Annotated in this window: 58 protein-coding genes (2 of these 58 cut by a window edge); 18 read left to right on the top strand and 40 right to left on the bottom strand. The window is 67.1% G+C overall.

Annotated features, from left to right (window positions below):
- Window position 1: a 1-nt sliver of a ParA family protein gene (locus DSM104443_RS08265; protein ID WP_171091183.1), read on the bottom strand. 821 nt of this gene lie to the left of the window's left edge; a 1-nt sliver of its 822-nt coding sequence is all that appears in the window; the start codon is cut by the window's left edge — 1 of its three bases falls inside, at window position 1; its stop codon lies beyond the left edge, outside the window.
- Window positions 2–235: 234 nt separating this feature from the next.
- Between DSM104443_RS08265 and DSM104443_RS08260 the strand changes: the two genes are divergently transcribed.
- Complete coding sequence (locus DSM104443_RS08260) at window positions 236–871, top strand: hypothetical protein (RefSeq protein ID WP_171088671.1); 636 nt, start codon at window positions 236–238, stop codon at window positions 869–871.
- Here the strand turns inward: DSM104443_RS08260 and ugpQ are convergent.
- From ugpQ to DSM104443_RS08185, 15 genes are read right to left on the bottom strand one after another with little or no spacing between them, the layout of a single operon-like run.
- On the bottom strand, window positions 868–1,629 hold the full coding sequence (ugpQ, locus tag DSM104443_RS08255) for a glycerophosphodiester phosphodiesterase (RefSeq protein ID WP_171091182.1): 762 nt from the start codon (window positions 1,627–1,629) through the stop codon (window positions 868–870). The genes DSM104443_RS08260 and ugpQ overlap by 4 nt on opposite strands.
- Window positions 1,626–2,138, bottom strand: a complete 513-nt coding sequence (locus DSM104443_RS08250; protein WP_171091181.1) for a phosphatidylglycerophosphatase A family protein — start codon at window positions 2,136–2,138, stop codon at window positions 1,626–1,628. Before DSM104443_RS08250 ends, ugpQ begins: the two co-directional genes overlap by 4 nt.
- Entirely contained in the window at window positions 2,104–3,087 is a 984-nt protein-coding gene (thiL, locus tag DSM104443_RS08245; protein ID WP_171091178.1) for a thiamine-phosphate kinase, read from the bottom strand. The genes DSM104443_RS08250 and thiL overlap by 35 nt, the downstream gene beginning before the upstream one ends.
- Window positions 3,084–3,524, bottom strand: coding sequence for a transcription antitermination factor NusB (nusB, locus tag DSM104443_RS08240; RefSeq protein WP_171091176.1), 441 nt, complete (start codon window positions 3,522–3,524; stop codon window positions 3,084–3,086). The genes thiL and nusB overlap by 4 nt, the downstream gene beginning before the upstream one ends.
- Entirely contained in the window at window positions 3,521–3,991 is a 471-nt protein-coding gene (gene ribH / locus DSM104443_RS08235) for a 6,7-dimethyl-8-ribityllumazine synthase (protein WP_171091174.1), read from the bottom strand. Before ribH ends, nusB begins: the two co-directional genes overlap by 4 nt.
- Before the next feature lie 9 nt (window positions 3,992–4,000).
- The gene (gene ribBA / locus DSM104443_RS08230) at window positions 4,001–5,113 is read right to left on the bottom strand and encodes a bifunctional 3,4-dihydroxy-2-butanone-4-phosphate synthase/GTP cyclohydrolase II (RefSeq protein WP_171091172.1); all 1,113 of its coding nucleotides are present in this window, start codon (window positions 5,111–5,113) and stop codon (window positions 4,001–4,003) included.
- Window positions 5,114–5,149: 36 nt separating this feature from the next.
- A complete protein-coding gene (locus DSM104443_RS08225) occupies window positions 5,150–5,947 on the bottom strand; it encodes a hypothetical protein (RefSeq protein WP_171091170.1) in 798 nt (265 codons plus the stop codon).
- 38 nt (window positions 5,948–5,985) lie between these two features.
- On the bottom strand, window positions 5,986–6,588 hold the full coding sequence (locus tag DSM104443_RS08220; protein WP_171091168.1) for a riboflavin synthase: 603 nt from the start codon (window positions 6,586–6,588) through the stop codon (window positions 5,986–5,988).
- The gene (ribD, locus tag DSM104443_RS08215; RefSeq protein WP_171091166.1) at window positions 6,588–7,688 is read right to left on the bottom strand and encodes a bifunctional diaminohydroxyphosphoribosylaminopyrimidine deaminase/5-amino-6-(5-phosphoribosylamino)uracil reductase RibD; all 1,101 of its coding nucleotides are present in this window, start codon (window positions 7,686–7,688) and stop codon (window positions 6,588–6,590) included. Before ribD ends, DSM104443_RS08220 begins: the two co-directional genes overlap by 1 nt.
- 55 nt (window positions 7,689–7,743) lie before the next feature.
- Window positions 7,744–8,196 (bottom strand): transcriptional regulator NrdR, encoded by a 453-nt coding sequence (gene nrdR, locus DSM104443_RS08210; protein ID WP_171091164.1) that lies wholly within the window; start codon window positions 8,194–8,196, stop codon window positions 7,744–7,746.
- Window positions 8,197–8,199: 3 nt separating this feature from the next.
- Complete coding sequence (gene glyA, locus DSM104443_RS08205) at window positions 8,200–9,474, bottom strand: serine hydroxymethyltransferase (RefSeq protein WP_171091162.1); 1,275 nt, start codon at window positions 9,472–9,474, stop codon at window positions 8,200–8,202.
- A gap of 29 nt (window positions 9,475–9,503) precedes the next feature.
- Window positions 9,504–10,418, bottom strand: a complete 915-nt coding sequence (locus DSM104443_RS08200; RefSeq protein ID WP_171091159.1) for an FAD:protein FMN transferase — start codon at window positions 10,416–10,418, stop codon at window positions 9,504–9,506.
- A gap of 7 nt (window positions 10,419–10,425) precedes the next feature.
- A complete protein-coding gene (locus DSM104443_RS08195) occupies window positions 10,426–11,598 on the bottom strand; it encodes a porin (protein WP_171091156.1) in 1,173 nt (390 codons plus the stop codon).
- A complete protein-coding gene (locus DSM104443_RS08190; RefSeq protein WP_171091154.1) occupies window positions 11,585–11,788 on the bottom strand; it encodes a DUF4266 domain-containing protein in 204 nt (67 codons plus the stop codon). The genes DSM104443_RS08195 and DSM104443_RS08190 overlap by 14 nt, the downstream gene beginning before the upstream one ends.
- Complete coding sequence (locus tag DSM104443_RS08185) at window positions 11,785–12,291, bottom strand: TlpA family protein disulfide reductase (RefSeq protein WP_171091152.1); 507 nt, start codon at window positions 12,289–12,291, stop codon at window positions 11,785–11,787. Before DSM104443_RS08185 ends, DSM104443_RS08190 begins: the two co-directional genes overlap by 4 nt.
- Window positions 12,292–12,392: 101 nt before the next feature.
- Here DSM104443_RS08185 and DSM104443_RS08180 point away from each other — a divergent pair, with 101 nt between their 5' ends.
- Together DSM104443_RS08180 and DSM104443_RS08175 are read left to right on the top strand one after the other, a co-directional pair.
- The gene (locus DSM104443_RS08180) at window positions 12,393–12,893 is read left to right on the top strand and encodes a TRAP transporter small permease subunit (RefSeq protein WP_246232668.1); all 501 of its coding nucleotides are present in this window, start codon (window positions 12,393–12,395) and stop codon (window positions 12,891–12,893) included.
- Window positions 12,890–14,530 carry a TRAP transporter large permease gene (locus tag DSM104443_RS08175; RefSeq protein ID WP_171091149.1) on the top strand — a complete coding sequence of 547 codons (1,641 nt, stop codon included), beginning with the start codon at window positions 12,890–12,892 and terminating at the stop codon, window positions 14,528–14,530. Before DSM104443_RS08180 ends, DSM104443_RS08175 begins: the two co-directional genes overlap by 4 nt.
- A gap of 249 nt (window positions 14,531–14,779) precedes the next feature.
- Here the strand turns inward: DSM104443_RS08175 and DSM104443_RS08170 are convergent, their stop codons facing one another.
- Complete coding sequence (locus tag DSM104443_RS08170) at window positions 14,780–15,895, bottom strand: TRAP transporter substrate-binding protein (protein WP_171091147.1); 1,116 nt, start codon at window positions 15,893–15,895, stop codon at window positions 14,780–14,782.
- 61 nt (window positions 15,896–15,956) lie between these two features.
- On the bottom strand, window positions 15,957–17,315 hold the full coding sequence (gene pmbA, locus DSM104443_RS08165; protein WP_171091145.1) for a metalloprotease PmbA: 1,359 nt from the start codon (window positions 17,313–17,315) through the stop codon (window positions 15,957–15,959).
- Between the two features lie 11 nt (window positions 17,316–17,326).
- On the opposite strand from pmbA, the gene yjgA reads away from it, so the two are divergent.
- The 3 genes from yjgA to DSM104443_RS08150 are packed head-to-tail and all read left to right on the top strand — an operon-like array spanning window position 17,327 to window position 19,103.
- The gene (yjgA, locus tag DSM104443_RS08160; RefSeq protein WP_171091144.1) at window positions 17,327–17,821 is read left to right on the top strand and encodes a ribosome biogenesis factor YjgA; all 495 of its coding nucleotides are present in this window, start codon (window positions 17,327–17,329) and stop codon (window positions 17,819–17,821) included.
- Complete coding sequence (mog, locus tag DSM104443_RS08155; protein ID WP_171091142.1) at window positions 17,818–18,423, top strand: molybdopterin adenylyltransferase; 606 nt, start codon at window positions 17,818–17,820, stop codon at window positions 18,421–18,423. The genes yjgA and mog overlap by 4 nt, the downstream gene beginning before the upstream one ends.
- Window positions 18,420–19,103, top strand: a complete 684-nt coding sequence (locus DSM104443_RS08150; RefSeq protein ID WP_246232632.1) for an alpha/beta hydrolase — start codon at window positions 18,420–18,422, stop codon at window positions 19,101–19,103. The genes mog and DSM104443_RS08150 overlap by 4 nt, the downstream gene beginning before the upstream one ends.
- 19 nt (window positions 19,104–19,122) lie before the next feature.
- On the opposite strand, the gene DSM104443_RS08145 is transcribed toward DSM104443_RS08150, so the two are convergent.
- From DSM104443_RS08145 to DSM104443_RS08130, 4 genes are all read right to left on the bottom strand, one after another.
- Window positions 19,123–19,578, bottom strand: a complete 456-nt coding sequence (locus DSM104443_RS08145) for a cupin domain-containing protein (RefSeq protein ID WP_171091140.1) — start codon at window positions 19,576–19,578, stop codon at window positions 19,123–19,125.
- Window positions 19,579–19,669: 91 nt separating this feature from the next.
- Window positions 19,670–20,902, bottom strand: coding sequence for a patatin-like phospholipase family protein (locus DSM104443_RS08140; protein ID WP_171091137.1), 1,233 nt, complete (start codon window positions 20,900–20,902; stop codon window positions 19,670–19,672).
- Between the two features lie 22 nt (window positions 20,903–20,924).
- The gene (gene recN, locus DSM104443_RS08135; RefSeq protein ID WP_171091135.1) at window positions 20,925–22,640 is read right to left on the bottom strand and encodes a DNA repair protein RecN; all 1,716 of its coding nucleotides are present in this window, start codon (window positions 22,638–22,640) and stop codon (window positions 20,925–20,927) included.
- Between the two features lie 8 nt (window positions 22,641–22,648).
- On the bottom strand, window positions 22,649–23,521 hold the full coding sequence (locus tag DSM104443_RS08130; protein WP_171091133.1) for an NAD(+)/NADH kinase: 873 nt from the start codon (window positions 23,519–23,521) through the stop codon (window positions 22,649–22,651).
- A gap of 42 nt (window positions 23,522–23,563) precedes the next feature.
- Here DSM104443_RS08130 and hrcA point away from each other — a divergent pair, with 42 nt between their 5' ends.
- The 7 genes from hrcA (at window position 23,564) to DSM104443_RS08095 (ending at window position 31,015) form a co-directional block, all read left to right on the top strand.
- Window positions 23,564–24,574, top strand: a complete 1,011-nt coding sequence (gene hrcA / locus DSM104443_RS08125; RefSeq protein ID WP_171091131.1) for a heat-inducible transcriptional repressor HrcA — start codon at window positions 23,564–23,566, stop codon at window positions 24,572–24,574.
- Entirely contained in the window at window positions 24,574–25,551 is a 978-nt protein-coding gene (gene hemH / locus DSM104443_RS08120) for a ferrochelatase (protein ID WP_171091129.1), read from the top strand. The genes hrcA and hemH overlap by 1 nt, the downstream gene beginning before the upstream one ends.
- 2 nt (window positions 25,552–25,553) lie before the next feature.
- Window positions 25,554–25,901 (top strand): phage holin family protein, encoded by a 348-nt coding sequence (locus DSM104443_RS08115; protein ID WP_171096322.1) that lies wholly within the window; start codon window positions 25,554–25,556, stop codon window positions 25,899–25,901.
- Window positions 25,902–26,030: 129 nt separating this feature from the next.
- Window positions 26,031–26,588, top strand: coding sequence for a nucleotide exchange factor GrpE (gene grpE, locus DSM104443_RS08110; RefSeq protein WP_246232627.1), 558 nt, complete (start codon window positions 26,031–26,033; stop codon window positions 26,586–26,588).
- Between the two features lie 44 nt (window positions 26,589–26,632).
- The gene (gene dnaK / locus DSM104443_RS08105) at window positions 26,633–28,588 is read left to right on the top strand and encodes a molecular chaperone DnaK (protein WP_171091126.1); all 1,956 of its coding nucleotides are present in this window, start codon (window positions 26,633–26,635) and stop codon (window positions 28,586–28,588) included.
- An 80-nt stretch (window positions 28,589–28,668) separates the two neighbouring features.
- A complete protein-coding gene (dnaJ, locus tag DSM104443_RS08100) occupies window positions 28,669–29,796 on the top strand; it encodes a molecular chaperone DnaJ (protein ID WP_171091124.1) in 1,128 nt (375 codons plus the stop codon).
- Window positions 29,797–29,896: 100 nt separating this feature from the next.
- Window positions 29,897–31,015: an ABC transporter substrate-binding protein gene (locus DSM104443_RS08095; protein WP_171091122.1), complete on the top strand. Its 1,119-nt coding sequence runs from the start codon at window positions 29,897–29,899 to the stop codon at window positions 31,013–31,015.
- Between the two features lie 225 nt (window positions 31,016–31,240).
- On the opposite strand, the gene cysS is transcribed toward DSM104443_RS08095, so the two are convergent.
- On the bottom strand, window positions 31,241–32,617 hold the full coding sequence (gene cysS, locus DSM104443_RS08090) for a cysteine--tRNA ligase (protein WP_212757154.1): 1,377 nt from the start codon (window positions 32,615–32,617) through the stop codon (window positions 31,241–31,243).
- Between the two features lie 252 nt (window positions 32,618–32,869).
- Between cysS and DSM104443_RS08085 the strand changes: the two genes are divergently transcribed.
- The 5 genes from DSM104443_RS08085 to DSM104443_RS08065 all read left to right on the top strand — a co-directional run bounded on the left by DSM104443_RS08085 (window position 32,870) and on the right by DSM104443_RS08065 (window position 37,074).
- Entirely contained in the window at window positions 32,870–33,982 is a 1,113-nt protein-coding gene (locus DSM104443_RS08085; protein ID WP_171091117.1) for a nuclear transport factor 2 family protein, read from the top strand.
- Window positions 33,979–35,181, top strand: coding sequence for a L,D-transpeptidase family protein (locus tag DSM104443_RS08080; RefSeq protein ID WP_171091114.1), 1,203 nt, complete (start codon window positions 33,979–33,981; stop codon window positions 35,179–35,181). The genes DSM104443_RS08085 and DSM104443_RS08080 overlap by 4 nt, the downstream gene beginning before the upstream one ends.
- Window positions 35,182–35,354: 173 nt before the next feature.
- The gene (locus DSM104443_RS08075; protein WP_212757152.1) at window positions 35,355–35,852 is read left to right on the top strand and encodes a peptidylprolyl isomerase; all 498 of its coding nucleotides are present in this window, start codon (window positions 35,355–35,357) and stop codon (window positions 35,850–35,852) included.
- Complete coding sequence (locus DSM104443_RS08070) at window positions 35,852–36,349, top strand: peptidylprolyl isomerase (RefSeq protein WP_171091111.1); 498 nt, start codon at window positions 35,852–35,854, stop codon at window positions 36,347–36,349. The genes DSM104443_RS08075 and DSM104443_RS08070 overlap by 1 nt, the downstream gene beginning before the upstream one ends.
- Window positions 36,350–36,408: 59 nt before the next feature.
- The gene (locus DSM104443_RS08065) at window positions 36,409–37,074 is read left to right on the top strand and encodes a UDP-2,3-diacylglucosamine diphosphatase (protein WP_246232621.1); all 666 of its coding nucleotides are present in this window, start codon (window positions 36,409–36,411) and stop codon (window positions 37,072–37,074) included.
- Here DSM104443_RS08065 and DSM104443_RS08060 read toward each other — a convergent pair.
- The 17 genes from DSM104443_RS08060 to DSM104443_RS07980 form a co-directional block, all read right to left on the bottom strand.
- Window positions 37,026–37,970 (bottom strand): patatin-like phospholipase family protein, encoded by a 945-nt coding sequence (locus DSM104443_RS08060; RefSeq protein ID WP_171091109.1) that lies wholly within the window; start codon window positions 37,968–37,970, stop codon window positions 37,026–37,028. The genes DSM104443_RS08065 and DSM104443_RS08060 overlap by 49 nt on opposite strands.
- Window positions 37,970–38,407, bottom strand: coding sequence for a DUF4124 domain-containing protein (locus DSM104443_RS08055; protein WP_171091107.1), 438 nt, complete (start codon window positions 38,405–38,407; stop codon window positions 37,970–37,972). Before DSM104443_RS08055 ends, DSM104443_RS08060 begins: the two co-directional genes overlap by 1 nt.
- A complete protein-coding gene (locus DSM104443_RS08050; RefSeq protein ID WP_171091105.1) occupies window positions 38,397–39,221 on the bottom strand; it encodes a dimethylarginine dimethylaminohydrolase family protein in 825 nt (274 codons plus the stop codon). The genes DSM104443_RS08055 and DSM104443_RS08050 overlap by 11 nt, the downstream gene beginning before the upstream one ends.
- Window positions 39,218–40,405, bottom strand: coding sequence for an O-succinylhomoserine sulfhydrylase (locus tag DSM104443_RS08045; RefSeq protein WP_171091103.1), 1,188 nt, complete (start codon window positions 40,403–40,405; stop codon window positions 39,218–39,220). The genes DSM104443_RS08050 and DSM104443_RS08045 overlap by 4 nt, the downstream gene beginning before the upstream one ends.
- A gap of 4 nt (window positions 40,406–40,409) precedes the next feature.
- Window positions 40,410–41,930: an amidophosphoribosyltransferase gene (purF, locus tag DSM104443_RS08040; protein ID WP_171091101.1), complete on the bottom strand. Its 1,521-nt coding sequence runs from the start codon at window positions 41,928–41,930 to the stop codon at window positions 40,410–40,412.
- A gap of 65 nt (window positions 41,931–41,995) precedes the next feature.
- Window positions 41,996–42,670 (bottom strand): SPOR domain-containing protein, encoded by a 675-nt coding sequence (locus tag DSM104443_RS08035; protein ID WP_171091098.1) that lies wholly within the window; start codon window positions 42,668–42,670, stop codon window positions 41,996–41,998.
- 17 nt (window positions 42,671–42,687) lie between these two features.
- Window positions 42,688–43,944 carry a bifunctional tetrahydrofolate synthase/dihydrofolate synthase gene (gene folC, locus DSM104443_RS08030; protein ID WP_171091097.1) on the bottom strand — a complete coding sequence of 419 codons (1,257 nt, stop codon included), beginning with the start codon at window positions 43,942–43,944 and terminating at the stop codon, window positions 42,688–42,690.
- Window positions 43,941–44,810 carry an acetyl-CoA carboxylase, carboxyltransferase subunit beta gene (accD, locus tag DSM104443_RS08025; RefSeq protein WP_171091095.1) on the bottom strand — a complete coding sequence of 290 codons (870 nt, stop codon included), beginning with the start codon at window positions 44,808–44,810 and terminating at the stop codon, window positions 43,941–43,943. The genes folC and accD overlap by 4 nt, the downstream gene beginning before the upstream one ends.
- Window positions 44,807–45,622, bottom strand: a complete 816-nt coding sequence (gene trpA / locus DSM104443_RS08020) for a tryptophan synthase subunit alpha (protein WP_171091094.1) — start codon at window positions 45,620–45,622, stop codon at window positions 44,807–44,809. The genes accD and trpA overlap by 4 nt, the downstream gene beginning before the upstream one ends.
- Window positions 45,619–46,818, bottom strand: a complete 1,200-nt coding sequence (trpB, locus tag DSM104443_RS08015) for a tryptophan synthase subunit beta (RefSeq protein WP_212757039.1) — start codon at window positions 46,816–46,818, stop codon at window positions 45,619–45,621. Before trpB ends, trpA begins: the two co-directional genes overlap by 4 nt.
- Complete coding sequence (locus DSM104443_RS08010; protein ID WP_171091091.1) at window positions 46,796–47,428, bottom strand: phosphoribosylanthranilate isomerase; 633 nt, start codon at window positions 47,426–47,428, stop codon at window positions 46,796–46,798. The genes trpB and DSM104443_RS08010 overlap by 23 nt, the downstream gene beginning before the upstream one ends.
- Window positions 47,425–48,207 carry a tRNA pseudouridine(38-40) synthase TruA gene (gene truA / locus DSM104443_RS08005; RefSeq protein WP_171091089.1) on the bottom strand — a complete coding sequence of 261 codons (783 nt, stop codon included), beginning with the start codon at window positions 48,205–48,207 and terminating at the stop codon, window positions 47,425–47,427. The genes DSM104443_RS08010 and truA overlap by 4 nt, the downstream gene beginning before the upstream one ends.
- A 76-nt stretch (window positions 48,208–48,283) precedes the next feature.
- Window positions 48,284–50,791 carry a motility hub landmark protein FimV gene (locus tag DSM104443_RS08000; protein WP_171091087.1) on the bottom strand — a complete coding sequence of 836 codons (2,508 nt, stop codon included), beginning with the start codon at window positions 50,789–50,791 and terminating at the stop codon, window positions 48,284–48,286.
- A gap of 302 nt (window positions 50,792–51,093) precedes the next feature.
- Complete coding sequence (gene asd / locus DSM104443_RS07995) at window positions 51,094–52,215, bottom strand: aspartate-semialdehyde dehydrogenase (RefSeq protein ID WP_171091085.1); 1,122 nt, start codon at window positions 52,213–52,215, stop codon at window positions 51,094–51,096.
- Between the two features lie 78 nt (window positions 52,216–52,293).
- A complete protein-coding gene (leuB, locus tag DSM104443_RS07990; protein ID WP_171091083.1) occupies window positions 52,294–53,358 on the bottom strand; it encodes a 3-isopropylmalate dehydrogenase in 1,065 nt (354 codons plus the stop codon).
- A gap of 73 nt (window positions 53,359–53,431) precedes the next feature.
- Window positions 53,432–54,070 (bottom strand): 3-isopropylmalate dehydratase small subunit, encoded by a 639-nt coding sequence (gene leuD, locus DSM104443_RS07985; RefSeq protein ID WP_171091081.1) that lies wholly within the window; start codon window positions 54,068–54,070, stop codon window positions 53,432–53,434.
- A 308-nt stretch (window positions 54,071–54,378) separates the two neighbouring features.
- On the bottom strand, window positions 54,379–55,525 hold the 3' portion of the coding sequence (locus DSM104443_RS07980; RefSeq protein ID WP_171091079.1) for a DHA2 family efflux MFS transporter permease subunit. Its footprint extends 395 nt past the window's final position; only the last 1,147 of its 1,542 coding nucleotides appear in the window; the start codon falls outside the window, past its right edge; its stop codon occupies window positions 54,379–54,381.

Here is a 55,525-nt window from a genome sequence, read left to right as displayed (position 1 = left end):
CGGCAAGGCTCCCCTTAGTTCAAGCGCCGGTTTGAGTTAACTCCCTGATGGATCGGGACTTTCGGAGTCCTCTGATTCCAGTCTATGCGCCCAATCAGTCACTTGGCAAGTTTTCCAAAGAATAGGCTTTAGAAAGCTGCCTGAACTCCCTGACGCAATTCCGTAACCAGGACGTGCGTTTGTTGGAAGAGGTGGCGTGTGAAATAATCCGCGCGACCTGCCACCGGTATTCCGAATGACTCCCGAAACCATCTACGCCAAGTCCGCCAAGGGCATCCAGGAAATCGAGACCCGCGCCCACAAGCTGGGGTCCCGGCTACGCCAGGCCCTGATCCGCATCGACGGCATCCGCACCATGGACGAGCTGATCGAGGAAGCCGGCGAGATGGCCGAGGCCTTCGTGGGTCATGTCGAGGAGCTGGAGAAGGAAGGCTTCATCACCGACGTCACCTCCGACGAGGCCGTCACCACCGCGCCGCTCACCGCTCCCATTCCGGAGCCCGCACCGGTGCAGCACGCGCCCCGCCCTGCCGCACCCGCTCCGGCTCCGGCGCCGAGGCCCGAACCCGTGGCCCCCAAACCCGAGCACCACGCCCCGGCCCCCGCTGCTCACAAGCCCGCGGCGCCCAGGCCCGCCGTGCCGCCCGAAGCGGTCGAATACAACTCGCCCGTGAAGTTCAAGCTGCAGGACTTGCTTGTCGAGGCGCTGGGCATGGAGACGGGCAAGGCCGGCGTCGCGCTCGGCAACTGCCGCAACCGCGACGACCTCGCCCGCTGGGTGGACCTGGTCGTGGGGCCGATCGAGTCGACGGCCGGCCGCGCGAAGGCCAAGGCCTTCCACAAGGCCGCGAAGAAGCTGATCGGCGGCTAGCCCGGGCGCACCGCGTCCGGGAAGGCCTGCGCGAACTCGCGCAGGTTGTCCGTGAACATCCCGTCCACGCCCATCGCGAAGAGATCCTTCGCGCGCGCCACGTCGTTCACCGTATAGGCCATCACCCGGATGCCGAGCTCGTGCAGGCGGTCGATGAGCGCGCGCTCCAGGTACTCGTGGTTCGTGTGCACCGAGGTCGCATCGAGCGCCTCGAGTCGCGTCCAGTCGAGCTCGCCGATCTGCTTGGTGAGCCAGCCGCGCGGCAGCTCCGGCGCCATCACCTGCGCGGACGAGAGCGCCTCGAAGGAGAACGACGAGAGCAGGGGTGCCACCGGAGCGCCCTTCCACAACTCGGCGGCGAGCGCGGCCACGTGCAGCCCCGTTTCCTTCTCGCGTCCCGGGCTGGGCTTGATCTCGACGTGGGCGATGGTCTTCTTCGACTGCAGCAGGCGGGCGACCTCGTCGAAGCGCGGGATGCGCTCGTCCTTGAAGGGCGCCGAGTGCCAGGCCCCCGCGTCGAGCGCGGCGAGATCGCGCCAGTCCAACTTCGCGGCATCGCCCTTGCCGCTGGTGGTGCGCTCGAGCGTCGAGTCGTGCAGCAGCATCGCCACGCCGTCGCGCGAGAGCTTCACGTCGAACTCGGCGGCGAGATAACCCAGCTCCTGTCCGAGCTTGAAGGCCGCGATCGTGTTCTCGGGAGCGAGCGTGCCGCCGCCGCGGTGGGCGACCAGCTTCGGATAAGGCCAGGGTTTGTTCATGCGGGCAGGCGAGCCAGGCTCGCGTACGTGAGGTAGAAACAGATGAAGGCGTAGAGAGCCGCGAGCACATCGTCGGCCATCACGCCCAGGCCGCCCGGGATTCGTTTCTCGAGCTGGCGGATCGGGAACGGCTTCCAGATATCGAAGAGCCGGAAGAGCACGAAGGCGAAGACCTGCGGGCCGATCGTGGCGGCGAACGCGGCGAGCGGCAGGAACGCCACGACTTCGTCCCACACGATCGAGCCCGAATCCATCACGCCGAGCGCGCGGCCCGTGACGCCGCACGCCCAGATGCCGACGAGGAAGAGCGGGATCGCGAGGAGCGCGATGGCGAGCGGAGGGAGGAAGGGCTGCAGCGCCCAGCACAGCAGCAGGCCGACAACGGTGCCGAAGGTGCCCGGTGCTTTCGGTGCCAGGCCCGCGCCGAACCCCAGCGCGATGAAGTGCGCCGGATGCGCGAGCAGGAACCGCGCGTCAGGACGCCGCGAAATGGTCGAAGCCGTAGCCATCGAGGGCCACGGCCTTGCCGCCGGCGTCGACGAGGCTGACACCCTTGCCGCGGGAGACCGTGCCGATGCGCGTGAGGGGCACGCCGAGGATCTCGGCGAGCTCGGCGATCGACTCGCGCGAGTTGGACGCCGCGGTGAAGCAGAGCTCGTAGTCGTCGCCTCCCGCCACGATGGCGGTGAGGCCTTCCTTCAGCCCGATGTGCTTGCGGCCGATCGCCGAGACCGGGATCAATGGCAGCTCCACCTTCGCGCCCACGTTCGAGAGGCGGCAGATGTGGTGGATGTCGGCGAGCAGGCCGTCGGAGATGTCGATGGCACTGGTGGCGAGGCCGCGCAGCGCCTGGCCCAGGGCCACGCGCGGCGTGGGTTCGTAGAGGCGCATCACGGCCTCGCGATAGTCCGCCTCGGCGAGCACCACCTTGCCGTGCCGGTGGGCGACGGCGAGCGCCGCATCGCCCACGGAGCCCGAGACCCAGATGTCGTGGCCGGCCTTGGCACCGCCGCGGCGCAGCGCCGCGCCCGCGGGCACCTCGCCCATGATCGTGACCGTCATCGCGAGCGGACCCCGCGTCGTATCGCCGCCGATCAGCGAGACGTTGAATTCCTCGGCGAGGTCGAAGAAGCCCTTCGCGAATGCCGCGAGCCAGTCGTGGTCCACCGAAGGCAGCGTGAGCGCCAGCGTGGCCCAGTACGGCATGGCGCCCATGGCGGCCATGTCCGAGAGGTTCACCGCGAGCGACTTGTGGCCGAGGTTCTCGGGATCCACGTCGGGGAAGAAGTGCGTGCCCGAGACCATCGTGTCGGTCGAGACGGCGAGGTCCATGCCGTTGGAGACGTCGATGAGCGCGGCATCGTCGCCCACGCCCAGCACGGCGTTGGCCGCCGGCCGCGTGAAGTGGCGCGCGATGAGGTCGAACTCGGAGGTGAGCTTTTCGGTCTGGGTCGTCATGCGGTCTTCGTCCGGGCCTTGATCTCGTCGGGGCGGACCTCGGCGGCGAGCTTGTCGAGGATGCCGTTCACGTACTTGTGACCATCGGTGCCGCCGAATCGTTTCGCGAGCTCGATCCCCTCGTTGATCGTGACCCGGTACGGCACTTCGGGCATGTGCACGAGCTCGAAGGCGCCGATCAGCAGGATCGCCTTCTCCACCGGCGTCACCTCCGACCACTTGCGGTCGACGAAGGGCTTCACCCTCGCCTCGAGGGACACGTGCTCTTTCAGCACGCCGCCCAGGAGCGTACGCAGGAAGTCGTTGTCGGCGCTACCGTAGTGCTCGAGCTCGGAGAGGTTCTCCAGCAGCACGGAGAGGCTCGCCGGATTGACCTGCCATTGGTAGAGGCCCTGCAGGGCCACTTCGCGGGCGCGGCGGCGCGGCGGGATCTTCATGGACCGATCGCCCGCATGAGGTTCGCCATCTCGACGGCCACCCTCGCCGCCTCGGCGCCCTTCACGGCGGCGCGCTCCTTCGCCTGCGCCTCGTCGTTCGTGGTGAGCACGGCGTTGGCGATGGGGATGCCGGTCTCGAGCTGCACCTCGACGATGCCGCGCGCGCTTTCGTTGGCGACCACCTCGAAATGATAGGTCTCGCCGCGCACCACGGCACCCAGTGCGACGAGCGCGTCATAGCGATGCGCGAAGCCGCGGCGCTCGAGTGCGAGGGCCTGGAGTGCCAGCGGCAGCTCGAGGGCGCCCGGCACCGAGACCACGTCGATGTCCTCCGCGGCGACACCCAGCTCGACCAGCTGGCGGTCGCAGGCGGTGAGGAGCTCGCGCACGATCTCCTCGTTGAAGCGGCTCCACGCGATGCCCACGCGGAGGCCCGCGCCTTTGAGTTCCGGCGTGACGACGGTCATGGCTGGCTCCTACCCGACCTTCGAGAGGCTTGCGTCTCCCGGTGCGACGTACTCGACGACCTCGAGCCCGAAGCCCGCCATGCTCGGGATCTTCTTCGGCCGCGCGAGCACGCGCATGCGGCCCACGCCGAGGTCCTTCAGGATCTGGGCTCCGATGCCGTGCAGGCGCGGGTCCCACTTGCGCGGTTGCGCGCGCGACGAGCCGGTGAGGCGATCCAGCGTCTCGGCCGTGTCCTCGGGGCGGCGCAGAAGCACGATCACGCCCTCCTTCTGGTGGGCGACGATGCGCATGGCGTCCTGCACCGAATAGGCGTGGCGCGTGGAATCGAAATCGAACGCGTCGAGCGAGACGAACGGCTCGTGCACGCGGACCAGCACTGGACGGTCGGGAGCGGGCTGGCCACGCACCAGGGCGTAGTGCATCTCGTCGGCCGCGGTGTCGTGGTACACGACGAGGCGGAACGGGCCGTAAGGCGTGTTGATGGCCTTCTCCGACACGCGCTCGACCAGCTTCTCGGTCTCGAGGCGGTGGCGGATCAGGTCGGTGATGGTGCCGAGCTTCAGGCCGTGCTCGCGCGCGAACTCGATGAGGTCGGGCAGTCGGGCCATCTCGCCATCGGCCTTCATCACCTCGCAGATCACCGAGGCGGGCGTGAGGCCGGCCATCTCGGGCAGGTCGCAGCCGGCTTCGGTGTGGCCGGCACGCACGAGCACGCCGCCCTTCTGCGCCATGATCGGGAAGATGTGGCCGGGCTGGACGATGTCCGACGGGCTCACATGCTTCGCGGTGGCGACGCGGACGGTGCGAGCACGATCGGCGGCGGAGATGCCGGTCGTCACGCCGGTAGCCGCCTCGATCGACGCGGTGAACGCCGTGCCGTAGCGGGTGCGGTTGTCGTTCACCATCAGCGAGAGGTTCAACTGCCGGCAGCGCTCCTCGGTGAGGGTAAGGCAGATCAAGCCGCGCGCGTGCGTGGCCATGAAGTTGATCGCCTCGGGCGTGACGAAGTCCGCGGCGAGGACGATATCCCCCTCGTTTTCACGGTCTTCCTCGTCCACCAGCACGACCATGCGGCCGAGCCGGAGCTCTTCGATGATTTCGGGCGTGGATGCGATGGCCATAGACCGCTATTTTGCCCGATTCCCACGCCCTCCACCCTACGGAGTGCGTCTTGCGCCCGCGATTCGTCCGTCATAGGCGCAACCGTTGCCCGCCGTACTGGTGAGGCGTGCGGAAAGTGCGGTGACCTGCGCGTTCACCTCGAAGGCCTGGAAGTTGCCCGACGTGCCGTTGGTGCAGGTGAAATTGCCCGTCACGAATCCGAAATGCCCGCCCTGGGCATAGGGGCCCGCGTACGTGCAGCTTGCCGCGGCGCCGGCGAACGTCATCTGCACGCCGTTGGCGTCGTGCTGGATGGCCCAGGTACCCGGCTCCTCGCGGTAGCCGGAATCGCCCCCGGCCGGACAGCCGCTGTACGTGCCGACCCGCCCGCCGAGGAAGTTGCCCGTCATGATGTTCGAGAGCCACGTGAGCCGCGTCACGGGCTTCACCACGGCGACATTGTCGATCGAATACGCGATCGTCCCGGTCGTGAGGTTGGTGAGCGTGAACGTGGCCGTGCCCACCGCGCGCCTGGTGACCGATGCCGGATCGAACTGCAGCGTGGTGTACGGCGTCCCGGTCGTCTGGTAGAGCGTGCCCGTGTACGTGGTCCCCGACGCGGTGACGCCGGAGAACGGCATGCTCGGGGCCACGAACCACGTCGCCTGGTTGCCCGGCCCGTAGAGATAGAGCACGGCGAACAGCGTGTCGTTCTGCTGCGCGATGGTCAGGCCCCAGCCCGATTCGTTCGGGTTGTACCAGGCGTCGCTGGTGTCGGTGGCGAACGAGGTGGCCTGCGCGGCCGTGGAAAGGATGGCGGCGACGAACGCCACCGACTGCAGGAGCTTCTTCATGCGGACCTCCGTGTGCGCCGGGACGTCCGGCGTGACGGTCAGGCCCGCTCGCCGCTTCCCGGAAGGGACAGCCGCTCGAGGTATCGCGCGACCATGTCGACCTCCACGTTGACTCGCGAGCCGCGCGCGAGGTTCCGGAAAGTGGTCACGGCGCGCGTGTGCGGAATGATGTTCACTTCGAAGCGCGAACCTTCTACCGAATTCACAGTAAGACTTACTCCGTCGATCGCGATCGAGCCCTTCTTCGCGATGTAGCGGCCCAGCGCCGCGGGCGCCTCGACCTCCAGGCGCCAGCTTCCGCCGACGTCCTCGAATGCCGTGACCGTGCCGACGCCGTCCACGTGACCTTGCATCAGGTGACCGCCGAGGCGATCGGACAGGCGCAGCGATTTCTCCAGGTTCACGTCGCGGCCGGCCTCGAGGCCGGTCGTGACCAAGAGGGTTGCGCGGGAGGTATCCACGTCAAACCCGTTCGCGTCCATCGCGACCACGGTGTGGCACACGCCCTGGATCGCGATCGAGTCGCCGAGTCCCACGTCGTCCATGCCGAGCGCCTTGGCGTCGATGCGCAGCCGCATCCCGTCGCCCTGCGGCTCCGCTTTCGAGATGCGCCCGACCGCCGTCACGATGCCGGTGAACATCAGCCCTCCATCCGGAGTGTCAGTCGAAGGTCCTCGCCCACCTGCCGAACATCGACGAGACGTGGGCGCAGCGCCTGCTCGAGCGAGGTGAACTCGGGCAAGGCGAAGAGGCTCTGTGCCGTGTCGCCGAAGAACCTGGGGGCGAGGTAGAGGACGATCTCGTCGATGACGCCCGCGGCCAGCAGCGAGCCATTCAGCTTGGCGCCCGTCTCGATCGTCACCTCGTTGAAGCCCCGCTCGCCCAGTGCTCGCGCGATCGCCGCGAGGTCGGTCTTGCCGGGCTTGGCGGGATCGGTCGGCGCGGTGACGACCTCGGCACCGAGTCCTTCGAGGAGCGCTCGCTTCGCCTTGTCCTCGCTCACCGTGAAGATGATCGGCGGCTCGCCACGCAGCAGGCGGGCCTCGAGGCCGATGTCGAGGCGGCTGTCGATGAGGATGCGCCGAGGCTGGCGCGAGCTGGGAACGTCGCGCACGGTGAGCTCCGGATCGTCACGCAGCACGGTGCCGATGCCGGTCAGCATTGCGCAGGATCGAGCCCGCAACGCATGCACGTCGCGGCGCGCGGCTTCGCCCGTGATCCATTTCGATTCGCCGTTGGCGAGCGCGATACGCCCGTCGAGCGAAGCCGCGGCCTTGATGCGCATCCACGGCCGGCCCTTCGTCATGCGCGTGAGGTAGCCGCGATGCGCGTCTCGCGCCTGCGCTTCCATCAATCCCGTCTCGTAGCCGATGCCCGCATCCCGAAGCCGGGCCCCGCCCTGCCCCTTCACCTTCGGGTTCGGATCCTCGAGCGCGGCGAGCACGCGCGCGACCCCGGCCTTCACCAGCGCATCGGCACAAGGCGGCGTGCGGCCCACGTGGCTGCAGGGCTCGAGCGTCACGTAGGCGGTGGCGCCTTCCGGGGATTCGCTCGCGGCCGCCAGCGCATTCGCCTCGGCGTGCGGCTCGCCCGCCTTCGCGTGCCAGCCCTCGCCGATGATGCGGCCGCCCTTCACGAGGACGCAGCCGACGTTGGGATTGGGCGTGGATGTGTCGCGACCCTTTGCCGTGAGGGCGATGGCGCGCGACATGAAGACGTGGTCTTCGGCGGAGAACATCATCGGTGGATCCCCGACGACTCGGGGATGCGGGCCAAATGAGCGACGGCACGAGCCGTCATTTGTCCCGCACTTCCCGAATCGCGTCGCGGAAATCCTCGACGTCCGAGAAGCTCTTGTAGACCGACGCGAAGCGGATGTACGCAACCTTGTCGAGCTTGCGCAGCTCCTCCATCACCATCTCGCCCAGGCGGCGGGAATCGATTTCGCGTTCGCCGATCGCGAGCAGCTTCTGCTCGATGCGCGTGATGGCCGCGTCCACGAGCTCCGTGGTCACGGGGCGCTTGTGCAGCGCGCGCTGGAACCCGGTGCGCAGCTTCGGCGACGAGAAGTCCTCGCGCACGCCGTCGGTCTTCACGATCTGCGGCATGCGCAGCTCCGCCACCTCGTACGTCGTGAAGCGCTTGTTGCACACCTGGCAGCGGCGCCGGCGGCGGATGGAATCGCCCTCCTCGCTCACGCGCGAGTCGATCACTTGCGTGTCCTCGGCGCCGCAGAAGGGGCACTTCATGGCTTATTTCATCCCGAACGTGGCGCGCATCGCCGGGCCGTAGACCGGAAACTTCGCGCACAACGTGTTCACGGCCTCGCCCACCTTCGCGATCGCCGCGTCGTTGCCCGCGGCCTCGAGCGCGTCGGCCACGAGGTTGGCCACCAGCTTCGCCTCCGCGTCCTTGAAGCCGCGCGTGGTCATCGCCGGCGAGCCGATGCGCACGCCGCTGGTGACGAAGGGCTTTTCCGGATCGTTGGGGATCGCGTTCTTGTTGACGGTGATGTGCGCGCGGCCGAGCAGCGCCTCCGCATCCTTGCCCGTCACCTTCTTCGCGCGCAGGTCCACGAGGAACACGTGGCTCTCGGTGCGCCCGGACACGATGCGAAGCCCGCGCTGCGTGAGCGTCTCGGCCATCAGCTTCGCGTTCACGGCGACCTGTTCCTGGTACGCCTTGAACGACGGCTGCAGCGCTTCGTGGAACGCGACCGCCTTCGCCGCGATCACGTGCATGAGCGGCCCGCCCTGGATGCCGGGGAAGATCGTCGAGTTGAGCGCCTTCTCGTGCTGCGCCGAGGCAAGGATCACGCCGCCGCGCGGCCCGCGCAGTGTCTTGTGCGTGGTGCTGGTGACGAAATCGGCGATGCCCACCGGCGAGGGATACACGCCCGCGGCCACGAGGCCCGCGTAGTGCGCCATGTCGACCATCAGCAGCGCGCCGACTTCGTCCGCGATCTCGCGGAATTTCTTCCAGTCGGTCTTCAGCGCGTAGGCCGAGGCGCCCGCCACGATCATCTTCGGCTTGTGCTCCTTGGCGAGCGAGCGCACCTGGTCGTAGTCGAGCTCTTCCTTCTCGTTCAGCCCGTAGGTGATCGCGTTGAAGATCTTGCCGGAGAGGTTGACGGAGGCACCATGCGTGAGGTGGCCGCCCGCGGCGAGCGACATGCCGAGGATCGTGTCGCCGGGCTTGAGCATCGCGAAGTAGACCGCTTGATTCGCCTGCGAGCCGGAGTGCGGTTGCACGTTGGCGTATTCGGCGCCGAAGAGCCTCTTCACGCGCTCGATGGCGAGGGCTTCCACGACGTCGACGAATTCGCAGCCGCCGTAGTAGCGCTTGCCCGGATAGCCTTCCGCGTACTTGTTGGTGAGCACGCTGCCTTGTGCGGCGAGCACCGCGGGGCTGGCGTAGTTCTCGGAGGCGATCAGCTCGATGCCCGTTTCCTGGCGCCGGCCCTCGGACTGCATGGCGCTCCAGACTTCGGGATCGATGGCGGCAACGGTGTGCGTGTCGGGAAACATGAGCGCGGGCTTGAAATCAAACGGAAATTTTAGCACGCGCCCCCTGGCCGGCCTCCCGTCCGGTCCACGACCGCGCCGTCTTCGAGCACGCACAGGTGCGGCAATCCCAGCCCGGCCAGCCATTCCTGGCCGCTGTCCGCCCCTTTCAGCATCGCGATCGTCGTCGCCGTGCCGGCCACGAGGCAGGTCGGAGCGATCGCGGTCACCGACTGGAAGCCGCGAGCCGAATGGCCGGTGCGCGGATCGAGCACGTGGCAGTGCCGCACGCCCTCCACCTCGACATACCGCTCGTAGTCGCCGCTCGTGGCGAGCGCCCCGGATGAAACATCCACCGTCGCCACCACCGTCCCCGCGCGGCGCGGATGCTGCACGCCCACGCGCCACGGCGCGCGGCCCGGTTGCGGCCCCGTAATCGCAAGATCGCCGGCCATGTTCACCATCGCGCCCTCGATGCCGTGCTCGAGCAGGACGGCCACCGCGCGATCCACGGCGTACTCCTTGCCGAAGCCGCCGAAGTCGAGCTCCATGCCGGCCTCGGGCAGTCGCACGGTGTTCTCGGATCTCTCGACACGCGACCAGCCGATGCGCACCCGCAGCGGCCCGAGCTCGCGCTCGGTCGGAACGCGAGCCTTCTTGAAATCCCAGGCGCGCCGGAGCACGCCGGACGTGGCATCGAAGAGTCCGCCGCTCATCTGGTAGCAGGAGTCGGCATAGGCGAGGAGCTGGGCCGTCTCCGCGTCGATGGCCACCGGATCGCCGCCCGCGGCGGCATTGATGCGCGAGACCACGCTCTCGGGGCGATAGCGGGAGTACTTCGCCTCGATGCGGCGCACTTCCTCGATGGCGAGCGCCGCGGCGAAGCGCGCGGCCTCCGGCGTGGCCGCGTGCACCTGGACCTCGTTCGTGGCGGCCATCGCCTGGAACGTGAACGGGTACAGCGTCATCTCGGGATCAGAACGACTTTACGATCGTGACGAGGCCATAGTACGCGCGGAGCGGCACGAAGCCTTCGGTGCCGCCGCCCGGGCGCAGGTTCGCGGCGTTGTAGTAGTAGCCCGCCGTGCCCTCGACCGTGATGGTGTCCAGGCGCCACGTGAGCCGCACCGACGGCGAGAGGCCGCCGAACGCGGCGAGGCGCTGGTCGCTCGAGAGCGTCTCGGGCGGCGGGCGCGGCACGACCTGGCCGTAGAAGTCCGCCGCGGACTGCGTGTAGTAGCGCAGCGCCGGCCGCACCGACCACGCCTCCGAGAAGTCCCACTGGTAGGCCACCTCGAGCGTGTGCGCGGAGATGCCCCAATCGTCGTGGTAGTAGCGATAGTCGGCCTGCAAGGTGCCGCGGCCGGGATCGTGGTGGCGGAAGCGCGTGAGCCACGCGAGCGTGTCGCGCTCGGAAGGCCGCGTGTCGTCGTACAGGGTGGGAAGCTCCGCGTCCGGATAGAACGTGAGCGTGCGTTTGTAGGGATCGTTGTAGTAACCCTTGCCGCGGCTCCACTGCAGCGACGATTGCACCAGCGCCGTGGACGAGATCACCTGGGTGATGCCGAGCAGGTACTCCTTCGTGTCGCGGCGCTCGTCGAGATCCGGGTTGTCGGCGGAGCCCACGCGGTCGTTCGACTTGCCGTAGCCGGCGGCGAACGTGGTGAGCTTGCCCTCCAGCTCGTAGGTGGCGTCGAGGCCGAAGGCTCGCGAGCGGTAGTCCTCCTCGTTCGACACGGCCCGAGAGGCTCCGAGCGTGAGCGGCCCGAAGCGCCGCGTCACCTTCAGGTCGCCCGCCGTTCGGCGATCGCTGATGGACGCACCGGTGACCGTCCGCATCGGCGAGCCCGACTGATTGCTCACGAGCTCCGGCGACGCCCCGGTGACGATGTCCACGAGGGCGCTCGCGCTCACCGTCCAGTTGTCGCCGATCTGCGCCTTGCCCCACATCAGCGGCTCGGAGATCTTCATGAGGCCGCGTTCCTTGTAGCCGAGGAGCGCGAAGCCGATCTCGCCCACCTCCGCCGCCTGCGCCCGGACCGGAAGTGCCAGCACGGGAAGCGCCAGGGCCGCTCGCATCAGGATGGCGAGCGTTGCCCCGTTCGTTTCGCGCTGGGCTTCCTTCTCGCTGGCCTCAGTTGCAGCCACAGCCACCTCCGCCGACCGCGCCGCCGCCGGCGGCCGCTTCCTTCGAGGCGTACGTCTTGTCGAGCGCGCGCGCCGGAGCCGCGGGATCGAGCCCCATGTCGGGACGGGCGAGATAGCCGCGCTCCCAGGGCGCGACGCTCGCACAGCCGGACAGCGCCACCACCGCAAGGACCGCGAGCACTGCCCTCACGGCTTCACCGCCAGGAGATCCTGGACCTGCTTCGCGAGCGCCGCCTCGGTGTCCGCGTTGAACCCGCGCAGGACCTGGCGCACCGTGCCGGTGCGGTCGATGAGGTAGCCGCTCGGCATCGTCTTCACATCGAAGGCCTTGGCGACCGAATCGCCTGCATCGGTGGCGAGCGGGAACGAGACCGGGAAGCGCCGCAGGAAGCGCTCGGCTTCCGCGAGGCTCACGTCCTTGTTCACCCCGATCACCACGAAGCCCTGGTCCTTGTGCTTGCCGTAGAGCGTGCGCAGCGCCGGCATGGACCGCAGGCAGGGCGTGCACCACGAGGCCCAGAAGTCGACGTAGACCACGCTGCCCTTCAGTGCCGCGAGCGTGGGCGGAACGGTGGAATCGGAGAGCGGCTTGAACGCCACGGCCGGAGCCGGAGCGCCGACCTCGACCGCGAAAGCGGCGCCGGCACAGGCGAAAAAGAGCGTGGACAGCAGGCTAATGAAAGGTTTGGTCATGGGCAATCCCCGTATAATCCCGCGACAACAAGACAGTCGTTCGTATTATTCCGGGGACCCGATTGCGACACTTGCTACTCCTGTCGAGAAGCATCGACTGGTTGAACGAGCGCCTGGGCTGGCTCGCCAACATCCTCGTGCTGCTCGCCTGCCTCATCAGCGCGGGCAATGCGATGTCGCGATACGCGTTCGACCTCTCGTCCAACGCCTGGCTCGAAATCCAGTGGTACCTGTTCGCCGGAATGGTGATGCTCGGTGCATCGTACACACTGAAGCAGAACGAGCACGTTCGCGTCGACATTCTTTATCTCCACTTGTCCGAGCGCGGCAAGATGTGGCTCGACATGATCGGCACCGCGGTCTTCCTCATCCCGACCATGCTGCTGATCGGCTATCACGCCTGGACGTTCTTCATGCAGAGCTGGGCCGTGCAGGAATTCTCCGGTAATCCCGGCGGCCTCATCCGCTGGCCGGTGAAGCTCGTCATCCCGGTCGGCTTCTTCCTGGTCGCGCTGCAAGGCGTGTCGGAGATCATCAAGAGAGCGGCCGCCCTCCACGGCGACGTCCGCTACGTCACGCACTACGAGAGGCCGGTTCAATGATTCCCCTGGAGTGGATGCCGCCGCTGATGTTCGGCGGCCTGATCCTCTTCATGCTGATCGGCTATCCGGTTGCGTTCACGCTCGCGGCGCTGGGCCTGGTCTTCGGCTTCGCGGCCATCGAGATGGGCTACTTCCCCGCCGGCTTCCTGCAGGCGATCCCGCAACGCATCTTCGGCAACGTGCTGTCCAACGAGCTGCTGCTCGCCATCCCGTTCTTCACGTTCATGGGAACGGTCCTGGAGAGGTGCGGCATCGCGGAGGACATGCTGGATTCCATGGGCCAGCTCTTCGGCCCGATGCGCGGCGGCCTCGGCTACTCCGTGATCCTCGTGGGCTTCATCCTCGGAGCCATCACGGGAACCGTCGCCGCGCAGGTGATCGCGATGGCGCTCATCTCGCTGCCGGTGATGATGCGGTACAAGTACAACATGCGTTATGCGACGGGCGTGCTCGCCGCGTCGGGCACGATCACCCAGCTGGTACCCCCGTCGCTCGTGCTGATCGTGCTCGCCGACCAGCTCGGCAAGTCGGTGGGCGACATGTACCTCGGCGCCTGGGGCCCTTCGCTGCTGCAGATCGCGCTCTTCATGGCCTTCACCTTCGTGATCAGCATCGTGAAGCCCGAGTGGGTCCCGGCCATCCCGAAGGAAGACCGCACGCTGCAGGGCTGGGCGCTGTGGAAGAAGTGCCTGTGGGGCATCATCCCCGCGGCCGTGCTGATCTTCCTGGTGCTGGGCACGTTGTTCCTCGGCCTCGCCACCCCCACCGAAGGCGGCGCGATGGGCGCCGTCGGCGCGATCGTGCTCGCGACACTCCGCCATCCCGCGCTCGGCAAGCAGAAGCGCATCTTCTGGGCCGGCATCGCCGCGGGCGGTGTCGCCACGATCATCGGCATCTACGCGTTCAAGTCACTGCCCTTCCAGGTTGCCATCGCCGTCCTCTACATCGCGATCGTCTTCATGACGGTGCGCGCGGCCACGATCCCGGACCTGATCGCGCTGATCCGCCAGGCCTACCAGACCACCATGCGGCTCACGGCGATGGTGATCTTCATCCTCGTGGGCTCGACCTGCTTCTCGGTCGTGTTCCAGGGCGTGAACGGCGGCCCGTGGCTGGAGCACCTGCTGTCGAACCTTCCGGGCGGCGTGTGGGGCTTCCTGCTGTTCGTGAACCTCTTCGTGTTCTTCATCGCGTTCTTCCTCGACTTCTTCGAGATCGTCTTCATCATCGTGCCGCTGCTGGCGCCGATCGCGAAGGTGCTGCTGACGCCGGTGGTCGGCGAGGACGCGGCGCTGATCTGGTTCGGCGTGATGCTGTGCGTGAACCTGCAGACCTCCTTCATGCACCCGCCGTTTGGCTTCGCGCTCATGTACCTGCGCGGCGTGGCGCCGAAGGAAGTGAAGAGCAGCGACATCTACTGGGGCGCGCTGCCCTGGGTGGGGCTGCAGCTGATCCTCGTGATCCTGGTGATCGCCTTCCCCAACCAGGTCACGATGTTCCTCGACAAGCCGATCGCCGTGGATCTCGACAAGGTGAAGATCGAGATTCCCGCCGAGACCGATTCGGGGAAGTCCCTCGAGGACTCGGATGCCGAGCTCCAAAAGGCGTTCGGTGGAAAGAGCGAAGAGAAGAAGTAGGTAGCGGGGACCTTCTTTGCTCCGATTTTTCAGGGGAGGAAGGGGAGGAAAGGCGGAGGAGGGAGAGGAAAGCGATTCGAGTGGGAAGGCGGTGCTTTCGATCGCGAGACACGTCGCTACATCATTCCTTGCTTTCCTCTCCCTCCTCCGCCTTTCCTCCCCCTCCTCCCCTCAAAAAAATCGGCGTTCGCGTCACTCAAAACAAAAGCCCCGCGAAGCGGGGCTTTTTCCGTTGCAAGACCGAACGCGTCAGGCCTTCTTCGCGGGCGCCGCGCCCGGCTTGGGGCGATTGGCCATGAAGTTGTCGTAGGTCCCTTCGCAAACGCGGAACCACGCGACCTGGTCCTCCAGGAACTTCATGTAGTGCTCGTAGACCTTCTTGAAGGCCGGATTCTTGGCCGAGGTCTCCGCATAGAGCTCCAGCGCCGCCAGGTAGCAGGCGTCCATCACGGGGCGCGGGAAGCCGCGCAACTGCGTGCCGCCGGCCACCAGCTTCTTCAGCGCCGGCGGATTGCCCGCGTCGTAGCGCGCCATCATCATCGTGTTGCCCTCGTGGCACGCCGCTTCGAAGATGGCCTGGTAGTCCTTCGGCAGCGCCGCCCACGCCTTCTGGTTCACGAAGGTGTGCAGCGCGGGACCGCCTTCCCACCAGCCCGGGTAATAGTAGAACTTGGCGATCTTGTTCAGGCCCAGCTTCTCGTCGTCGTACGGGCCGACCCATTCGGCCGCGTCGATGGTGCCCTTCTCCAGCGCGGGATAGATCTCGCCGCCGGGGATCTGCTGCGGCACGACGCCCAGCTTGGCGAGCACCTGGCCGGCGAAGCCGCCGATGCGAAGCTTCAGGCCCTTCAGGTCGGCGACGGTCTTGATCTCCTTGCGGTACCAGCCGCCCATCTGGGCTCCGGTGTTGCCGCAGAGGAACGACTGCACGCCGTACGTGTTCACGAATTCGTTGAACACCTGGTCGCCCCCGCCCACGTACCACCAGGCGTTGAACTGGCGGCAGTTCATGCCGAAGGGAATGGCGGTGCCGAGCGCGAACGTCGGATCCTTGCCCACGTAGTAGTAGGGCGCGGTGTGGCCGCACTCGACCGTGCCACCCTGCACGGCGTCGAGCACCTGGAAGCCGCCGACGATTTCACCCGCGGCGAACACCTGCACCTGGAACTTGCCGTTGGTGGCGGCGGCGATGCGCTTGGACATCACTTCCGCGGCGCCGAAGATGGTGTCCAGGCTCTTGGGGAAGCTCGACACGCAGCGCCACTTGACCTCGGGCGCACCTTGCGCGAAAGCCGGGGCGGAGCCCGTGGCGAGGATGCCGGCCATTCCTGCGCCGGCCGTATTCAGGAATTTTCTGCGGGACATCGCGAATCTCCTCCGTGGAGTTGTGGGGGAGCTGGCCGCTCCCTCTCGCGAGGAGCCTACCTCAATTGCCGGCGATGGTCATGCGATCGAGGAGGACGGAACCCGTCTGGCGCGAGCCCCGGATCAGCGTGTCGTTGCCGCACGCCGCGATGTTCTTGTACATCGTGAGCAGGTTGCCCGCGATGGTGACTTCTTCGACGGGATACTGGATCTCACCGCCTTCCACCCAGAAGCCCGCGGCGCCGCGCGAGTAGTCGCCGGTCACGGCGTTCACGCCCTGGCCCAGCAGCTCCGTCACGAGCAGGCCGCGTCCCATCAGGCGCAGCAGGCCTGGGAGGTCGTGCTCGCCGGGCTGGAGGATGAGGTTGTGGCTGCCGCCGGCGTTGCCGGTGGTCTCCATGCCGAGCTTGCGCGCCGAGTACGTGGAGAGGAACCAGCCGGTGAGCACGCCCGCATCGACCACGCGGCGCGCCGACGTGGCGACCCCTTCGGCATCGAAGTACGAGCTCGCCATCTCTCCCGGCCGAAACGGGTCCTCGAGGATCGTCACACCCGGCGCGAAGACGGGCTTGCCCAGGTGGTCGAGCAGGAACGACGAACGGCGGTAGAGCGAAGAGCCGCTCGCCGCGGAAACGAAGTGTCCGATGAGGCTGCCGGCGATGTTGGCCTCGAAGATGACCGGGGCTTCCATCGTGGAGAGCTTGCGCGAGCCGATGCGGCGCACGGCGCGCTCGCCGGCGTGGCGGCCCACGGCCTCGGCGGACTCGAGGCGCGCCGGGTCGCGATGCGAGGTGTACCAATAGTCCCTCTGCATCGCATCGTCCTCCTCGGCCACTACGCCCACGCCGATGGACGAGCGCGAGGTCGGGAAGCCGCCGAGGAAACCGAGCGTGTTGGCGAAGATGAAGTCGGCATCGTTGGCCGAGACCGTGGCGCCCTCGGAGTTCGTGATACGAGGGTCGACGGCCAGCGCGGCCGCCTCGGTGATGCGCGCGAGCTCGATGGCCTGTTCGACATCGAGCTTCCACGGATGCGCGAGCGAGAGGTCGGGCGCCTCGCCCTTGAAGAGCCGCGCGGGAGCCGGAAGGCCCGCCGCTTCGTCCGCGGCGGTGTGGCGCGCGATGGCGCACGCGGCCTCGACCGTGCGTTGGACCGCTTCCTCGGAAAGATCGGACGTGCTCGCGTTGCCGCGGCGGTTGCCGAAGTAGACCGTGATGCCCAGGCCCTTGTCGCGGTTGTATTCGACCGTCTCCACTTCACCCTGGCGCACCGTCACGGACTGGCCAACGGCCGCGGAAATCTCGGATTCCGCGTGCGTGGCGCCGCGTTCCTGCGCGAGCTCCAGGGAGCGGCGCGCGATGGCCGCCATGGCCTCGCGCGAGAGCGGCAGGGCGGACGAAGGGACGTGTGAATCGGGCATAATCGGCACCAATGGAAGACGGCGAGTTTATCAGCAAGACCCAGCGCAAGAAGCAGATGCACGACGTGCAGTCGCTCGGTGTCGCCCTCACGAAGCTCTCGCCCGAGCAGCTCGCGCGGTTCAACCTGCCGGAGCTGCTGCTCGACGCGATCCTCGAAGCGAAGCGCCACACCACGCACGAGGCCATCCGCCGCCAGTCGCAGTGGATCGGCAAGATCATGCGCGACATGGACGTCGCACCCATCGCCGCACAGCTTGCGGCGCTGAACGCGCCTACCAGCCGCGACACCGCGCTCTTCCACCGCGCCGAGAAGTGGCGCACCGAGATCCTCGCCGACCCCAGTCTGATCGCCACCTTCGTGGCGGAGTTCCCCTCCGCCGACGCGAAGGCGATCGCGATCCTTGTGGAAAAAGCGAAGGCCGAGCGTGCCGCCGAACGCGCGCCGAAGCACTACCGCGAGCTCTTCCACGCCATCAACGACGCCGTGCGCAAGGCCCAGGCGTGAGCGCAGGGCACGACCGCGTGCGCGTGGGCCTGGTGTCCACGAGCGACCGGGCCTCCCAGGGCGTCTACAAGGACGAGGGCATCCCCGCGCTCGAGCAGTGGCTCACCTCGGCGCTGTTCAATCCCCTCGAGTTCGAGCCCCGCCTCATCCCCGACGAGCGCGACGTGATCGAAGCCACGCTGAAGGGCCTCGTGGACGACGTGCATTGCCACCTCGTCATCACCACGGGCGGCACCGGCCCCGCGGCCCGCGACGTGACGCCCGAGGCCACGCTCGCGGTCGGCGATCGCGAGATGCCCGGCTTTGGCGAACAGATGCGAAGGATCAGCCTCGAGTTCGTGCCCACCGCGATCCTCTCGCGCCAGGTCGCGGTGATCCGCAAGACGGCGCTGATCCTGAATCTCCCGGGACAACCGAAATCGATCCGCGAGACGCTCGAGGGCCTGAAGGATGCCGACGGCAAGCCGATCGTCGCGGGCATCTTCGCCGCCGTGCCGTATTGCATCGACTTGATCGGCGGCCCCTACCTCGAGACGCGGCCCGAGGTCGTGAAGGCCTTCCGCCCGAAGTCCGCGCAACGCCCCCCGAAAGCTTCCGCATGATGCCGCTCGCCCAGGTCGAAGTCGTCACCGGTACCGAACCGAAGGGCTCCGTGATCTGGCTGCACGGCCTCGGCGCGGACGGCTGGGACTTCGTGCCCCTCGTGAAAGAGCTGCCGCTGCCCGAGGGGCTGGATCTGCGCTTCGTCTTCCCGCACGCGCCCACCCGCCCCGTCACGATCAACAACGGCTACGTGATGCGCGCGTGGTACGACATCTCGATGCAGGACCTCGCGCGCAAGCCCGACGAGGCCGGCATCCGCGAGTCGCAGGCTTCGATCGGCGATCTCATCGAGCGCGAGATCCAGCGCGGCATCGCCGCCGACAAGATCATCCTCGCGGGTTTCTCGCAGGGCGGCGCCATCGCGCTGCAATCCGGGCTTCGGTATCCGCAGACGCTGGGCGGCATCATCGCGCTTTCCACCTACCTCACGCTCGAAGACTCCCTCGAGCGCGAAGGCAGCGCCGCCAACAAGCGCACGCCGATCTTCATGGCGCATGGCACGCAGGATGCGATCGTCCCGTTCGCCCTCGCCGATGCGTCACGCCGCAAACTCGAAGCTCGTGGGTACGCGGTCGAGTGGCACGACTACCCGATGCCCCACTCCGTCTGCGGCGAGGAAGTCGAGGCGATCGCGCAGTGGCTCGCGGCCCGCTTCACGAGCCGCATCCTCCGCGCGTAGCTCGAACCGCCGCGCGGGGCTACGGAGCGGCCGTCGCGAGCGGCTTGCCCTTCTCCACCACGTAGGTCGCGAGCACCTTCACCGGGACGCTGCCGGTGTTCTTCGCGTCGTGCACCTTGCCCGCCGGAATCAGGTAGCTCGTGCCCGCGTTCATCGCGATGGGCGGCATGCCCTCGATCTCGAGGGTCGCTGTGCCTTCCAGCACGTAGCCGGTCTCGATGCCGGGGTGGCTGTGCTTGCCCGTGCTGCCGCCCGGGGCGATCTCCGCCATGCCGAGGATGGTTTCCTGGTTCCCGCCGACGTCCGTCTTCTGCAGGATGGTTCGCTTGATCGCAGGGGCTGGCGACTGCGCGTGCGCGATTTGCAGGGCACCCGTGAAACCGCCGATCCCCGCCAATAGAAGCACGCCGATACCCGCCGATGAAAGAAGGGGGCGAATCGTGGACAGGGTGGAATTCCTGGAGCTGCTAGTCATGACGCGTCTCCCTCTGAAGAATTATCGGCGGATATCGGCGGGCTTCCATCGGCGGGGATCGGCGGTTCCAAGCGGCGCCCGTTCCTTCGCGCTATGGCGTGCCGCTCGGTGTTCTTGCGTGCTCTGCAGTAAGTGGCGTGAGGAACTTCACGGTGCGGTTGAACGCGCCGGGAATGGGACACATCGAACCGACGAGGAAGGCTTCGACCTCCTCGCGCCGCTTCATCGTGTCGTTGTAGCCGAGCTGGATCAGCTCGCGGCAGTAGCCTTGCTCGAAGAGCAGGTAGCTCGCGAGGTTGGCCCCGCCGCGGCGCATCGCGCCGATCGAGCGCAGCAGCATGCGGATCGGATACGGCAGGTGGCGCACGTGCTTGATCGCGATCTGGTCGAGGGGCTCGGAGGGCGTCAGCACGAGCACGTCGACGTGATGCAGCGTGAGACCCATCTTTCGCAGCGCGTCCTGGGGCGTCACGCTGATGGTGCGGTTGATGCGCTCCAGGCGCTCGATGTCGACGGCGAGGCTGTCGAGGAAGATGGAGTTCATCACGTGGCCGGCCACCTGCGCGACGCTGGGGTAGATCTCGCCGCGCGTGCGCTCGGGCGAATCCGTGCGCAGCCGTGCGGTGCCGACGACGATCACGCGGTCGGCGCCGAGGTGCAGCGCCGGGCTCACGGGAGCGATCTGGCGCATGGAGCCGTCGCCGAAGTACTCGCGATTGAGCTTGTGCGCGGGGAAGAGGAACGGGATGGCGGCCGAGGCCATCAGGTGCTCGACGCCGATCTTGGCCTGGATGCCGACGCGCTGCGAGCGCTTCCAGCCCTCCAGCTCGGCCTTGCCCTGGAAGAAGCTGCAGCTCTGCCCCGATGTGTAGCCCGAGCAGGTGATGGCGAGCGCATCGAGGAAGCCGGCGTCGATATTGGGCTGGATGCGGTCGAAGAGGACGCGTCGCTCGAGGAGGGCCTGGAGCGGCCGGTTGTCCAGCAGCGAGATGGGCTCGTTCTTCACGACGTTGCCGAAGAACATGCCCATGAACCAGCGCGCGCTGTTGGCGATGACGCCCACCAGATCCGAGCGATAGACGTGGCGCGGCTCGAAATGCCGCCACACTTCGAGAAGGCGATCCACGCCCTCGCCGAAATTGTCCGCGTGGCTGGCGAGCGCGGTCGCGTTGATGGCGCCCGCGGACGTGCCGGCGATGATCGGAAACGGGTTCTGCTTCGCGTCGGGCAGCATCTCCCTCAGCGCCTGGACCACGCCGACTTGATAGGCCGCGCGCGCTCCGCCGCCTGCGAGCACCAGTCCTGCCTTGGGAATCGCCTCCATGGATCTCCCGGGTGGGCGTTGTCTACGAGGGCCGCGACAGCGCCTTGCCCTTGCCCTTCGCCGCTGGTGTACCCGTAGCGCGCGCGTTTTGCAACATTTCAGCCGCGTGCCGCCGCGTGGCCTCGGTGAGGGTGAGCCCGCCCAGCATGCGCGCGATCTCGTCGACGCGCGATTCCGCATCGAGCGCTTCGACCGCCGCGACCGTGCCGCGGGGACCCGGGCGCTTCGACACACGCAGCTGCGAGCGCGCATGCGAGGCGACCTGGGCCAGGTGCGTGACGCACAGCACCTGGTGATGCGAGGAGAGTGCCTGCAGCAGCTCGCCGACGATCTGCGCGACACCGCCGCCGATGCCGGAATCGACTTCATCGAAGACGAGCGTGGGAACGGAGGCGCGTCCGGAGAGCAGCACCTGGATCGCCAGCGACAGGCGCGAGAGCTCGCCGCCGGAGGCCGCTTTCGAGAGCGGCGCCAACGGCTGGCCCGCGTGGCCGGAGACCTGCAGCTCGATCGACTCCAGCCCGCCGGCCGACGGCTCCTCGAGCGTCTCGATCGCCACGGCGAGGCGGCCGCCGTCCATCGAGAGGCGCTGCATGGATTTCGTGACGTCGCCACCGAGCTTGCGGGCCGCCTCTTTCCGCGCCTTCGAGAGCGACGTCGCGGCTTCGCGATACGTGGCCTCCGCGGCGGCTTCCTGCTCGCGCAGCTTCTCCAGGCTTTCGCTGCCGCCCAGCTCCGCCAAACGCGTGCGCCGATCCGCGAGCGCATCCGGGATGCGCGCGGGCTCGACGCGGTACTTGCGCGCCATGTCGTGTACATCTCGCAGGCGACGGTCGAGCTGCGCGAGGCGCGCCGGATCGACCTCGAGCTTCTGCAGGTAGCGACGCAGCTGGTGCGCGGCCTCCGTGGCGTGGACGCTCGCCGCCTGCAGGTCGCGAAGCGCGTCCTCCAACTGGGGATCGAGGCGCGCGGCCTCTTCCAGCTGCGTGACGGCGTGCGAGAGCGTGGTGGTCGCCGCGCCCTCGGATTCGTCCACCGCTTCGACGCAGGCCGCGACCGTATCGATGAGCTCCTGGCCGTGCGCGAGGCGGCGGTGTGAAGCCTCTTCCTCGGCGAAGGCCACGGGATCGAACGACAGGCCTTCGAGCTCGCCGATCTCGTGGGCCAGCATCTCGCGCTCGCGGGCCGAGGTCTCCTGCGCCCGTTCCCGGGCGATGCGTTGGTCGGCGAGGCGCTTCCAGTCGCCGTAGCGCCTGGCCACATCCTTCGCGAGGGCCTCGCTGCCGCCAAACGCATCGACCAACGCGCGCTGCTGGTCGCGCTTGAGCAGGAGCTGGTGCTCGTGCTGGCCGTGGATGTCGAGGAGGTATTCGCCCAGCTCGCGAAGCTGCGCGACGGTGGCGGGACGGCCGTTCACGAAGGCGCGCGAGCGGCCGGAGAGATCGACCGTCCTGCGCAGCAGGCAGGTGCCTTCGCCCTCATCGAGATCGTTGGCCGCGAGCCACTCGCGCGCGGGCGGAGCGGCGGCAAGGTCGAACTCCGCGGAGACCTCGGCGCGTTCGGCGCCGGTGCGGACGACGCCCGCTTCGGCGCGGCCGCCCAACGCCAGCGCCAGCGCATCGATGAGGATCGACTTGCCCGCGCCGGTCTCGCCGGTGAGCGTGGTGAAGCCGGGGCCCAGCTCGATCTCGAGCCGGTCCACGATGACGTAGTCGCGGATGGAGAGGACGCGAAGCACGGACGGACCTAGGTGTTGCGCTCGTTCCAGTGCAGCTTGTTGCGCAGCATCGAGAAGTAGCGGTAGTTGGGCGGATGCAGCAGGACCGCGGGCTTGGCCGCGGCGACGACGGACACGATGTCGCCCTGCTGCAGGATCTCGTGGGATTGCACGTCGAAGTTGGCTTTGGCTCCGTCGCCCCGCAGCAGCATGATCTCGATGCGCGAGTCGCCGCGGATGGCGACCGGGCGGTTGGAGAGCGTGTGCGGCGAGATGGGAACGAGGGCCACGGCATTGAGCGCCGGATGCAGGATGGGGCCGCCGGCGGAAAGCGCGTACGCCGTGGAGCCCGTGGGCGTGGAGACGATGAGGCCGTCGCCGCGGAGCGTATAGATGAACTCTCCATCCACGTTCACCGAGAACTCGATCATGCTGTCGGCCGAGCCGCGGCCGACCACGATGTCGTTCATGGCGACGGTGGTGGAGATCTTCTTGCCGCCGCGAGTCACCGTGCCTTCGAGCAGCGTGCGGTTCTCGCGCGAATACTCGCCGTCGAAGATGGAATCGATGGAGGGGCCGATGCGGTCGGCCTGGATGTCGGTGAGGAAGCCCAGGCGCCCGAGGTTCACGCCCACGAGCGGGATGCCGTGCGGGGCCATGAGGCGCGCGCAGCCGATCAGCGTGCCGTCCCCGCCGACGACGATGGCGAGATCGACCTTGTCCGGGAGCTGTTCGGCCGGAAATACCTCGTCCGGCTTGGTTTTCGCACCCGCCGCCGTGCGAGGATCCATGAGGATGCGAACCCCGCGACGACGAAGCGTAGCCGACAGGAGCTCGAGGGCGGGGATGCTCGCCGCGTCGCTCTTGCCGACGACGGCCACGGTCTTGAAGGCGGCGGTCATGGGCGCCATTAAACCATGGGAGTTTCTTTGTAGAATGCTTCCATGCTGAGCGATCGGGCGCAAAGCCTCCTCAAGATCCTGGTCGAGCGCTATATCGCCGAGGGACAGCCGGTCGGATCCCGGTCGCTGTCGAAATTTTCGGCGATGGAGCTCTCGCCCGCGACCATCCGCAACGTGATGGCGGACCTGGAGGAGATGGGCTTCGTCGCCAGCCCCCACACCTCCGCCGGCCGCGTGCCCACGCCGAAGGGCTACCGCTTCTTCGTCGACACGCTGCTCACCGTGCAGCCCATCGAGGAGGTCGAGCGCCAGCAACTGAGCGAGCGCGTGGTGCCGGCCGATCCCCACCGCGTGGTCACGGCCGCCTCGCAGCTCCTGTCGGACCTCACCCACTTTGCCGGCGTCGTGGTCGCCCCGCGCCGCCGCGGCGCGGCGCTGCGCCACGTGGAGTTCTTCCGCCTCTCCGACAACCGGGTGCTGCTGATCATCGTGGCCTCCGACGGCGAGGTGCAGAACCGGGTGCTCGTCACCGACCGGACGTATTCGCCCTCGCAGCTGGTGCAGGCCGCCAACTACATCAACCAGCACTACGCCGGCCTCGACATCGACGTGCTGCACGGGCGCATCCGTGGCGAGCTCGTGGACCTGCACCGCGACATCCAGGGCCTCATGCAGGCCGCCGTGGAAGCGGGCAGCGACGCGCTGAAGGAAGGCCGCGAGGACATGGTGATCTCCGGCGGGCGGAACCTCCTCGACATCTCCTCCGATCTCCAGCGGCTGCGCGGGCTCTTCGACCTCTTCGAGACCAAGACGCAGCTCCTGGATCTTCTGGAGAAGAGCGAGGGGGCGGACGGCGTGAAGATCTTCATCGGCGGCGAGTCGCAATTGGTGCCGCTGGACGAGTTCTCGATCGTGACCGCGCCCTACGAGGTGGACGGCAAGGTGGTCGGCACCGTGGGCGTGATCGGCCCCACGCGCATGGCGTACGAACGGGTGATCCCGATCGTCGACGTGACCGCCAAGCTGGTTTCCTCCGCGCTCTCCCAAAGCTAGTGCCCTCCCCGCGCAACGGCGTGCTCCTGGTAAACCTGGGCACGCCCGACGAACCGACTCCCGCGGCTGTACGCCGCTACCTGCGGGAATTCCTTTCCGACCCCCGGGTGGTGGAGATCCCGCGCGCTGTGTGGCTGCCGATCCTCCACCTGCTAGTGCTGCCCTTCCGGCCCGCGAAGACCGCGAAGAAATACGCCAGCATCTGGATGAACGACGGCTCACCCCTTCGCGTTTACACGTCGCGCCAGGCGCAGCTGCTGCGCGGCTACCTGGGCGAGAAGCTCAAGGTCCAGGCGCCCGTGGTCTACGCGATGCGCTATGGCAAGCCCTCGGTTGCCGAAGGTCTCGCGGAGCTGGCCGCCAAGGGCTGCGACCGGATCACGGTGCTGCCGCTCTATCCGCAGTACGCGGGGAGCACCACGGCCAGCGTGGCCGACGCGGTGAAGTCCGGCTTGAAGCACGCGAAGCCGGCCCCCACCGTACAGTTCGTGAAGGAGTTCCACGAGCACCCGGCCTACATCAACGCGATCGCGAAGAACGTGAACGACTACTGGTTCAAGCACGGGCGGCCCGACCGGCTGGTGATGAGCTTCCACGGCATCCCCAAGGCGGTGGCCGACCGGGGCGATCCCTACCCCGTGCAATGCCGTCGCACCGCGGAGCTGGTGGCGACGGAGCTGGGCTGGAACGACGCGCGCACACAGGTCACGTTCCAGTCGCGCTTCGGTCGCGCCGAATGGCTGCAGCCGTATACATTCGATGCCCTGCGCGCCCTCGGAAGTGCGAAGACCACGCGCGTCGACGTGATCTGCCCCGGTTTCGCGGCGGATTGCCTGGAGACGCTCGAGGAGATCTCGATCGAGGGCAAGAAGGAATTCCTGCACGCCGGCGGCCGGGACTTCCACTACATTCCCACCACCAACGACACGCCCGCCTTCATCGCCGCGCTCGCGGCGGTTGCCCAGGAGAACCTCTGATGCTGATGCTGCTCGCCCGATGGATCGTGAATGCCGCCGCGCTGCTGCTGGTGGCCTACCTCTACCCCGGCGTGGCGGTGACGAGCTTCTTCGCCGCCCTGATCGCCGCCCTGGTCCTCGGCCTCGTGAATGCGGTGGTGCGGCCGATCCTCGTGCTCCTCACGCTGCCGGTGACGATCCTCACGCTCGGCCTCTTCATCTTCGTGATCAACGCGCTGCTCTTCTGGTTCGTGGCCAACGTGGTCCAGGGCTTCGCGGTATCCGGCTTCGTGGCCGCGCTGGTGGGCTCGATCCTCTACAGCGTCATCACGATGATCACGAGCTGGCTGCTCTTCACGAAGAGCAAGTAATAGGGTCAGACCCCAATTTGCAATTCATTGGGGTCAGACCCTATTTGCGGGATTAACCCCTTGAAGTGTCGGGGATCGCCCCCACCTGTGTTAGCAAATACCTGTTTCTAATGGAGATTTTACGTGGGGGTGAACGAATTTCCCGCCGGCGGGGGCACGGAGCCCATGCCCGGCGAGGGCGCCGAGGGGGCGCCGCAATCCGATAGCCGCATCGCCGAGCTCGAGGCTCGCGTGGCCGTCCTGGCCGCGGAATCCGAGAAGCACCGCGAGGAGTGGCTCCGCGCCAAGGCCGAGACGGAGAATGTCCGCCGCCGCGGCGCCGAGGACGTCTCCAAGGCCCACAAGTTCGGCATCGAATCCTTCGCCGCCGGCCTGCTCGGCGTGAAGGACAGCCTGGACATGGCGCTCGCCGTGGACGCACCCACGGTGGAGTCGATCAAGTCCGGCGTCGAGCTCACCGCCCGCCAGCTGGAGGCCGTGTTCGAGAAGTACGCGCTGAAGCCGATCGCGCCCGCCGCGGGCGACAAGTTCGACCCGCACGTGCACCAGGCGATCAGCCAGGTCGAGAGCGACCTGCCGGCGAATACCGTGGCGGCCGTCCTGCAGAAGGGCTTCACGCTGCACGACCGGGTGCTGCGCCCCGCGCTCGTCACGGTGGCCAAGCCGGTTGAAAAGAACGCTGAATAACCCTATTTCCGAATCAAGCTTAGACATTCAACGGGACTACGAAAATGGCAAAGATCATCGGCATCGACCTCGGCACCACGAACTCGTGCGTGGCCATCATGGAGGGCGGCAAGCCCAAGGTCATCGAGAACAGCGAGGGCGCGCGCACCACGCCGTCCATCGTCGCGTATGCGGATAACGACGAGATCCTCGTCGGCGCCCCGGCCAAGCGCCAGGCCGTCACCAACGCGAAGAACACCGTCTACGCGGTGAAGCGCCTCATCGGCCGCAAGTTCGAGGAGAAGGAAGTGCAAAAGGACATCGGCCTGATGCCCTACACGATCTCCAAGGCCGACAACGGCGACGCGTGGGTGGAAGTGCGCGGCAAGAAGATCGCGCCGCAGCAGGTCTCCGCCGAGATCCTCCGCAAGATGAAGAAGACGGCCGAGGACTACCTCGGAGAGCCGGTCACGGAAGCCGTGATCACGGTCCCCGCCTACTTCAACGACTCGCAGCGCCAGGCCACCAAGGACGCCGGGCGCATCGCCGGCCTCGACGTGAAGCGCATCATCAACGAGCCCACGGCGGCCGCGCTCGCGTTCGGCATGGACAAGCAGGAAGGCGACCGCAAGATCGCGGTCTATGACCTGGGCGGCGGCACGTTCGACATCTCCATCATCGAGATCGCGAACGTCGACGGCGAGCACCAGTTCGAGGTGCTTTCCACCAACGGCGACACGTTCCTGGGCGGCGAGGACTTCGACCAGCGCGTGATCGACTACATCGTCGACGAATTCAAGAAGCAGAACGGCCTCGACCTCTCGAAGGACCCGATCGCCCTGCAGCGCATCAAGAGCGCCGCGGAGCGCGCGAAGATCGAGCTCTCCTCTTCCCAGCAGACGGAAGTGCGCGAGCCGTACATCGCGATGGCCAACGGCGCCCCGGCGCACCTCGAGATGAAGTTGACGCGCGCGAAGTTCGAATCGCTCGTCGACGAGCTGATCGACCGCACCATCAAGCCGTGCGAGATCGCGCTCAAGGACTCGGGCCTGAAGCTCTCCGACATCAGCGACGTGATCCTCGTCGGCGGCATGACGCGCATGCCGAAGGTCCAGGAGAAGGTGAAGGAGTTCTTCGGCAAGGAGCCGCGCAAGGACGTGAACCCGGATGAAGCGGTCGCCGTCGGCGCCGCGGTCCAGGGCGGCGTGCTGCAGGGCGACGTGAAGGATGTGCTGCTGCTGGACGTGACGCCGCTGTCGCTCGGCATCGAGACGCTGGGTGGCGTGATGACCAAGCTCATCCAGAAGAACACCACGATCCCGACCAAGGCCCAGCAGGTCTTCTCGACGGCCGAGGACGGCCAGGCGGCGGTGACGATCCACGTGCTCCAGGGCGAGCGCGACGTCTCCCGCGGCAACAAGAGCCTGGGCCAGTTCAACCTGGAAGGCATCGCGCCGGCCCCGCGCGGCATGCCGCAGATCGAAGTGCAGTTCGACATCGACGCGAACGGCATCATGCACGTGTCGGCGAAGGACAAGGCCACCGGCAAGGAAAACAAGATCACCATCAAGTCGAACTCCGGCCTCACCGAGGAGGAGATCCAGCAGATGGTGAAGGACGCGGAGACGCACGCCGACGAGGACAAGAAAACCCTCGAGCTCGTGACGGCCCGCAACCAGGGTGACCAGCTCATCCACTCGATCAAGAAGTCGCTCACGGAATACGGCGACAAGCTCGAGGCTGTCGAGAAGGACAAGATCGAGGCCGCCATCAAGGACCTCGAGGGCGTGGTGAAGGGCGACGACCTGGCCGAGATCGAGGCCAAGACGCAGGCCCTCGCGACCGCCTCGCAGAAGCTGGGCGAGAAGGTCTACGCCGACGCGCAGGCCAAGGCGCAGGCCGATGCGGGCGGTGCCGCCGGAGCGGGTGCGCAGGGTGGCGCCCAGGCGCCCCCGGAGAAGGACGAAGGCAACGTCGTCGATGCGGAGTTCACCGAGGTGAAGGACAAGAAGTCCGCTTGAGCACCTACAACAACCGATAGCTGCACGGGGCCGCGTCGAAAGACACGGCCCCTTTGTCGTTTCAGGGGAACGAGGATTCGATGGCCAACAAGCGCGACTACTACGAAGTGCTCGGCGTGAACAAGGACGCCTCCGACGAGGAGATCAAGAAGTCCTATCGCAAGCTCGCCATGAAGCACCATCCCGACCGCAATCCCGACAGCAAGGATTCGGAGGAGAAATTCAAGGAAGCGAAGGAAGCGTACGAGATGCTCTCGGACGCGGAGAAGCGCCGCGCGTATGACGCCTATGGCCACGCGGGCGTGCACCCGCAGATGGGCGGCGAAGGCGGCCCCGGCTTCGGCGGCGGCTTCGCGGAAGCCTTCGGCGACATCTTCGGCGACATCTTCGGCGGCGGCGCGGGCCGCGGGCGTTCCAACGTCTATCGGGGAGCGGACCTCCGCTACAACCTCGAGGTCTCCCTCGAGCAGGCGGCGCGCGGCACGGAAACCAAGATCCGCATTCCCGCGATGGAGGAATGCGAGACCTGCCACGGCTCCGGCGCCAAGCCCGGCACGCAGCCCAAGACCTGCTCCACGTGCGGCGGCCAGGGCACGGTCCGGCTCTCGCAGGGCTTCTTCTCGATCCAGCAGACCTGCCCCACGTGCCACGGCACCGGCAAGCAGATCACCGATCCCTGCGCGTCGTGCCGCGGCGCCGGACGCATCAAGAAGCACAAGACGCTGCAGGTGAAGATCCCCGCCGGCATCGACGAGGGCGATCGCATCCGCCTGTCGGGCGAAGGCGAGGCCGGCATGAATGGCGGTCCGCCCGGCGACCTCTACGTGGTGATCCACCTCAAGGAGCACTCGGTCTTCCATCGCGAGGGCGATGATCTCCATTGCGAGATGCCGGTGAGCTTTACGCTCGCGGCGCTCGGCGGCGAGATCGAGATCCCGACGCTGGATGGCCACGCCAAGATCAAGGTTCCGGCCGAGACGCAGTCCGGCCAGGTTTTCCGCCTGCGCGGCAAGGGCATCAAGGGCGTGCGCTCGACCTATCCGGGCGACCTCCTCTGCCAGGTGGCGATCGAAACACCGGTGAAGCTTACGGATCGCCAGAAGGAACTGCTGCGCGAGCTGGAGGAGATCAACAAGCACGACGGGGATCGCCACAGCCCCCGGGCCAAGTCGTTCATGGCGAAGATGAAGGAGTTTTTCGCCGGGTGAAGCGGTAACGAAAAGTGTGGACCTGTCGCTTTCCCTTCCCCACGGCAGATGATAAGTTGGGGCTGATGGAACGCCAGTTCATATCTGCCCGGAGGAAGCTATGCCCCGCGCATTCGTCGCCGCAGCCGCGCTCTTCGCCGCCAGCCTTGCCCACGCGCAAGGCATCACCGATACCCAGATCCTCCTCGGCCAGTCCGTCGCGCTGAGCGGCCCTGCCGCCGAGCTGGGCAAGGACATGCAGTCCGGCGCCCTCCTCTACTTCAACAACGTGAACCGCAGCGGCGGGGTCAACGGCCGCAAGATCGTGCTCACGACGCTGGACGACGGCTACGAGCCCCCGCGCGCCGTCGAGAACACGAAGAAGCTCATCAACGACGAGAAGGTCTTCGCGCTCTTCGGCTACGTCGGCACGCCCACCAGCAATGCGTCGCTGCCGATCTTCACCGAAGCCAAGGTTCCGTTCGTGGGCGCGTTCACCGGCGCCGAGTCACTTCGCGCTCCGTTCAACCGCGCCATCTTCAACGTGCGCGCGAGCTACTTCGACGAGACCGAGGCGATCGTGCAGCACCTGACGGCGATGAGCGTCACCAGCATCGCGGTCTTCTACCAGAACGACGCGTACGGACAGGCGGGGCTTACGGGCGTGGAGCGCGCCATGAAGCGGCGCAACATGGAGATCACCTCGCGCGCCACCGTCGAGCGCAACACCGTCGACGTCGCCAAGGCCGTGGCCGAGATGAAGAAGGCCAACCCGCAGGCCATCATCATGATCTCCGCCTACAAGTCGTGCGCCGCCTTCATCAAGGACATGAAGAAGGCCGGTGTGAATCCCACCTTCTGGAACGTGTCCTTCGTCGGCAGCAAGGCGCTCGCGAAGGAGCTGGCCGAGGACGGCCGCGGCGTGCAGATCTCGCAGGTCGTGCCCTTTCCCTGGGACACGTCGATTCCCGTCGTGAAGGAATACCGCGCGTTACTGGAAGAGGCGAAGGGGGAGCCGGGCTTCGGCACGCTCGAGGGCTTCATCGCCGCCAAGGTGATGGTCGAGGGGCTGAAGCGCGCCGGCCGCGGCCTTACGCGCGAGAGCTTCACCAAGGCGATGGAATCGATGAACGCGGTGGACGTCGGGGGTTTCAAGGTGAGCTTCGGGCCCGATAACCACAACGCGTCGAAGTTCGTCGACCTCACCATCATCTCTCGCGACCAGAAGTTCGTTCGCTAGCGCCTGCGGCGCACTACGGCGAAAGGCGTCCTCCGCAGATAAACGCGGATAAACGCCGATGACCTTCGAAGGTTGAAAGGTACTTTGGAGCGACGCCCGCGCTACTTGGGGCTGCTCGAAGTATCGCAAGCGCATGCCTCAAAGCGCTTCAAGCTTCGAAGCTCATCGGCGTTTATCCGCGTCTATCTGCGGAGGGCGCCTTTTGCAGTAACCCCGCGCAGCGGACTATTTGCGGCGCCACTCGGTGAGGCCGCCGGGCTTGTCCTCGAGGACGATGCCCGCCGATTCCAGCTCCTTGCGGATGGAGTCGGCCAGCGCGAAATCCTTCGCCTTCTTCGCTGCGATCCGCTGGTCGATCCGCGCCTGCACGTCGAGCCCACCGGTCTGCGCGCCCTGGAGGAAGGCTTCGGGATCCGCCTGGAAGAATCCGATCGTGCCGCCGAGCGCCTTCAGCAGCGCCGCGAGCTCGGGCGATTTGGTGCGGTTCACCTCGCCGCGCAAGTCGTGCAGCACGGCGAACGCGACCGGGGTATCGAAGTCGTCGTTCATCGCCTCGCGGAACCGGCGGGCGTAGTCGTTGTTCCAGTCGATCGGGCCGCGCGGGCCGGGCTTCACCTCGCGAAGCGCGGTGTAGAAGCCGCGAAGCGTGTTGCCGGCGTCCTCCAGCGTGTCCCACGAGAAGTTGATCTCGCTGCGGTAGTGGCCGCGCAGCAGGAAGAAGCGCGTGGCCTCCCCACCCTGCACGCTGTCCAGCTTGCCGAGGACGTCGCGCAGCGTATGGAAGTTGCCGAGCGACTTCGACATCTTCTCGCTGTCCATGTTGAGGAAGGCGCCGTGCATCCAGCACGTCACGAACGGCGTGTGGCCGGCACCCTCGCTCTGGGCGATCTCGTTCTCGTGGTGCGGGAACTGCAGGTCGACCGCGCCCCCGTGCAGATCCACCGGCGTGCCGAGCACGGCGTCCGCCATCGCCGAGCACTCGATGTGCCAGCCCGGCCGGCCGGCCCCGTAGTTGGACGGCCACGAGGGCTCGCCCGGCTTCGCGGCCTTCCACAGCGCGAAGTCGAGAGGATCCTTCTTGGCCGCCTCGACCGCGACGCGCTCACCCGCGCGCAGGTCGTCGAGGTTCCGGCGCGAGAGCTTGCCGTAGCCCGGGAGGTCGCGCACCGAGAAGTAGACATCGTTGTTGGGCGCCTTGTAGGCCAGGCCCTTCTTCTCCAGCGTGGCGATGAGCCCGAGCATGGCGTCCACGTACTTGGTGGCGCGGGGCTCGCGGTCCGGCGGCAGGAGCTTCAGGCGGGCGCAATCCTCGCTGAAGGCCCGGGCCATCGATTCGGCCAGCTCGGCGAAGGGGATGCCGCGCTCGTTGGCGCGCTCGATGATCTTGTCGTCGATGTCGGTGACGTTGCGCACGTACGTGACGTCGTAACCCGACACCCGCAGCCACCGCGACACCATGTCGAACGTGGTGAACGTGCGAGCGTTGCCGATGTGGATGTAGTCGTAGACCGTGGGGCCGCAGACATAGAGGCCGGCCTTGCCCGGAACCCGGGGAACGAAGGGCTCCTTGCGGCGCGTGAGCGTGTTATGGATATGGAGTATCGACATGGTCAGGGCCGGGGCGTGCGAACCCGGCGAAAGATGGCGAAATCAGGGCGGCGCGAGCGCGCGGGGAACTTCGGGGGGGCGCTCAGGGACAACAACAACCGAACGCGCGGGAACCGGCGCTCGGCACGCGCCGGAAGGGCGCGCGGCGGGATTCAAAACGGAGAGGCGCAAAGGCGTGCGACATTGTGAAGCCCCACCAAGGTTGGTAGAATGCGTTTCTCATTAAATTCAACAAATTATAACACGATGCTGCAAGGCAACCTTCGCTTCTCCCGGCTCGCCGCGCTGCTCGCCGCGTCGATTGCGATGGTCGTGTTCCCGGCGCTCGCCGCACCGGCCGACGACCTCAAGGAAGCGCAGAAACTCTACGCCGCGGGCCGCCTCCAGCCGTCCCTCGACAAGATCGACGGCTACCTCAAGGCGCAGCCGCGCGATCCGCAAGGCCGCTTCCTGAAGGGCTTGATCCTCACCGAGCAGAAGCGCACCAACGACGCGATCGCCGTGTTCACGGGCCTCACCGAGGATTACCCCGAGCTCCCCGAGCCGTACAACAACCTCGCGGTGCTCTACGCCTCGCAGGGCAACTACGACAAGGCGAAAAGCGCCCTCGAGCTCGCCATCCACACGCATCCCAGCTACGCGACGGCGCACGAGAACCTCGGCGACATCTACGCGCAGCTCGCGAGCCGCGCCTACGACCGCGCGCTCTCCCTCGACAAGAGCAACACCTCCGCGCAGCTGAAGCTCTCGATGGTGAAGGATCTCTTCTCCTCGCAGAAGCTCGCCCCGCCGCCGGGAACCACGCCCGCGAAGTCCGAGCCCACGAAGGTCGCCAAGGCCGAACCGAAGGCGGAGCCGAAAGCCGAACCCTCTCCTCCCGTCACCCCCGCGAAGGCGGGGGCCGAGCCCGCGAAGGTCGCGAAGGCCGAGCCGAAATCAGAGCCCGCCAAGTCCGAACCGGCGAAAGCCACGAAGTCGGACCCCGTCACCCCCGCGAAGGCGGGGGCCGCCGCATCCGGCGAAGAAGCGCAGGTCACCGAGGCCGTGCAGGCCTGGGCCACCGCCTGGGGCTCCAAGGACGTGAAGGGCTACCTCGCCGCCTACGCGCCCGACTTCGAGACGCCCGCCGGCGAATCGCGCGACGCCTGGGCCAAGGGCCGCACGCAGCGCATCGAGGCACCCAAGCAGATCGAAGTCTCGGTGCAGATGAAGTCCGTCAAGGTGTCGGGCAACGAGGCCACGGCCACCTTCCGCCAGAACTACCGTTCCGATGCGCTGAAGAGCTCCAACACCAAGACGCTCAAGCTCGTGAAGGTCGGCGACAAATGGCTCATCAAGCAGGAGCGCGTCGGCGGGTGAGAGCGCCTCGCGCCCTGGCCCTCTTCTGCGTCCTCACGGCCGTTCCCCTGGCGTTCGCCGATGGGGACGGGGACGGTAACGGCGGAGCCTTCTCCTTTTCCAACGAAGTCGAAGGCTCGCTGGTCCGCGCGATCGTGAGCCTGCGCGAGAACGGCCTGAAGGCCGCCATCGGCGAGATCGACGGCGCCCTCGAGCGCACCCCGAACTTCAAGCTGGGCCACATGATCCGCGGCGACCTCCTCATGGCCCGCGCCGGGAAGCCGATCGCCTTCGGCAACACGGAAGCGTCCTCGGCGGCCGGCGTCTCCAACCTGCAGCAGGAAGCGCGCGTTCGCCTGCAGCGCTACCTCGACGCTCCGCCCGTGGATTTCCTCCCGGCCCCGGTGATGCAGCTCGCCCCATCGCAGCAGCACGTGATCCTCGTGGACACCGGCCGCTCGCGCCTCTACGTCTTCGGCAACCACAACGGCCAGCCGACGTACGTGACGGACTTCTACATCTCGCTCGGCAAGAACGGCGTCGAGAAGACGCGCGAGGGCGACCAGAAGACGCCCACTGGCGTCTACACGATCGTCTCGTCGAAGGAGAAGCTGCCGGATTTCTACGGCGCCATCGCCTTCCCGATCAGCTATCCCAACGACTGGGACAAGCGCAACGGCCGGAACGGCCACGGCATCTGGCTGCACGGCACGCCGTCGGATACGTACAGCCGCCCGCCCTTCGCGACCGACGGCTGCGTCGTTCTCACCAACGACGACCTCGCGCGCCTGACCCGCTTCGTGGACATCGGCCGCACGCCGGTCGTGATCGGGCCCGCCGTCGAGTGGAAGGCCCCCGGCGAATGGCAGGCCCAGCGCGACGACTTCCTCTCCGCCTTCGAGCAGTGGCGCACCGACTGGGAAAGCCTCGACACGAACAAGTACTTCGCCCACTACGGCAGCGAATTCCGCTCCGAAGGCGGCAAGGACCGCGCGGCCTGGATCGCCTACAAACGCAAGGTGAGCACGGGCAAGGCGTGGGTGAAGGTCGGCGTGTCGCAGGTGAGCCTGTTCGCCTACCCCGGGTCCGGTCCGATGATGATGGTCACCTTCGACCAGGACTACCGCTCGAACAACCTCTCGAATCGCACCAAGAAGCGCCAGTACTGGATGCGTGAAGGCAATCGCTGGCGCATCGTCCAAGAAACCGTCATTTCCTGAAAGGCCCCTCCATGCAATTCACACGCACGACCCTCGCCGCCCTATTCTCCGCCGCCGCGCTGCTGCCCGCCGCCGCCCTCGCCCAGGACGCCAAGGCGCCCGTCACCCCCGCGAAGGCGGGGGCCGCCGATGCCAAGGCCGCCGCGCCGACGACCTGCGCCGCCAAGATGAAGATGGGCAAGACCCTCAACGTGAAGCTCACGACGTCGATGGGCCCGATCGCCCTCGAGCTGGACAGCGAGAAGGCGCCGCTCACCGTGGTCAACTTCGCGACCTACGTCGACGCCGGCCACTACAACGGCACGATCTTCCACCGCGTGATCCCGACCTTCATGATCCAGGGCGGCGGCTTCAACAAGGACATGTCCGAGCGCCCGACGCGCGGCCCGCTGAAGAACGAGGCCGCCAACGGCCTGAAGAACGACATCTACACGATCTCCATGGCGCGCCGGCAGGATCCGGACTCCGCCACCGGCCAGTTCTTCATCAACGTCACCAACAACGACATGCTGAACCGCAGCGCCAGCAGCGCCGGCTACGCCGTGTTCGGCAAGGTGACCTCCGGCCAGGACGTCGTCGACAAGATCAAGGCCGTCCCCACCGGCAACTCGGGCCCGTTCCAGAACGTGCCGACCACGCCGGTCGTCATCGAGAAGGCGGAGTGCGTCTGATGGCCAAGGTCAAGCTCACCACCTCGATGGGCCCGGTCGTCATCGAGCTCGACGAGGCCAAGGCCCCGGTCTCGGCGAAGAACTTCCTCGAGTACGTCGACGCCGGCCACTACGACGGCACCATCTTCCACCGCGTGATCGACGGCTTCATGGTCCAGGGTGGCGGCTTCACCAGTGACATGAAGCAGAAGCCGGTGAAGGCGACGATCAAGAACGAATCCGCCAACGGCCTGAAGAACGTGAAGTACACGCTCGCGATGGCCCGCACCAGCGTGCGCGATTCCGCGACCTCGCAGTTCTTCATCAACGTGAAGGACAACGCGTTCCTCGACTACTCGGGCGAGAGCCCGCAGGGCTGGGGCTACGCGGTCTTCGGCAAGGTGGTCGAGGGCACGGACGTGGTCGACAAGATCAAGGGCGTGCCCACCGGCACCACGGGCGGCCACCAGGACGTGCCGCGCACGGCCGTCACGATCGAGAAGGCCGAGCGCGTCTGAAGCAGGGCCGCACCCTCTTCGTCTCCGACCTGCACCTGGACGAGTCGCGGCCCGAGGCCGTGGCTCGCTTCGAGCGGTTCGTGGAGCACGAGGTGCCGGGTGCGGACGCGCTCTACATCCTGGGTGACCTCTTCGAGGCCTGGATCGGCGACGATTCCCTCGAGCTCCCCTTCCCCGCGCGCATCGCCAAGGCGCTGCGCGCGGCCTCCTCGGCCGTACCGACTTACTTCATGCACGGCAACCGTGACTTCGTCGCGGGCGGCCGCTTCGAGCGCGAGACGGGCGTGAAGATCCTCCCCGACCCCTCGACCATCGAGCTCTACGGCACGCAGGCGGTGATCCTGCACGGCGATTCGCTGTGCACGGACGACCTCCCCTACCAGGCGTTTCGCCGGCAGGTGCGCGATCCCGAATGGCAGAAGAAGACGCTCGCCCTGCCGCTCGTGGCGCGCATGAAGATCGCGGAGACGATGCGCGCCGAAGGCGACAAGGCCAAGGCGACGAAGTCGATGAGCATCATGGATGTATCGCCCGCGAGCGTGGAGCAGGCCTTCCGCGACTCGGGCCGTGACCTGATGATCCACGGCCACACGCACCGGCCCGCACGCCACGAGCACCTCGTGGACGGCCGCAACTGTATCCGCTGGGTCCTGCCGGACTGGTACGAGACCGGCGGTTACCTCGAAGCCACGGCCTCGGGGCTGCGCGCCATCGCGCTCGACTGAGGCGCCGGCGGCAGCGTGACGCCGGCCCGCGCCAGGGCGGCACGGATCTCCGGCATCTTCGCCCGCGTCTGGCGTTCCGCGGCGGCGATCACGCGGCGCCGATACTCCTCCGTGTGACCCGCGTAGTAGCCGATGTTCGGATGGATCATCACGTCGGCCTCGGCCGCCTCGGCCCGCACCTGCTTCGCCCGGCGCGCATCCTTCTCGACCCACGCCTGCGGCACGCCCGCCGGCGTGTCCTGCTCGTAGGCCGAGACGTCCACCGCGATCACGACCTTGGCGCCCAGCTGGCGCGCGGCATGGATGGGCACGGGGCTCGCCTCGTCGCCATCGATGTACTTCTCGTTGCCGATGCGCACCGCCTCGAACTGGCCGGGGCTCGCGGCAGCGGCGCGCACCGCGAGGCCCGTGTCGCCGCGGTTGAAGATCACGAGCTGGCGGTCGCGCTCGCGTGCGGTCGCCACCGCGAACGGGATCTTCAATTGCTCCAGGGTCTCGCCGTTCACATGGCGGTTCACGTAGTCCTGCACCGCGCGGCCCGTGGCGAGGCCGCCGGAGATCGCCTTGAACTCGAAGAACTCCATCACATTCAAGTCGTAGGCCATGCGCTCGAGCGTCTTGGCATCGAGGCCCGAAGCGTAGAGCGCACCCACCATCGCGCCGACGCTGGAGCCGACGACGAGGTCGGCGTGCACGCCCGCCTCTTCCAGCACCTTGAGCACGCCGATGTGGGCGAAGCCGCGCGGGCCTCCCGAGCCGAGCACGAGCGCCACGCGCGGCGCGGAGGCCGCGGCCGGCGCCTCGTAACGCGGCAGGCGGGCGCTGCTCACGTCGCCGTCGCCGAGGCAGCCGGCGAGCAGCACCGCGGTGACCACCAGCGTGGAGAGCTTCTTCATCAGCAGTTGTCCGAGATGGCGCGCTGCTGCTCGGCCTTCACGCGGGCGCGTTCCGCGTCCTCCATGTAGACCTTCTCGCCCTTGTCGTTGCGCTGGTAGACCGGCATCTGCTCATCGAGGATGGACAGGCGCCTTCTCGCCTCGGCGCAGGCGGCGGCGCGATTCGATTCGGTTCGCCGGGCCTGCGCGCCCTCGGTGCGCTCGCGCTCGATCTTGCGGCGCTGGAACTCGAGGTCCTTCTCTTTCCAGTCAGGCTGCTTGGCGGGCGCGTCAGCCGGGGCGGGCATCACGTTGACCGGCGCTGCCTTCCTGGCGTCGGGCGGCCGGTCTCCGTACTGGACCTTGCCGTTCTCGTCGACCCACTTGTAGACCTGCGCGGAGGCGCTCGCGGCGGCGAGCGCGCAGGCGACGATGGCGAGGCGGACGCTACTTCTCATCGAGGCGCAACGTGAGGCACTTCGCCGAGCCTCCCGCTTTCATGAATTCGGAGAGCGGGGTCTGCACGACCTCGTAGCCGAGCTTGCCCAGGCCCTCGACGAAACCCTTGCCGGCGCGGTTCACCACGACGGCCTTGCCCACGTTGACCGCGTTGCAGGCGAACTGCAGGGCGTCGGATTCCGCGATCGCGAAGCGGCGGTGCGAAGGCACCAGCTTCTCGATGGTCTTCTGCGATTCCGCGTCGAACGCGGGCGGGTAGTAGATCAGCTTGCCGCCTTCCAGCGGGCAGAAGCAGGTGTCGAGGTGGTAGAAACGCTGGTCCACGAGCTTCAGCGGCACGACGTTCACGCCGTAGAGCTTCTCGATCTCCCCCACGGCGCCGATCACGGAGCGGTGGCCGTAAGCCATCCACAAGCGATCCGCACTCCGGTCGAACAGCGCGTCGCCCGCGCCCTCGAAGGGCACGTCGCGAGGCATGTAGGTCACGTCGAAGCCGCGGTCCATGAACCAGTCGGCGTAGTACGGCTCCTCGTACTGGCGCTCGGGGAAGCGGAAGCGCGAGAGCAGGAATTTCTTGCCGCGCAGCAGCCCCGCGTTCGCGGTGAACACCATGTCGGGCGAGCCCGGCTGCGGCAGCACGAGGCGTACCGTCGCCCGGTCGCACAGGATGTCGTACAGCGCCCGCCACTGCACCTTGGCCAGCGCGTTGTCGATCTTGCGCATGTTCCCGTGCATCCACGGGTTGATGATGTACGAAACGTCGAAGTACTCGGGCGGGCACATCAGGTACACGTGCGGCGTCTTCTTGATCATGCTTTCCCTTGCGTGAGGCCTCGCGAAAGATCCTCGCGGAGGTCGTCGGGATGCTCCAGTCCGACGCCGAGCCTGATGAGCCCTTCCGCGATCCCGGCCGCTTCGCGCTCCGCCGGGGTAAGGCGACCATGGGTGGTGGTCGCTGGATGACAGATCGTGGTCTTCACGTCGCCGAAGTTGGCGGTGTTCGAGATCAGCTGCACGCCGTCGATCACGCGCCAGGCGCCCTCGCGGCCGCCCTTGGCCACGAAAGACACCACCGCGCCGCCGCCCGACTGCTGGCGCATCGCGAGCGCGTGCTGCGGATGCGACTCCAGGGCGGGATAGAGCACGCGCTCCACGCCGGGATGCGCCTCCAGCCAGCGCGCCATCTCGAGCGCGTTGGAACAGTGCCCCTTCATGCGCACGCCCAGCGTCTCCATGCCCTTCAGGCACGTCCACGCGTTGTACGGCGAGATGGCGGGGCCGGCGGTGCGCACGTAGTGGAAGAGCGGGCCGGTGACGAGATCGGCGCGCCCGGCAATGGCACCCGCCAGCACGCGGCCCTGGCCCTCGATGTACTTGGTGGCCGAATGGATCACGAGGTCGGCGCCGAGCGCGATGGGCTGCTGCAGCGCGGGCGAGGCGACGGCGTTGTCCATCGCGAGGATGGCGCCGGCTTTCTTCGCGATCGCGGCCAGGCCGGCGATGTCCACGACTTCGAGCGCCGGATTCGACGGCGACTCGGCATAAAGCAGCTTCGTGTTCGGGCGGATGGCCTGGGTCCACGCGTCGAGGTTCGTCGCCTCGACCCACGTGACCTCGATGTCGAATTTCTTCGCGATCTGCTCCAGCAGCGGCACGACGGTGCCGAACACGCCGCGCGCGATGACGAGGTGGTCGCCCGACTTCATGAGGCCGAAGACCATCGTCGAGATCGCGGCCATGCCCGTAGCCGTTGCGACGCAGGCCTCGGCGCCTTCGAGCGCCGCGAGCCGGTCCTGGAACATCTTCACCGTGGGGTTGGTGAAGCGCGAGTAGATGTTGTCCTCGGGCGACGTGCTCGCGAACTTGCGCGCGGCCTCGGCGGCGCTCTTGTAGACGAAGCTCGTGGAGAGGACCAGGGCCTCGGAGTGCTCGCCGAAGTCGCTGCGGACGGTCCCGGCACGCACACCGAGGGTGTCGGGCCTCAACTTCTTCGCCATGGGATCAGTCGACGGTGGAGAGGCCGAGGTCGAGCTGGTAGCTCGAGAGCCGGGTCTGGCTCTCACCGTCGGCGCGCGAGGCCTCGATCTCCGCGAGGTACGCGGGCGAGACGTCGCCGGTGATGTAGTCGCCGTCGAAGCACGAGCAGTCGAAGCGCTCGATGGCCGGGTTGCACTCGCGCACGGCGGCGATCAACGCGTCCAGCTCCTGGTAGATCACGGCGTCGGCGCCGATGGCCGCGGCGACTTCCTCGTGGGTGCGCCCGTTGGCGATCAGCTCCGCGCGCGTGGGCATGTCGATGCCGTACACGTTGGGGTAGCGGACCGGCGGCGCGGCCGAGGCGAAGAAGACCTTCCTCGCGCCGCTCTCGCGCGCCATGTTCACGATCTCGCGGGAGGTCGTGCCGCGGACGATGGAGTCGTCCACGAGCAGGACGTTCTTGTCCTTGAACTCGACCGCCATCGCGTTCAGCTTCTGGCGGACGCTTTTGCGGCGCATTTCCTGCCCCGGCATGATGAACGTGCGGCCGATGTAGCGGTTCTTGATGAAGCCTTCGCGATACGGCTTCTTCAGCTTGGCGGCCACTTCGAGCGCGGAGGGGCGGCTGGAATCGGGGATCGGGATGATGACGTCGATTTCGTCCCGCAGGCCCATGCCCTGGATCTTGTCCGCGAGGAACTTGCCCATGTTGCGGCGGCTCTCGTAGACGGAGATGCCGTCGATCACGGAGTCGGGGCGCGCGAGGTAGACGTACTCGAAGATGCAGGGGTTGTGCGCGGTCTTGCCAGCGCACTGGCGCGCGTGGAAGTTGCCGCTCTCGTCGATCAGCACGCCTTCGCCGGGAGCGACATCGCGCATCACCTTGAAGCCGAGCGTATCGAGCGCGACGCTTTCGGACGCGACCATGAACTCCACGCCCTTCTCCGTATCCGCGCGGCCGATGATGAGCGGGCGGATGCCGAAGGGATCGCGGAAGGCGAGCAAACCGTAGCCCGCCACCATGGCGACCACGGCATAGGCGCCCTTCACGCGGCGGTGCACGCCCGCGACGGCGGTGAAGATCATGTCCGGCGTGAGGCGCGGGTTGCCCTGCGACGCATCGGAGATCTCGTGCGCGAGGACGTTCAGCAGGACTTCGGAATCGGAGTTCGTGTTGACGTGCCTGCGGTCCTCGGCGAAGAGCTCGCGGCGCAGTTGGTCCGAATTCACCAGGTTGCCGTTGTGCCCGAGCGTGATGCCGAAGGGCGAGTTCACGTAGAACGGCTGCGATTCGGCGATCGAGGAGGCGCTGCCGGCCGTGGGATAGCGGCAGTGGCCGATGCCCATGTGGCCGACCAGGTTGCGCATGTCCCGGGTGCGGAAGACGTCGCGCACCAGGCCGCCGCCCTTGTGCATGTGGAAGCTGTGGCCCTCGGCCGTGACCAGGCCCGCGGCGTCCTGGCCGCGGTGCTGCAGGACCGTCAGCCCGTCATAGAGGATCTGGTTGACGGGGCTGCGGGCGACTACGCCGATGATCGCGCACATGGGTCAGAGTGTATCCCGTGGCAAGCCCTTGAAGATGGGGCTGATTTTGGGGCTTTCCAAGGGGGTCATGGCAGGGGGACGACCTTGCCGTCGAGGCCCGCCGTCTTGATGGCCGCGGCGGCCTTGTCGGCCGCCTCGCGGGTCTTGTACGGACCGGCCCTCAGGCGCGTCAGGTCGCTGCCGGCGAGGTGCTCGGTGAAATGGGTGATCTTGGCCGCGGCGAGCTTCTCGCGGGCTTGCTTGAGCTTCTCGTCGTCCCGGAAGGCGCCGACCTGGACCGCGAAGCCTTCGAGGACGGGACCCTTGGCAGGCCCTGGCTGGGCCCCCGTCTTCACGGGGGCGACAACCGGTGCGGGCGCGGTTTCGGCCGTCTTGGCCGCGATGACCTGGGAGAGGTCGGCCTTGGGCTCGGCGGGCGGCGCGACGACCTTGGGGCCTTCCGGGGCCTTGGGCGGCGTGGAGGACTTGGTGGCGTCGGCGAGCTGGGGCCTGGGCGGGATCGTCGCGGGATCGGGCTGGGCCCCCGTCTTCACGGGGGCGACGGATGGAGCGGGGAGCGCGGGCGCGTTGTCCTTGGACGGGATCGCGACGGCGGCCGGTTCCTTGCGGTCCTGGCGCGGCTCCGGATCGAGCAGCATCGGGACGAAGACGACCAGCAGCAGGACGATGGTGATGGCACCGATGAGCCGCTGGCGGCCTCGGCGACGGATCTCGCTCGTATCGGGGGTGGAAGTCGCCATGGCGCGGGGGTGACGGTCTAGCGCAGGGTCCGGAGCGCGTCGGCCACGGCATTGAAGGTTCCGAAGACGAGAATTCTATCATCCGGACCCGACTCCCGACGCGCTTCGGCGAGTGCGGCCGCCACCGTGGCAAAGCTGCGCGTCACGTTGCCCAGTCCGCGCGCGGCGAGCTCTTCTGCAAGGCGCTCCGCGGGTGCCGCACGGTCGTTCGCGACGGTGGTGACGAACCACTGGTCGATGCGGCCCTTCAGCGCGTCGATCACGCCGCCGATGTCCTTGTCGCCCAGCATCGCGAAGACCGCGGTGGTCTTCCTCGTGAAGCCCATGTCGAGAAGTCCATCGGCGAGGCTGCGTGCGGCGTGCGGGTTGTGCGCGACGTCGAGGACGATCGTGGGACGCCCCGGCATCACCTGCAGGCGGCCCGGCAGGTTCACGAGGGTCAGGCCCATCTTCACTTCGCCGAGCGAGATCGGCAGCTTGTCGGCGACTTCGTCCAACGCGGCGAGTGCGGCCGATGCGTTCTTGAGCTGCCAGTGACCGCGCAACGCGGGAACAGGCAGCGCGCGCTTGGCGCCGCGCTTGCCGATGAAGTCCCACTGGCGCTCGCGCTGCTCGAAGCCGTATTCCTTGCCCAGCACCTGCAGGTCGGCGCCGATCGCCTTCGCGTGGTCGACGAGCGACTCGGGGGGATTCCGGTCGCCGAAGATCGCCGGACGCCCCGCGCGGAAGATGCCGGCCTTCTCGAAGCCGATCTTCTCGCGCGTGTCGCCGAGGTAGGACTGGTGGTCGAGGTCCACGGAGACGACAATCGCGACATCGGCGTCGATCAGGTTCACGGCATCGAGCCTTCCGCCGAGGCCCACCTCGAGGATGACGGCGTCGAGGTTGCTCTCGGCGAAGATCGCGAAGGCGCTCAACGTTCCGTATTCGAAGTAGGTGAGCGGCGTCGAACCGCGCGCGGCCTCGACCTTCTCGAAGGAACGCACGAGCGCTTCATCGGTGATGGACTGACCCTGGACCCGCACGCGCTCGTTGTAGGTCTCGATGTGCGGCGAGGTGTAGAGGCCGGTGCGGTAACCCGACTCGAGCAGGATGCGTTCGAGCATCGCGCAGGTGGAGCCCTTGCCGTTGGTGCCGCCGACGGTGATCGTCACCCGCGGCGTGGGCAACGCCATGCGCTGGAGGACGTCCCCGACGCGTTCGAGACCGAGGGCGATGCCCGCGGGATGCTGTGCGGAGATGTACTCGAGCCAGCCCTCGAGCGAGCGGCTCAAGCCTCGGGCGCGGGGTCGCGCTTGAGGAGCGTCACGAGGCGCGCGACCTTCTCGCGCATCTGGCGGCGGTCGACGATCATGTCGATCGCGCCCTTCTCCAGCAGGAACTCGGAGCGCTGGAAGCCTTCGGGCAGCGTCTCGCGCACCGTTTGCTCGATCACGCGCGGGCCGGCGAAGCCGATCAGCGCGCCCGGCTCGGCAATGACGACGTCGCCGATGAACGCGAACGAAGCCGACACGCCGCCCATCGTCGGATCGGTGAGGATCGAGATGAAAGGCTGCTTCGCGGCCGAGAGCTGGTGCAGCGCGGCCGTGGTCTTGGCCATCTGCATCAGCGAGAAGAGACCTTCCTGCATGCGCGCGCCGCCCGTGGCGGTGAAGCACACGAAGGGCAGTTGCTCATCGCAGCACGCCTGCACGGCGCGGACGAATCGCTCACCGACCACGGAGCCCATCGAGCCGCCGAGAAAGCCGAACTCGAACGCGACCGCGAGCATGGGCACGTTCTTCACCGAGCCCTGCATCACGACCAGCGCGTCGGTCTCGCCCGTTTCCTTCTCCGCTTCGGCCAGGCGCTCGACGTACTTGCGGCTGTCCTTGAACTTGAGCGGATCCATCGGCACGACTTCGGAGGCGAGCTCCGCACGGCCTTCGGGATCGAGGAAGAGGTCCAGGCGTTGGCGCGCGGCGAGGCGGTTGTGGAAGCCGCACTTGGGGCACACGTGGAGGTTGTTCTCGAGGTCGGTGAAGTAGAGCACCGCCTCGCACGACGGGCACTTGCTCCACAGGCCCTCGGGAACGGTCTTCTTCTCCGTGGAGACGTCCCGCTTGATCTTCGGCGGGAGGAGTTTGCGGAACCAGCTCATGCGGCCACGCTCTCCTTCGAATCGATGGCGGTGCGGAATTCGCGCACCAGCTTCTCGACACGCGCGCCGATCTCGGCGCCCGGCGCCTCGGCGATCTCCTGCACGATGCGGCTGCCGATCACGACCGCGTCCGCGCAGCCGGCCACGCGCTTCGCGGTGGCGCCATCGCGGATGCCGAAGCCCACGCCCACGGGAAGCTGGGTGCGGGAACGAATGCGCTTCATCATCGCCTCGACGTCTTTCGTATCGATGTTGGCCGCGCCCGTCACGCCCTTCAGGGACACGTAGTACACGTAGCCGGCGGCCACCTTGGCGACACGCTCGATGCTCGTGTCGGTGGAGGTGGGCGAGAGCAGGAAGATGGGGTCGATGCCCGAGCCCGCAAGGGCCTCGAGCCAGGGGCCGCTCTCTTCGGGCGGGTAGTCGACGATGAGCACGCCATCGATGCCGCACTTCTTCGCCTCGGTGACGAACGCCGCAAAGCCCATGCGCTCGACCGGATTCGCGTAGCCCATCAGCACGACGGGTGTGGAATCGTTGGTCTTGCGGAAGGCGGCCACGAAGGCCAGCACGTCACGCAGCCCGACGTTGTGCTTCAACGCGCGCTCGGAGGAACGCTGGATCGCGGGGCCGTCGGCCATCGGATCGGAGAACGGGACGCCCAGCTCGATCACATCCGCGCCGCCGGCGACAAGCGCCTTCATGATCGCGGGCATGTGCTCGGGCGCGGGATCGCCCGCGGTGACGAAGGGGATGAGCGCGGCACGCTTCTGCGCGCGCAGCTTCTCGAAGGTGGCGGCGATGCGGCTCAAAACGTCAGCCCCGAGGCCGTGGCCACCGTGTGCATGTCCTTGTCGCCGCGGCCCGAGAGGTTCACGAGCAGGATCTTGTCCTTGGCCATCATCGGCGCGATCTTCATCGCGTGGGCGACGGCGTGGCTCGATTCCAGCGCGGGGATGATGCCCTCGGTGCGGCAGAGCGTGTGGAAGGCTTTCAGCGTGTCCGCGTCGTTCACGGCCACGTACGACGCGCGGCCGGAATCCTTGAGCCACGCGTGCTCGGGACCGACGCCGGGATAGTCGAGGCCGGCCGAGATGGAATGGGTTTCGGTGATCTGGCCGTTCGCGTCTTGCAGCAGGTACGTGCGGTTGCCGTGCAGAACGCCCGGGGTGCCGGCCGAGAGCGACGCGGCATGCTTGCCCGTCTCCAGGCCCAGGCCGCCCGCCTCCACGCCGACCAGCTTCACGTTCTCGTGCGGGATGTAGTCGAAGAAGATGCCCATCGCATTGGAGCCACCGCCCACGCACGCGAGCACCATGTCCGGCTGGCGGCCCGCATAGGCCGGCATCTGCTCGACGCATTCCTTGCCGACGATGGAGTTGAAGTCGCGCACCATCATCGGGTACGGATGCGGGCCGGCGACGGTGCCGATGATGTAGAACGTGTTGTGCACGTTGGTGACCCAGTCGCGCATCGCTTCGTTGAGCGCGTCCTTCAGGGTCTTGGAGCCGCTCTCCACCGGAACCACCGTGGCCCCGAGCAACTTCATGCGATAGACGTTCTGCGCCTGGCGCGCGATGTCCTCGCTGCCCATGTAGACGACGCATTCCATGCCGTAGCGCGCGGCGACGGTCGCTGTAGCAACACCGTGCTGGCCCGCGCCCGTCTCGGCGATCACGCGCGGCTTGCCCATGCGCTTGGCGAGCAGCGCCTGGCCCACGGTGTTGTTCACCTTGTGCGCGCCCGTGTGATTGAGGTCTTCGCGCTTGAGGTAGATCTGCGCACCGCCCAGCTCGCGCGAGAGGCGCTTGCAGTGGTAGATGGGGCTCGGGCGGCCGACGTAGTGCGCGAATTCATCCGCGAGCTCGGCCTGGAATTCGGCGTCCTCGCGGTACTTCGAGTACGCGAGCGTGAGCTCGTCCAGCGCCGCGCGCAGCGTTTCCGCGACGAACGTGCCCCCGTACCGGCCGAAATGGCCGCTCGCGTCAGGCAGGTCGTACATCTTCACGTTGAACGCTCCGGATGAATGCGGTGATCTTTGCCGGGTCCTTCACGCCTCGCTGGCCTTCCACGCCACTGGAGACATCCACGGCCCAGGGCCGCGTCTCGCGAATCGCCTGGCCTACGTTCCCGGAATCGAGACCGCCGGACAGCACGATGGGTATGGGTAGCTCGCGGGGAATGCGTCCCCAGTCGAATCGGTGACCGGTCCCTCCTGGGACACCGGGCACGTGGGCATCGAGCAGCAGCGCTTTCGCGCTCGAAAATCGATGTGCGTATTCTACCAAATCGACCCCCTCTTCCATGCGTACCGCACGCAGGAAAGGTTTTCCGAAACGCTCGCACTCCCCGGGGGTTTCGTTACCGTGGAATTGCAGGAGGTCCAGGGGCACGCGCTCCAGCACGCGGCGGATCTCCGATTCGGGCGCATCCACGAAGAGACCCACCGTCATCACGAACGGCGGGACCGCGGCCGCGACGCGCATAGCGTCCTCGATCGAGATCGCGCGCGGGCTGGCGGCATGGAACACGAGGCCTATCGCATCCGCGCCCTCCTGTGCCGCGAGCTTCGCGTGCCCCGGATCCCGCAGGCCGCAGATCTTGATGCGCGTTCTCATGAGGGGAAGAGCGGGAACGGCCGGAAGGCCGGGAGGGCGAAAGCAGGATCGTACTCGATGGCCGCGAGGTAGAGCCCGTCGGGCGCGAACGTCGGCGCGGCGTTGCGGCGGTCGAGGGAGGCGAACACCTTCGCCAGCGCCTCGGCATCGAAGCGGCCCGCGCCCACGTAGACCAGCGAGCCCACGAGGTTTCGCACCATGTGGTGCAGGAAGGCGCTCGCGCGGAACGTGAACACGATCATGTTTCCGCGCCGCTCGATCCGTGCCTCGTGCATCACCTTCACCGGGGACTTGGCCTGGCATTGCGCATCGCGGAAGGCGCTGAAGTCGTGCTCGCCCAGGAACATCCCCATCGTGGCCGACATGGCCGCGACATCGAGCGGCTTGTGGAACCAGCCCATGCGCGCGTTCAGCGCGGCGGGCGCGACCGGATCGTCCAGCAACAAGTAGTAGTACGTGCGCGAGCGGGCACTGAAGCGCGCGTGGAATTCGTCCGGCACGGGACGCGCCCACAGCACGCGCACGCGAGGATCCAGGTAGCTATTGGGGCCGCGCACCCACGAGTTGTCGTCGCGCTGCGCGTCGGTGTCGAAGTGCACGACCTGCGCGGTGGCATGAACCCCGGTGTCGGTGCGGCCCGCGGCGAGGACCGAGACCGGGCGATCGGCGAACGTGGAGAGCGCCTTCTCGAGATGGTCCTGCACGCCGCAGCCGCCCGGCTGCGATTGCCATCCGCAGAAGGCGGAGCCGTCGTACTCGAGGCCGAGGGCGATGCGCATGGGAGAAGTGGAGGCCAGAAAAGCAATTGGCGGGGTTGCCCCCGCCAATCAAATCACAGCCAAGAGTTCTTTGGGATCAGAGACCGTTGATCAGCTTCTGGGCCTCGTCGCGCTGGCCGCCGGAGCCTTCCTTCACGACTTCCTGCAGGATCTCGCGGGCACCGTCCTTGTCGCCGATCTCGAGGTACGCCTTGGCGAGCTCGAGCTTCGTGCCCACCGCGTCATCCCCGCTGCCGCCGGCATCGTCGCCGCCGAGGTCGAGGCTGAGATCACCCAGGCCGCCGCCCGCGGACGCCGAAGCGGCCGAGCCAGGCTTGGAGGTCGGGAAATCAAGGCCGGAGAGGTCGAAGTCGAACGAAGGCTTGTCTTCCTTCGGCGTCTCGGCCGGCGTGGACGCGGACCCGAGGTCCATGTCCATCGAGGGCGAGGAATCCGTCGGCAGGTCGGGCTCCGGACGCTTGGAGTCGAGGTCGAGGTCGAAGCTGGGAGCTGGAGCGTGCGAGCTGGTGTCCGTGGCCGCGTGGCCGCTCGACGTGGCTTCGAGGTCGAAGTCGAGGTCGGGCTTGGCGGGGGCCGGGGCAGCCTGCGGCATCGCGGCGAACGTGGCCGTGCCCGAGGCAGCGGCGACGTACAGCGGGTTCGCGGCATCGATCTGCGCGCCCATCGCGGCGGCCTTCTGCCACAGCGGATGGCTGTCGCCGACCTGCGCGTGGAGCTCCTTGGCGACCGTCTCGAACGCCGTGGCGCTCTTGCGGGCGTGGTAGATCTCGAGGAGCTTCAGGGAGATCTCATGGCGGTTCTTGTCGCGCGCCATGGCCTCCTTGAGGATCTCCTCCGCCTGGGCGTCGCGGCCGTAGGCGATGTAGACCTCGGCCTCGGCGACCGGATCGACCTCATCCGTGTCGATGGTGCCCGGGCCGGTCTTGTCGAAGTCGGTCAGGAACGAGCTGTTGCCGGTGTCCACGAGACCACCGCCCGGCTTCCCCGATACGGAGTTGGGCGTGAGGTCGGAGGGGAAGGCGCTCGTCATCGAGCTGATCGGTCCACCTTCGGCACGTTGCCGGCGGCGGCGCATGAACATGTATGCACCCAGGCCGATGATGCCGAGGCCGCCGATGCCCGCGGCGAGGTACGCCGGGCTGTCGATGAGCTCGTCCATGAAGCTGGGCGGCGGGGGCGGCGGAGCAGCCTTCTTCGGCGTCTTCGTCGGATCTTTTGCAGGCGTGGGCTTGGACTCCACCTTCGGAGCCTCGACCTTCGGCGGTTCGGCTTTGGGCGCCTCGGCCACGACTTTCGGCGGCTCGACCGGCGGGGTCGTGGTGCTCGGGGCCGGCTTCACTTCCGCGACCTTGGGCGGCTCGACCTTCGGGGGCTCGACTTTCGGCGGCTCGGCCTTGGGCGGCTCGACCTTGGCGGTCTTGTCCGGGGTCTTGGGCGCTTCGGCGGTCTTGGTCGGGGCGCTGCCTTTGAGGTCCAGCAGGCGCTGCATGTCGCGGATCTGCTTTTCGAGATCGGCCACACGGGATTGCGATTCCTTGAGCGCCTTGTCCTTGGCGATCACTTCTTCCTGGAGCGAATTGACGCGGTCCTGGCCACCACCTTTGCCAGCGGCACCGCCCTTACCCGAATCCGACTTGGACAACTTGAGCGAATCCTTGCCCTCCGAGGGCGCGGGTGCCGGGGGAACCACGGCGGCGCTGCCGATGCGGCCACTGGAAGCGCTCGACGATTCGGTGCGCGCGGGGATGGAAGCAACGCCACCGGCGACGGAATCGCGATAGCCCTTCCAGTCGGCGACCTGCGTGCGAATTTCCTTGTTGGCGTCCTTCTGCTCGATCTTGCCGACGTCGCTCGCCGTGGGGACCTTGAGGATCTGGCCCGTCTTCAGGCGGTTCATGTTGTTGCCGGCGAAGGCAGCCTGGTTCTCGCGGTAGAGCGCGACCAGCATCTGCTCGAGGCTCACGCCGTCGGGCTTGGTCTCGGTCGCGATCTTGTTGAGCGTGTCGCCCTTCTTGACCGGGCCGTAGGTCTCACCGGCGGGCGAGCCGGAGACGGCGGGATCGGGACGGGAGCTGCCGAGCTCGGCGCGCGCGGACGGCGAGCCGGTGGTGACGGAGGCGACCGGCGGCGTGGAGCCGGCGGGTGCCGAAGGTGCAACCGCCGGCGCGGCGGCCGGCGGTGTGTTGGCGGCCTGCGGGGCCGGCGCTGGAGCTGCGCCCTGCGGTGCCACCCGGGAGGAGTTGAATCCCGGCGGATCGAGCAGGATCGGGTATTCGCGTTGGATGCGGCCGGCGGGCCAGGTGACTTCGATCAGGGCGTCGACGAACGGCTCGTTGATCGGGCCGATGCTCGTGACCTTGATGTACGGCTGTCCGTTGGGGCGCTTGTCGACCGCGAAGCGCAGCAGGCGCAGCGCTCCGGAATATTCGATGCGGGCTTCGCGATAAGCCTCTGGCGTGGCGACGCGGGCGGAGAGGACCTCGAGCTCGCCGGGCTGCAGCGAGACGAGTTCGATCTCGGCTTCCAGCGGCTGTCCCAGCGCTGAAGTAACCGTGAGCTTGCCGAGGCCGGCAGCGTGCGCCACTGCGCTCACTCCGAGGAGTAGCGCGAGTGCGACCCCCTTCTTGATTGTCCTCACCATCGTCAGGCCCATCCCCATCCAGAACTCCGGTAAAAAGATCGTAGCATCAAGTATTTATTGTTTCAACTTCACCGGGATTATCGAATTATCGCTTAAGTACGACTTTTTACAAGCGAATTTTCCGGCCCGCCCCGCGAATCCGGGCCGTTTGACCCCCTCCCTGACCCCCTCGAAACCGTCGTCACCCCCGCGAAGGCGGGGGCCCAGATGGACTCCCGCCTTCGCGGGAGTGACGGAAGCGGAGGTCAGACCAGCTTGCCGGCCAGGATCCGCAGCATGCGGCGGAGGGGTTCGGCGGCCCCCCAGAGGAGCTGGTCGCCGACCGTGAAGGCCGACAGGTACTGCCCGCCCATCTTCAGCTTCCGCAGGCGCCCGATGGGGATTTCGAGCGTTCCGGTCACGGCCACGGGCGTCAAGCGCTTGAGGGTCTCTTCCCGCTTGTTCGGGACGACCTTCACCCACTTGTTCCCGGAAGCGAGGATCGACTCGATCTCTTCCAGCGGGACGTCCTTCTTCAACTTGATGGTGAGGCCCTGCGAATGGCAGCGCATGGCCCCCACCCGTACGCATACGCCGTCGACCGCCACCCGGTTTCCGTCGGCGCGGCCGAGGATCTTGTTGGTCTCGGCATCGCCCTTCCACTCTTCGCGGCTCTGGCCGTTGCCGAGGTCGGTGTCGATCCAAGGCAGCAAGCTTCCGGCCAGGGGAACGCCGAAGTGCTCCGTGGGGAAGCTCTCGTCGCGGAGGATCCCGGCCACTTCGCGGTCGATGTCGAGGATCGGCGAGTTGGGGTCCTGGAGCATCCCCTTGGCGGCGAAGTGCACCTCGCCCATCTGCTGCAGGAGCTCCCGCATCGTTTGCGCGCCGCCGCCCGAAGCGGCCTGGTAGGTCATGGCGCTGATCCACTCGATGAGGTCGGCCTTGAAAAGGCCGTCGACCGCCATCAGCATGCAGCTCACCGTGCAGTTGCCGCCGATGAAGTCCTTCTTGCCGGCCTTGATGGCGGCGTCGATCACCGGGCGATTCACCGGGTCGAGGATGATGACCGCGTCCTTCTCCATGCGAAGGGCCGAGGCCGCGTCGATCCAGTAGCCCTTCCAGCCGGCCGCGCGCAGCTTCGGGAAGATGGCCTTGGTGTAGTCGCCGCCCTGGCACGTGATGATGCAGTCCAGCTTCGCGAGCTCCGCGACGTCGTTCGCATCTTTAAGCGTGGTGACCGGTTTGCCGACGTCGGGGCCGGGGCCGCCCACGTTCGACGTGGTGAAGAACACCGGGTCGATGAAATCGAAATCACGCTCCTCGCGCATGCGCTCCATCAAGACGGAGCCGACCATGCCGCGCCAGCCGACGAATCCAACGGTTTTCATTGTCGTTCTCTTCTTCCCGAGGCGGAGGGATCGAGGTCGAGAGGCGGGCCGCCTCTCGTCCCCGCTTCTCGTCCGGTCTTAGATCGCTTTCACCACCGCCGTGCCGATCTCGGAGGTGGTGGACGGTTTCTTCGTGGTCTTCGAGGCGATGTCCGCCGTGCGCAGGCCCGCGGCGAGCGCGGAACGGACGGCTTTCTCGATGCGATCGGAGATGTCCGTGCGGCCGAAGGTGTACTTGAACATCATCCCCATCGAGAGGATCTGGGCGAGCGGATTGGCGATGCCCTTGCCGGCGATGTCGGGCGCGGAGCCGTGGATCGGCTCGTAGAGGCCCTTGCCGTTCGCATCCAGGGACGCGGACGGCAGCATGCCGATCGAGCCCGTCAACATGGAAGCTTCATCGCTGAGGATGTCGCCGAACATGTTGCCGGTCACGACCACGTCGAACTGGCGGGGGTTGCGCACGAGCTGCATGGCGCAATTATCCACGAGCATGTGGGTTAGCTCCACATCCGGATACTGCGGCGCGATTTCCATCGCGATGTCGCGCCAGAGCTGCGTGGTCTCCAGCACGTTCATCTTGTCGACGCTGCACAGGCGCTTGCCGCGGGCCTGCGCCGTCTTGAAGCCGGCGTGGAGGATGCGCGTGATCTGCGCCTCCGTGTACCGCATGGTGTTGAAGCCTTCGCGGTTCGGGGCGTCACCCGTGATGCCGCGCGGCTGGCCGAAGTAGATGTCTCCGGTGAGCTCTCTCACGATCATGATGTCGAGGCCACTGACAATCTCGGGTTTCAGCGAGCTCGCATCCGCCAGCTCCGGGAAGACGGTCGCCGGGCGCAGGTTCGCGAAGAAATCACACTCTTTGCGAAGATCGAGGATCGCGCGCTCGGGCCGCTTGTTGCGGACCAGCGTGTCGTACTTCGGGCCGCCGACCGCACCAAAGAGGACGGCGTCGGCTTGCTTGGCGAGCTTCAGCGTGGCTTCGGGCAGCGGATCGCCATGCGCGTCGTACGCCGCGCCACCGACGAGGGCCTCTTCCGTCTCGATCTTGAGGCCTTCGCCACGCAGGACGTCCAGCACGCGAACCGCTTCGCGCAGGATCTCGGGGCCGATGCCGTCTCCGGCCAGCAGTGCGATCTTCATAGGGCTCCAATAAAGGGGTCAGACCACTTTATTCATCTCTTGAATAAAGTGGTCTGACCCCTTTATTCGTCGTTCAGGTAAAGATCCAGGGTTCCGTACGTTTGCGCGTCTCTTCGTACGCCTTGATCTCGTCCGAGTGCTTCAGCGTGATGCCGATCTCATCGAGGCCCTGGAGCAGGTTGTTCTGGCGCGTGGCATCGATGTCGAAGCGCATCGTCTTCCCGGAGGGCGTGACGACCGTCTTCGCGGCAAGGTCGATCGTGAGCTTGTAGCCGGGGTGCGCGGCCGCCTCGTTGAAGAGGTGGTCGACCTCGAGCTCCGTCAGCACGATCGGGAGGAAGCCGTTCTTGAAGCTGTTGGTGAAGAAGATGTCCGCGAAGCTGGGCGCGATCACGGCCTTGAAGCCGTATTGCTGCAATGCCCAGGGCGCGTGCTCACGGGAAGAACCACAGCCGAAGTTCTTGCGGGCGATCAGGATCGTGCCGCCCTTGTACTGCGGGTAGTTCAGCACGAAGTCCGGGTTGGGCTTGCGCGTCTTCGGGTCCATGCCCGGCTCGCCCACGTCCAGGAAGCGCCAGGCGTCGAACAGGTTCTCGCCGAAGCCGGTCTTCTTGATGGACTTGAGGAACTGCTTCGGGATGATCGCGTCCGTGTCGACATTCGCGCGGTCGAGCGGGACGACAAGGCCGGTGTGGAGGGTGAACTTTTCCATCCAGCAATTATAGCGGCTCTATCCCATGTTCAGCTCGATCCACTGCCACTTGACGGCCCACTCGGGACCACAACGAGGGCAGATGTACCACGTGCCCGGCGCCAACTCGATGGCCGTGCGAATCTCCGGCGAGAAGCGACCCCCCTCTTTTTCTCATTTTGCATTCGCCTGATCCACTGGATCTCCGAAGTGATCCACTGGATCAATTCACAGCGCCACTGGATCAGGCGAATGCAAAGTGCATTTCGGACGTACCTCACGCTCTCCGGCCGCCGGCCGCCTCGAAATTGCAGGCAGGGAACCGTGGTTCAGTGCGCGCCGGCCGCAGCCTCCGAAGCCGCCGCCGCCTTCGCTGGCTTCGTGAGCCACACCACCCCGACCAGCGCCAGGAACAGCAGCGCCGAGGCGTAGAAGATGTCCGTGGCGGAGAGCAGCGCCGCTTGCTGGTCGATCATCCGGTTGAGGGTCGCGAGCGCCTGGTCGGGCGTCATGCCGCTCGCCTGCATGTTCGCGAGCGCCTGGGTCGTGGTGGGGTCGTAGACCGTGAGCTTCTCCGCGAGCTGCGCGTGGTGGAACGTCGCGCGATGGTCCCAGAGCGTGGTCGAGATCGACGTGCCGAACGACCCCGCGGTGATGCGCATGAAGTTGGAGAGCCCGCTCGCGGCCGGCAACTGCGCTGGAGCAATGCCCGACAGCGTGAGCGTCACCAGCGGGATGAAGAAGAACGCCATCGCCGCGCCCTGCACCACCGTGGGAATCATGATCGTGGTGAGGTCGACCTGCGTGTTGAAGTGCGAGCGCATGAACATCACCACGCCGAAGATCACGAACGCGATGGTGGCGAAGATGCGCGGATCCACTTTCGAGACGTTCTTGCCGACGACGGGGCTCAGCAACACCGCGAGCAATCCGACCGGCGCCAACGCGAATCCAGCCAGCGTCGCCGTGTAGCCCATGTATTGCTGCAGCCACAACGGCAGCAGCACGACATTGCCGAAGAACACGCCATAGCCCAACGAGAGTGCCAGCGCCCCCATCGTAAAGTTGCGGCGCTTGAACAACCGAAGATCCACCACGGGATGCTCGTCCGTGAGCTCCCACACGATGAAGAGTGCGAGTCCCAGCGCGGCCACGACGGCGAGCGCGATGATGGTGCCGGAGTGGAACCAGTCCAGGTCCTTGCCCTTGTCGAGCATGATCTGCAGCGCGCCCACGAACACGATGAGCAGGCCGAGGCCGACGGCATCGATCGGCAGCTTGCGGGTGGCCGTCTCGCGCTTGCGGTAGATCATCCACGTGACCGCGGCGGCGCCGAGTCCCACGGGGACGTTGATGTAGAAGATCCACGGCCACGAGATGTTGTCCGTGATCCAGCCGCCCAGCAGCGGGCCCGCGACCGGTGCCACGAGCGTCGTCATCGACCACATGGCGAGCGCTGTCCCCGCCTTCTCCTTG

The organism is Usitatibacter rugosus, assembly GCF_013003965.1.
Taxonomy (GTDB): Bacteria; Pseudomonadota; Gammaproteobacteria; order Burkholderiales; family Usitatibacteraceae; genus Usitatibacter; species Usitatibacter rugosus.
This window is presented reverse-complemented; position numbering and strand designations above follow the sequence as displayed.

Coding starts and splice junctions, on each gene's coding strand:
- DSM104443_RS08260 (WP_171088671.1), top strand. CDS start 236: ATGACTCCCGAAACCATCTACGCCAAGTCCGCCAAGGGCATCCAGGAA.
- ugpQ (WP_171091182.1), bottom strand. CDS start 1,629: ATGAACAAACCCTGGCCTTATCCGAAGCTGGTCGCCCACCGCGGCGGC.
- DSM104443_RS08250 (WP_171091181.1), bottom strand. CDS start 2,138: ATGGCTACGGCTTCGACCATTTCGCGGCGTCCTGACGCGCGGTTCCTG.
- thiL (WP_171091178.1), bottom strand. CDS start 3,087: ATGACGACCCAGACCGAAAAGCTCACCTCCGAGTTCGACCTCATCGCG.
- nusB (WP_171091176.1), bottom strand. CDS start 3,524: ATGAAGATCCCGCCGCGCCGCCGCGCCCGCGAAGTGGCCCTGCAGGGC.
- ribH (WP_171091174.1), bottom strand. CDS start 3,991: ATGACCGTCGTCACGCCGGAACTCAAAGGCGCGGGCCTCCGCGTGGGC.
- ribBA (WP_171091172.1), bottom strand. CDS start 5,113: ATGGCCATCGCATCCACGCCCGAAATCATCGAAGAGCTCCGGCTCGGC.
- DSM104443_RS08225 (WP_171091170.1), bottom strand. CDS start 5,947: ATGAAGAAGCTCCTGCAGTCGGTGGCGTTCGTCGCCGCCATCCTTTCC.
- DSM104443_RS08220 (WP_171091168.1), bottom strand. CDS start 6,588: ATGTTCACCGGCATCGTGACGGCGGTCGGGCGCATCTCGAAAGCGGAG.
- ribD (WP_171091166.1), bottom strand. CDS start 7,688: ATGATGTTCTCCGCCGAAGACCACGTCTTCATGTCGCGCGCCATCGCC.
- nrdR (WP_171091164.1), bottom strand. CDS start 8,196: ATGAAGTGCCCCTTCTGCGGCGCCGAGGACACGCAAGTGATCGACTCG.
- glyA (WP_171091162.1), bottom strand. CDS start 9,474: ATGTTTCCCGACACGCACACCGTTGCCGCCATCGATCCCGAAGTCTGG.
- DSM104443_RS08200 (WP_171091159.1), bottom strand. CDS start 10,418: ATGACGCTGTACCCGTTCACGTTCCAGGCGATGGCCGCCACGAACGAG.
- DSM104443_RS08185 (WP_171091152.1), bottom strand. CDS start 12,291: ATGACCAAACCTTTCATTAGCCTGCTGTCCACGCTCTTTTTCGCCTGT.
- DSM104443_RS08175 (WP_171091149.1), top strand. CDS start 12,890: ATGATTCCCCTGGAGTGGATGCCGCCGCTGATGTTCGGCGGCCTGATC.
- DSM104443_RS08170 (WP_171091147.1), bottom strand. CDS start 15,895: ATGTCCCGCAGAAAATTCCTGAATACGGCCGGCGCAGGAATGGCCGGC.
- pmbA (WP_171091145.1), bottom strand. CDS start 17,315: ATGCCCGATTCACACGTCCCTTCGTCCGCCCTGCCGCTCTCGCGCGAG.
- yjgA (WP_171091144.1), top strand. CDS start 17,327: ATGGAAGACGGCGAGTTTATCAGCAAGACCCAGCGCAAGAAGCAGATG.
- DSM104443_RS08150 (WP_246232632.1), top strand. CDS start 18,420: ATGATGCCGCTCGCCCAGGTCGAAGTCGTCACCGGTACCGAACCGAAG.
- DSM104443_RS08145 (WP_171091140.1), bottom strand. CDS start 19,578: ATGACTAGCAGCTCCAGGAATTCCACCCTGTCCACGATTCGCCCCCTT.
- DSM104443_RS08140 (WP_171091137.1), bottom strand. CDS start 20,902: ATGGAGGCGATTCCCAAGGCAGGACTGGTGCTCGCAGGCGGCGGAGCG.
- DSM104443_RS08130 (WP_171091133.1), bottom strand. CDS start 23,521: ATGACCGCCGCCTTCAAGACCGTGGCCGTCGTCGGCAAGAGCGACGCG.
- hrcA (WP_171091131.1), top strand. CDS start 23,564: ATGCTGAGCGATCGGGCGCAAAGCCTCCTCAAGATCCTGGTCGAGCGC.
- dnaK (WP_171091126.1), top strand. CDS start 26,633: ATGGCAAAGATCATCGGCATCGACCTCGGCACCACGAACTCGTGCGTG.
- dnaJ (WP_171091124.1), top strand. CDS start 28,669: ATGGCCAACAAGCGCGACTACTACGAAGTGCTCGGCGTGAACAAGGAC.
- DSM104443_RS08095 (WP_171091122.1), top strand. CDS start 29,897: ATGCCCCGCGCATTCGTCGCCGCAGCCGCGCTCTTCGCCGCCAGCCTT.
- DSM104443_RS08085 (WP_171091117.1), top strand. CDS start 32,870: ATGCTGCAAGGCAACCTTCGCTTCTCCCGGCTCGCCGCGCTGCTCGCC.
- DSM104443_RS08075 (WP_212757152.1), top strand. CDS start 35,355: ATGGGCAAGACCCTCAACGTGAAGCTCACGACGTCGATGGGCCCGATC.
- DSM104443_RS08070 (WP_171091111.1), top strand. CDS start 35,852: ATGGCCAAGGTCAAGCTCACCACCTCGATGGGCCCGGTCGTCATCGAG.
- DSM104443_RS08060 (WP_171091109.1), bottom strand. CDS start 37,970: ATGAAGAAGCTCTCCACGCTGGTGGTCACCGCGGTGCTGCTCGCCGGC.
- DSM104443_RS08055 (WP_171091107.1), bottom strand. CDS start 38,407: ATGAGAAGTAGCGTCCGCCTCGCCATCGTCGCCTGCGCGCTCGCCGCC.
- DSM104443_RS08050 (WP_171091105.1), bottom strand. CDS start 39,221: ATGATCAAGAAGACGCCGCACGTGTACCTGATGTGCCCGCCCGAGTAC.
- DSM104443_RS08045 (WP_171091103.1), bottom strand. CDS start 40,405: ATGGCGAAGAAGTTGAGGCCCGACACCCTCGGTGTGCGTGCCGGGACC.
- purF (WP_171091101.1), bottom strand. CDS start 41,930: ATGTGCGCGATCATCGGCGTAGTCGCCCGCAGCCCCGTCAACCAGATC.
- DSM104443_RS08035 (WP_171091098.1), bottom strand. CDS start 42,670: ATGGCGACTTCCACCCCCGATACGAGCGAGATCCGTCGCCGAGGCCGC.
- accD (WP_171091095.1), bottom strand. CDS start 44,810: ATGAGCTGGTTCCGCAAACTCCTCCCGCCGAAGATCAAGCGGGACGTC.
- DSM104443_RS08010 (WP_171091091.1), bottom strand. CDS start 47,428: ATGAGAACGCGCATCAAGATCTGCGGCCTGCGGGATCCGGGGCACGCG.
- truA (WP_171091089.1), bottom strand. CDS start 48,207: ATGCGCATCGCCCTCGGCCTCGAGTACGACGGCTCCGCCTTCTGCGGA.
- asd (WP_171091085.1), bottom strand. CDS start 52,215: ATGAAAACCGTTGGATTCGTCGGCTGGCGCGGCATGGTCGGCTCCGTC.
- leuB (WP_171091083.1), bottom strand. CDS start 53,358: ATGAAGATCGCACTGCTGGCCGGAGACGGCATCGGCCCCGAGATCCTG.
- leuD (WP_171091081.1), bottom strand. CDS start 54,070: ATGGAAAAGTTCACCCTCCACACCGGCCTTGTCGTCCCGCTCGACCGC.